The sequence below is a fragment of the Runella salmonicolor genome, assembly GCF_024158025.1.
Lineage (GTDB): Bacteria > Bacteroidota > Bacteroidia > Cytophagales > Spirosomataceae > Runella > Runella salmonicolor.
In genome coordinates this window covers 115,343-173,013 of the sequence record NZ_JAMZEL010000012.1, presented here as the reverse complement: position 1 = coordinate 173,013, position 57,671 = coordinate 115,343, and the positions used below count along the sequence as shown (strand labels likewise).

Annotated in this window: 45 protein-coding genes (1 of these 45 cut by a window edge); 10 read left to right on the top strand and 35 right to left on the bottom strand. The window is 46.2% G+C overall.

Translation table 11 applies throughout. The annotated features are described in order from the left end of the window. From NCI00_RS23335 to NCI00_RS23280, 12 genes are all read right to left on the bottom strand, one after another. A protein-coding gene (locus NCI00_RS23335; protein ID WP_253531808.1) for a penicillin-binding transpeptidase domain-containing protein crosses the window boundary here: on the bottom strand, positions 1–1,305 show its 5' portion. The gene continues 891 nt to the left of window position 1, outside the view; 1,305 of the gene's 2,196 nt are visible here — the first part of the coding sequence; the start codon lies at positions 1,303–1,305; its stop codon lies beyond the left edge, outside the window. Positions 1,306–1,340: 35 nt separating this feature from the next. Continuing rightward, positions 1,341–1,727 carry an FtsL-like putative cell division protein gene (locus NCI00_RS23330; protein ID WP_166559966.1) on the bottom strand — a complete coding sequence of 129 codons (387 nt, stop codon included), beginning with the start codon at positions 1,725–1,727 and terminating at the stop codon, positions 1,341–1,343. Positions 1,728–1,773: 46 nt separating this feature from the next. After that, entirely contained in the window at positions 1,774–2,676 is a 903-nt protein-coding gene (gene rsmH, locus NCI00_RS23325) for a 16S rRNA (cytosine(1402)-N(4))-methyltransferase RsmH (RefSeq protein ID WP_253531805.1), read from the bottom strand. A 490-nt stretch (positions 2,677–3,166) separates the two neighbouring features. Then, complete coding sequence (locus NCI00_RS29415; protein ID WP_310586788.1) at positions 3,167–3,301, bottom strand: helix-turn-helix domain-containing protein; 135 nt, start codon at positions 3,299–3,301, stop codon at positions 3,167–3,169. Between the two features lie 173 nt (positions 3,302–3,474). Beyond that, entirely contained in the window at positions 3,475–4,260 is a 786-nt protein-coding gene (locus NCI00_RS23315) for a glycosyltransferase (RefSeq protein ID WP_253531803.1), read from the bottom strand. A gap of 84 nt (positions 4,261–4,344) precedes the next feature. Further along, complete coding sequence (locus tag NCI00_RS23310; protein ID WP_253531801.1) at positions 4,345–5,136, bottom strand: glycosyltransferase; 792 nt, start codon at positions 5,134–5,136, stop codon at positions 4,345–4,347. Positions 5,137–5,170: 34 nt separating this feature from the next. After that, the gene (locus NCI00_RS23305; RefSeq protein WP_253531800.1) at positions 5,171–6,172 is read right to left on the bottom strand and encodes a T9SS type B sorting domain-containing protein; all 1,002 of its coding nucleotides are present in this window, start codon (positions 6,170–6,172) and stop codon (positions 5,171–5,173) included. A 15-nt stretch (positions 6,173–6,187) separates the two neighbouring features. Further along, entirely contained in the window at positions 6,188–7,093 is a 906-nt protein-coding gene (locus NCI00_RS23300) for a glycosyltransferase family 2 protein (protein ID WP_253531799.1), read from the bottom strand. Positions 7,094–7,139: 46 nt separating this feature from the next. Further along, positions 7,140–8,240 (bottom strand): acyltransferase family protein, encoded by a 1,101-nt coding sequence (locus tag NCI00_RS23295; protein ID WP_253531798.1) that lies wholly within the window; start codon positions 8,238–8,240, stop codon positions 7,140–7,142. A gap of 9 nt (positions 8,241–8,249) precedes the next feature. Further along, on the bottom strand, positions 8,250–9,686 hold the full coding sequence (locus NCI00_RS23290; protein ID WP_253531797.1) for an MOP flippase family protein: 1,437 nt from the start codon (positions 9,684–9,686) through the stop codon (positions 8,250–8,252). A 27-nt stretch (positions 9,687–9,713) separates the two neighbouring features. Beyond that, entirely contained in the window at positions 9,714–11,921 is a 2,208-nt protein-coding gene (locus NCI00_RS23285; RefSeq protein WP_253531796.1) for a GumC family protein, read from the bottom strand. A 9-nt stretch (positions 11,922–11,930) separates the two neighbouring features. Beyond that, on the bottom strand, positions 11,931–12,623 hold the full coding sequence (locus NCI00_RS23280; protein ID WP_253531795.1) for a TolC family protein: 693 nt from the start codon (positions 12,621–12,623) through the stop codon (positions 11,931–11,933). Positions 12,624–13,231: 608 nt separating this feature from the next. On the opposite strand from NCI00_RS23280, the gene NCI00_RS23275 reads away from it, so the two are divergent. Beyond that, complete coding sequence (locus NCI00_RS23275) at positions 13,232–14,458, top strand: glycosyltransferase (RefSeq protein WP_253531793.1); 1,227 nt, start codon at positions 13,232–13,234, stop codon at positions 14,456–14,458. Beyond that, positions 14,455–15,087: an acyltransferase gene (locus tag NCI00_RS23270; protein ID WP_253531787.1), complete on the top strand. Its 633-nt coding sequence runs from the start codon at positions 14,455–14,457 to the stop codon at positions 15,085–15,087. Before NCI00_RS23275 ends, NCI00_RS23270 begins: the two co-directional genes overlap by 4 nt. A gap of 28 nt (positions 15,088–15,115) precedes the next feature. Here NCI00_RS23270 and NCI00_RS23265 read toward each other — a convergent pair whose 3' ends face one another. From NCI00_RS23265 to NCI00_RS23215, 11 genes are all read right to left on the bottom strand, one after another. Next, positions 15,116–16,825, bottom strand: coding sequence for a GMC oxidoreductase (locus NCI00_RS23265; RefSeq protein ID WP_253531785.1), 1,710 nt, complete (start codon positions 16,823–16,825; stop codon positions 15,116–15,118). A 32-nt stretch (positions 16,826–16,857) separates the two neighbouring features. Next, positions 16,858–17,430: a gluconate 2-dehydrogenase subunit 3 family protein gene (locus NCI00_RS23260; RefSeq protein ID WP_253531783.1), complete on the bottom strand. Its 573-nt coding sequence runs from the start codon at positions 17,428–17,430 to the stop codon at positions 16,858–16,860. Positions 17,431–17,465: 35 nt separating this feature from the next. Further along, a complete protein-coding gene (locus NCI00_RS23255) occupies positions 17,466–18,926 on the bottom strand; it encodes an O-antigen ligase family protein (protein ID WP_253531781.1) in 1,461 nt (486 codons plus the stop codon). 19 nt (positions 18,927–18,945) lie between these two features. Continuing rightward, complete coding sequence (locus tag NCI00_RS23250) at positions 18,946–20,157, bottom strand: glycosyltransferase family 2 protein (protein WP_253531774.1); 1,212 nt, start codon at positions 20,155–20,157, stop codon at positions 18,946–18,948. 14 nt (positions 20,158–20,171) lie between these two features. Further along, a complete protein-coding gene (locus NCI00_RS23245) occupies positions 20,172–21,116 on the bottom strand; it encodes a glycosyltransferase family 2 protein (RefSeq protein WP_253531772.1) in 945 nt (314 codons plus the stop codon). Continuing rightward, the gene (locus NCI00_RS29460; protein ID WP_289623398.1) at positions 21,113–22,267 is read right to left on the bottom strand and encodes a sugar transferase; all 1,155 of its coding nucleotides are present in this window, start codon (positions 22,265–22,267) and stop codon (positions 21,113–21,115) included. Before NCI00_RS29460 ends, NCI00_RS23245 begins: the two co-directional genes overlap by 4 nt. Before the next feature lie 70 nt (positions 22,268–22,337). Further along, the gene (locus NCI00_RS23235) at positions 22,338–22,718 is read right to left on the bottom strand and encodes a response regulator (RefSeq protein WP_253531770.1); all 381 of its coding nucleotides are present in this window, start codon (positions 22,716–22,718) and stop codon (positions 22,338–22,340) included. Between the two features lie 809 nt (positions 22,719–23,527). Beyond that, complete coding sequence (locus NCI00_RS23230) at positions 23,528–24,631, bottom strand: sensor histidine kinase (protein ID WP_253531768.1); 1,104 nt, start codon at positions 24,629–24,631, stop codon at positions 23,528–23,530. A gap of 12 nt (positions 24,632–24,643) precedes the next feature. Then, positions 24,644–25,219, bottom strand: coding sequence for a chemotaxis protein CheB (locus NCI00_RS23225; RefSeq protein ID WP_253531766.1), 576 nt, complete (start codon positions 25,217–25,219; stop codon positions 24,644–24,646). A 15-nt stretch (positions 25,220–25,234) separates the two neighbouring features. After that, positions 25,235–26,062: a CheR family methyltransferase gene (locus NCI00_RS23220; RefSeq protein ID WP_253531764.1), complete on the bottom strand. Its 828-nt coding sequence runs from the start codon at positions 26,060–26,062 to the stop codon at positions 25,235–25,237. Positions 26,063–26,065: 3 nt separating this feature from the next. Next, positions 26,066–29,521: a response regulator gene (locus tag NCI00_RS23215; RefSeq protein ID WP_253531762.1), complete on the bottom strand. Its 3,456-nt coding sequence runs from the start codon at positions 29,519–29,521 to the stop codon at positions 26,066–26,068. Between the two features lie 327 nt (positions 29,522–29,848). Here NCI00_RS23215 and NCI00_RS23210 point away from each other — a divergent pair, with 327 nt between their 5' ends. Continuing rightward, positions 29,849–30,748 (top strand): polyphosphate kinase 2 family protein, encoded by a 900-nt coding sequence (locus NCI00_RS23210; protein ID WP_253531760.1) that lies wholly within the window; start codon positions 29,849–29,851, stop codon positions 30,746–30,748. A 108-nt stretch (positions 30,749–30,856) separates the two neighbouring features. Here the strand turns inward: NCI00_RS23210 and NCI00_RS23205 are convergent, their stop codons facing one another. From NCI00_RS23205 to NCI00_RS23160, 10 genes are all read right to left on the bottom strand, one after another. Then, positions 30,857–35,812 (bottom strand): 3-coathanger stack domain-containing protein, encoded by a 4,956-nt coding sequence (locus NCI00_RS23205; protein ID WP_253531758.1) that lies wholly within the window; start codon positions 35,810–35,812, stop codon positions 30,857–30,859. A gap of 429 nt (positions 35,813–36,241) precedes the next feature. Continuing rightward, positions 36,242–36,997 (bottom strand): MBL fold metallo-hydrolase, encoded by a 756-nt coding sequence (locus tag NCI00_RS23200; RefSeq protein WP_253531757.1) that lies wholly within the window; start codon positions 36,995–36,997, stop codon positions 36,242–36,244. A gap of 119 nt (positions 36,998–37,116) precedes the next feature. Further along, on the bottom strand, positions 37,117–38,772 hold the full coding sequence (locus tag NCI00_RS23195; protein WP_253531756.1) for a sodium/sugar symporter: 1,656 nt from the start codon (positions 38,770–38,772) through the stop codon (positions 37,117–37,119). 155 nt (positions 38,773–38,927) lie between these two features. Continuing rightward, entirely contained in the window at positions 38,928–39,626 is a 699-nt protein-coding gene (locus NCI00_RS23190) for an L-ribulose-5-phosphate 4-epimerase (protein ID WP_253531755.1), read from the bottom strand. Between the two features lie 12 nt (positions 39,627–39,638). Next, positions 39,639–41,186, bottom strand: a complete 1,548-nt coding sequence (locus tag NCI00_RS23185) for an alpha-N-arabinofuranosidase (RefSeq protein ID WP_253531754.1) — start codon at positions 41,184–41,186, stop codon at positions 39,639–39,641. A 42-nt stretch (positions 41,187–41,228) separates the two neighbouring features. Next, positions 41,229–42,713, bottom strand: coding sequence for an L-arabinose isomerase (araA, locus tag NCI00_RS23180; RefSeq protein WP_253531753.1), 1,485 nt, complete (start codon positions 42,711–42,713; stop codon positions 41,229–41,231). Positions 42,714–42,847: 134 nt separating this feature from the next. Then, positions 42,848–44,488: a ribulokinase gene (locus tag NCI00_RS23175; protein WP_253531752.1), complete on the bottom strand. Its 1,641-nt coding sequence runs from the start codon at positions 44,486–44,488 to the stop codon at positions 42,848–42,850. 7 nt (positions 44,489–44,495) lie between these two features. Continuing rightward, positions 44,496–45,191 (bottom strand): NUDIX hydrolase, encoded by a 696-nt coding sequence (locus tag NCI00_RS23170; protein WP_253531751.1) that lies wholly within the window; start codon positions 45,189–45,191, stop codon positions 44,496–44,498. Between the two features lie 170 nt (positions 45,192–45,361). Then, a complete protein-coding gene (locus NCI00_RS23165; RefSeq protein ID WP_253531749.1) occupies positions 45,362–46,123 on the bottom strand; it encodes a sulfite exporter TauE/SafE family protein in 762 nt (253 codons plus the stop codon). A gap of 76 nt (positions 46,124–46,199) precedes the next feature. Further along, positions 46,200–46,769 carry a MarC family protein gene (locus NCI00_RS23160; RefSeq protein WP_114066626.1) on the bottom strand — a complete coding sequence of 190 codons (570 nt, stop codon included), beginning with the start codon at positions 46,767–46,769 and terminating at the stop codon, positions 46,200–46,202. A gap of 382 nt (positions 46,770–47,151) precedes the next feature. On the opposite strand from NCI00_RS23160, the gene NCI00_RS23155 reads away from it, so the two are divergent. The 4 genes from NCI00_RS23155 (at position 47,152) to NCI00_RS23140 (ending at position 53,481) form a co-directional block, all read left to right on the top strand. Then, positions 47,152–47,520: a PadR family transcriptional regulator gene (locus tag NCI00_RS23155; protein WP_114070216.1), complete on the top strand. Its 369-nt coding sequence runs from the start codon at positions 47,152–47,154 to the stop codon at positions 47,518–47,520. 50 nt (positions 47,521–47,570) lie between these two features. After that, a complete protein-coding gene (locus NCI00_RS23150; RefSeq protein WP_253531747.1) occupies positions 47,571–50,129 on the top strand; it encodes a PspC domain-containing protein in 2,559 nt (852 codons plus the stop codon). A 727-nt stretch (positions 50,130–50,856) separates the two neighbouring features. Further along, a complete protein-coding gene (locus NCI00_RS23145; RefSeq protein ID WP_253531745.1) occupies positions 50,857–52,269 on the top strand; it encodes a glycoside hydrolase family 140 protein in 1,413 nt (470 codons plus the stop codon). Between the two features lie 3 nt (positions 52,270–52,272). Continuing rightward, positions 52,273–53,481: an ABC transporter permease gene (locus tag NCI00_RS23140; RefSeq protein ID WP_253531744.1), complete on the top strand. Its 1,209-nt coding sequence runs from the start codon at positions 52,273–52,275 to the stop codon at positions 53,479–53,481. Positions 53,482–53,492: 11 nt separating this feature from the next. Here NCI00_RS23140 and NCI00_RS23135 read toward each other — a convergent pair whose 3' ends face one another. Together NCI00_RS23135 and NCI00_RS23130 are read right to left on the bottom strand one after the other, a co-directional pair. Further along, entirely contained in the window at positions 53,493–53,792 is a 300-nt protein-coding gene (locus NCI00_RS23135; protein WP_253531743.1) for a HigA family addiction module antitoxin, read from the bottom strand. Positions 53,793–53,842: 50 nt separating this feature from the next. Next, positions 53,843–54,751, bottom strand: coding sequence for an MBL fold metallo-hydrolase (locus NCI00_RS23130; protein WP_253531742.1), 909 nt, complete (start codon positions 54,749–54,751; stop codon positions 53,843–53,845). 113 nt (positions 54,752–54,864) lie between these two features. On the opposite strand from NCI00_RS23130, the gene ligA reads away from it, so the two are divergent. From ligA to NCI00_RS23115, 3 genes are all read left to right on the top strand, one after another. Continuing rightward, positions 54,865–56,964 (top strand): NAD-dependent DNA ligase LigA, encoded by a 2,100-nt coding sequence (ligA, locus tag NCI00_RS23125; protein ID WP_253531741.1) that lies wholly within the window; start codon positions 54,865–54,867, stop codon positions 56,962–56,964. 67 nt (positions 56,965–57,031) lie between these two features. Next, positions 57,032–57,247: a hypothetical protein gene (locus tag NCI00_RS23120; protein WP_253531740.1), complete on the top strand. Its 216-nt coding sequence runs from the start codon at positions 57,032–57,034 to the stop codon at positions 57,245–57,247. Then, positions 57,240–57,653 (top strand): PIN domain-containing protein, encoded by a 414-nt coding sequence (locus NCI00_RS23115; RefSeq protein ID WP_253531739.1) that lies wholly within the window; start codon positions 57,240–57,242, stop codon positions 57,651–57,653. The genes NCI00_RS23120 and NCI00_RS23115 overlap by 8 nt, the downstream gene beginning before the upstream one ends. Positions 57,654–57,671: the final 18 nt, after the last annotated feature.

Genomic DNA, 57,671 nt, shown 5'->3' with positions numbered 1-57,671 from the left:
TTTCATCTGAATGCCCGTAGGCTCACGCAGGTGAAAGCGCTTCAGATAACCCACATATTTATCAGGTTTTGCATAAAAATAATCTTTCATCACCAAGTGAACACCCACGTTTGAGGATTTTTCAAACACCTGCTGCGCCGTGATACTGCCGTGTCCTACGCGTTTTGTATCCCGAATGATAGCCGACTTGTAGGTCGCAATTCCGTTGCCAGTATGGTACATGCGTTTGGGCGACATCCCTTCTTCCAAAGCCGCCAACATGGAGGCCAATTTAAAGGTAGAGCCGGGGTTTCCCAACCCTGCGAGGGCGTGATTATAGGTTTCGCGGTAGCTTGAATCGGTATCGCGAGAGAGGTTGGCAATGGCCCGAATCTCACCCGTTTGGACCTCCATCACAATCACACAACCATAAGCTGCATTATAACTACGGAGCGTATTGCGAAGTGCCGTTTCGGCAATGTCCTGAAAATTAACGTCGATGGTGGTGTGTAAGTCGTAACCGTTGGATGGTTGCAGTCCATCTTCGTCTTCGTTGGGCATAAATGTCTGATCATCAAGGACTCGGTACAGCCCTACGCCCGGAGTCCCTGCCAATCGCTTTTCAAAACTAGCTTCCAGTCCTACCAATCCGCGCCGGGTCTTTTTGTCAAGATAGCCAATGGTACGCTCCGCCAATGAACCGAAAGGATTATAACGCTCGTAGGTAATCATCAATTTTCCACCTCGACTGCGCCCTGTAGAGGAAAAACGGCGGAAAAATGGCCAGCCTTTCCAGGTGGCTTTTTCGGTTGTGCCGTCCTTTTTTTTGACAATTCCCTTAAATTCTTGCCCCAAAATAATGCTGTACTCACGGTAAGTAACTTTACGTTTAAGCAGTCGAATATTGCGGTTTCCACGCCGCTCGTTCCGCTCAAATTCATGTCGGGCAAAGAGTAGCTCTTTCACATAACTCTCAGCCGTCCGTTGCCCAAAAGTCTTGGCCAAAAGCGTTCCCAACGAGTCGACCCGGGTGTAGAAATACACGCTGTCGGCCACCGTAGGGTCGATAGAAACCTCAAAATAAGGCAACGACGTCGCCATCAGACTGCCATCATTGGAGTAAATATTGCCGCGCATGGCGGGAATGGTATCCACGCGAACGGTTTTGGACATGTATTCAATCCAAGGTTTTCCCTTGTAAAGATCGTAGTGTTGAATATAAAAAATGCGGTAAATAACCAGCGCCCCAAGAATAATAAGCCCAATGGCTACTACCCAAGAACGCTGCAAAATATCGTCACGAATATTTCCAGTTTTGCCTCTCATGGTTAGGGTTAATTAACGGTACAAATGCCAATGGCTTACTTTTTCACTTCAATACGCTGGGGCGTTTTTCGGCTTTCCGACAAGCCCATTTTGGCCACTTTAGGAGCCAATTCTGATTGTTTACCCATTTTCATATAATTGGCTTTCAGAATGGTATAGGCGGCCCGATAGTTATTGACTTCTTCGGTTGCTTTGCGAAGTTGCCGCATTTGTCGTTCGGCATTGATGCGAAAAAAAATCACAATAAGCCCTAACAAAAGTAAATAGAGGGTTCCGTCGAGGTATCTTACGGGAAATTCGCGTCCGCCAATCCACTTTTCAACTTGGAACCATTGCCCAAGCCAGCTCAATACTCGGCTTTTGCTGCGAACGGCGCGCGCGGTACGCTTTTGGTTTTGGGCTTTTAAGACATTGATGGCCATAGGTCAAATGTTTTGCTGATGACTGTTATAACTACTACTTGATGACTTACAATTTTTCGGCAATACGCAGTTTTGCGCTGCGTGCGCGGGAGTTTTTGGCAATCTCTTCGGCTGATGCTTCGATGGGTTTACGCGTGACCGACTGCAAGGGTTTGAGGTCGTTGCCAAACAAGTCTTTTTCTACTTCTCCGTAAAACTTGCCTTTGCCGATAAAATTTTTCACCAACCGGTCTTCCAGCGAATGATACGACATCACCACCAACCGTCCTTTGACCTTGAGCACTTCTGCCGATTGCGTCAAAAAATCCTGCAAAGCGCCCATTTCGTCGTTTACTTCAATGCGCAACGCCTGAAATACTTGCGCAAAATATTTGTTTTCTTTCCCTCTCGGCACGCAGCGTTGGAGGCTTGCCTTCAAATCATTCACGGTTTCGAGCGGTCCGTTGGCGCGGGCTGCCACTACCGCCAACGCCGCCGTTTTGGCATTTTGTAACTCACCATACATGCCAAAAATACGGTGTAATTCTTCGGCCGAATAGCCATTGACAATATCCCGGGCCGAGACGCCGCCACGCGGGTTCATTCGCATGTCTAAATTGGCCTCAAAGCGCGTCGAAAAACCGCGCTCGGGCGTGTCAAACTGATGCGACGAAACCCCCAAGTCTCCCAAAATTCCATCCACTTGCTTAACGCCGTACAAGCGCAGGTATTTTTGAAGAAGACGAAAATTAGCATCCACAAACGTAAGACGCTTATCATCAATCGCTTCGGCATTGGCCCGGGCGTCGGGGTCTTGGTCAAAAGCAAACAGACGACCTTTTTCGCCGAGCTGTGCCAAAATGGCCTTAGAATGCCCTCCACCGCCAAACGTAACATCTACATAAACGCCATCGGGACGAATCGCCAAACCTTCCAGACACTCTGCCAGTAATACAGGATTATGATACATTTTTTAATATTTAGTAGGGGCAAGCCTTGCGTTTAACCAAACCACAGGCCTATCCCCAACGCGAGTCAGTGAACAACCGCAAAATTAACGAACTTGATGAGATACGGGGCAGAGTTCGTCAAATTAACTGACGAACGAATTGGTAAAAAATAGTTACAGGGGGTAATGACAGTAATTTCTCGTAAGGCAAAGATAGAAATTTGCCGAAAACAGGCACGAATTCCATACTTTCTTTTTTTGGGAAAAGAATCGTAGGGGTTCAGCCACCATCAGTTCTAATTAAACAGAATGTATGGTGTAGAGTGTGTGCCATAACCTGCGTTTTATAGCCCAAAACCTTCGCCGCACGTCTAGTAGGGGCAGTAAGACAAAAACCAATCTCCTGTTTATCTTAGAAAATCAACCACCGCCTTCACCAATGATGTTTTGCCCGTCCCAGCCGCTCCCCTCAGAATGAATGCATCAGCAGTGCCGGTTGATACAAAGTCTTCTAAGCGAGTTTTTCCAGCGTATGGGCGTCAATGATTTCTTTCTGCTCCAACTGCGAAATGGCCTGTTGGCTCACGCCCAACGATAGCGCCAGCGCATCCTGCTTGATGCCCAACATTTCGCGTATACGTTTCAAATTATAGCCCTGATGCGGGGTTTTGCGGTAGTGTTCATGTCGGTTTAGATATAATACAAGCAGATTATAGGCACCTTTATCTCCATAGTAAAGGTAAGCAGATATTTGTATTACAACATAATTCTACGCCACCAATCCCACCTTTTACTCTATACATTCAAGCCTTACCACACCTAATGCGGGCGGGTAAAGCGTAAATCGTAGTTGTATTTGATTTGTCGATACAGCGTCCGCGCTAGGCGTATGATTGGGTTATTGCTTTGTTGACGCCAGTTATTACGCTGCACCGTGCTGGGTTCATTGTCCGAATTTACTTGGTCAAATAGTCCCTTAAAATCATCGTAAAACAGACCCGTACCTTTATTTTGAATGAAGGCGAGGCACATCATATACTCCGCTTTGTCCGACTTAATCCCTTCTACATAACGACCAAATTTGTTCAAAAATGTGCTACGCCGCAGGTGCGGGTGGTCGCTATAGAAGTAAATTTTATCGTATTTGGCCGACCAAGGTTTGTAGACCATGCGCGAAAATCCTTCTTTAAACGGCTCCAAATGAGCATATTCATAATAGGCATAGAAGCGCACCATGTCCAAAGACGCATCCTCGTTTAAAAAGCCAACCGCCGCTTTTAACTTGGGGACAAAGGCGGGTTTAGGAATAAAATCCTCCTGCACATAGAGCGTATAAGGCGTTGTGACGGCCTCCTGTCCTTTGTTGAGGTTATTGGCCAACCCTTTGTTTTTAGGCGTCGTGATGAGTCGAAACGGAAAACGTTTACGCATCTCTGCCATGGCCTCTTGATGCTCGGGCTTGCTGGCGTCATCTGAAACCACAATGTCTTCAAATGAACAGGAAATAGCATCAAATGCTTTCAGCAACCGTTCCAGTGAACTGCTGCGATTATAGTGCGTAATGAGCAACGTAACGCCAGGAAAATGGTTCTCCGCTTTAGCCATCGGGTCTATCTTTTAGAAAAATACACATTCGCCGCCTTCTCGGCTACTTTTTCAGTAAGCCTCTGACGACCAATGCGGTACTTTTTATTTGAAAGTAATAAGTTCAACTGTGTTTTTTAACAATCGGAATTTTAGGTAAAACCACCGCAAGGCCATAAAAGCAGGATTGGTGCTCTCGCGCCAACTGCTCCGTTGAATGGTACTGGGTTCATCGCTGGAGTTTTTTTGGTCAAAAAGCGTGGTAAATTCATTAAAAAACAGACCTTTACCCTTCTTTTTTAGCACCGACAAACACATCAAAAACTCGGTTCGGTCCGATTTAATGCCTTCAGCATACTTGCCAAACTTGTCCAAAAACGTGCTTCGACGCAAATGTGGGTGGTCGCTGTAGTAGTAAAATTTCAGGTGGTCAGTGTACCAAATCCACGGTTTAAACACCATCAACGAATAGCCTTTGGCGTGGGGTTTGAGGTACGGATAAGCAAAGTAGGCGTAAAAACGAACAATATCCAGCTCATTATCTAGCTCCATAAACGCCAACGCATCTTTGAAATGCGTCACAAATGCAGGTTTTGGCACAAAATCCTCCTGAACGTACAGGGTGTAGGGCGATTTTACCGCCGCTTGTCCTTTGTTGATGTTGTTACCCAACCCTTTGTTTTGGGGTGTCGAAACCAACGTAAATCCGTATTTTTCTTTCATCGCCTCTACCGCTTTAAAATGCTCGGGCTTACTGGCATCGTCAGATACCACGATGTCGTCAAACACGCAACCCAAGTTTTGAAATGATTTTAACAAACGCTCCAACGAACTGCTGCGATTGTAATGAGTGATGAGCAACGTGACACCCGCAAAATGATTGGCAGAGGTTACCATAAGTTTAAAAAGATTGGCAAAAGGTTAATTTCAATTAATGAGCCAACACCACCTGACCATTTTTGGTGTATTTCTGGGTTGAGGTCGTAAATGTATACTTCATTGACCATGTATATACCCCTTCCTGACACGCCACGTTTTTAAATTTCCCATCCCACTTGACCGTCGGGTCCCGGCTGACAAAAATCGCACTTCCCCACCGGTCATAGACCACAAATTCAAACGCGGCTACATTGCTCATAAAAACGTCCAAAACATCATTTTGACCGTCGTTATTAGGCGTAAATATATCGGGAACATATACACTCGGACTTTCACAATCGGTACACCTTTTCAGGGCTAAATCGTCCAGCGCAAAATCGTTTCCACACCCTCCTTGTCCGTTGTCAATCAGCCGAATCACTACGTCCGTCGTCTCCTCCGACGTGGTAGGAAAGTTGAAAGTCAAGGCAAACTTTCGCCAAATGGGCGTAGGGGTTCGTAAAATTACCCCCGTGTTCAAAGTATCAATCAATCGGCCGTCGGTCGTTTCGACACGGATGGTAATATCGGGGTCGTTGGGTATGGCAAAACCACAGGTTCCGGGCGGGAATTCGAGGTTTAAATTGACCAACCAAAACGAATATTCGTAGGCCGCTTTGGTACATAAACCAGCAATGGTTTCCCGATATATTTCACCCGGATACGGTGCATTGATAATCAACATATTACCCGCCACATCTCCTGGTGTATGGTCTTCACTGAGCCCGTGCCAACTGTTTGTAAAACAAGCCCCACTCACCGTACCCGCCACCGTGTAGCTCCCGTCGTTGGGGCAGCCATCGGTTACGTAAGTATAGTTGATGTAGCCGTTTGGCAAAGCTCCCCGCTGACCCGTCCCAAATGTTTGATTACTGATGGTATTTCCATCGGCACAATTCTGGGCAAATGTATTTCTCCCAAACACCCCTGCCATCCAACATCCCACGAAAAGCAACAAAAATGAGCGCACAGTTGGGTTTTCATTGCGATTCGTTTTGTAGAAATTCATCATCATGCCCAGTCTAATGTTTCAAGAGGAGGATTTTGGCGTGGGGGATAAAAAATGACCAATTTCTTGAAGCCCACCCCAAAAACGTTTGGAAAATGCTTTCATCAAACTTCCATCCGCTACCAATCGTCGGTCACTGGTCCATGCCTTGGCGTTGGGGTCAGTGACCCTGAAAGTCGTGCCTTTCCCCTGATTTTGAAGCGCCAAAGCCATCAATCCGTCCTCACAACGGCCCGACGGAGGGGGGGCTTCTCCCGCCGCAATCAGTTCGGCCACGGAACCTTCCCGACCCGAATCGGTCTCAAAACCGCCCACCGCCAACGCATCTGCCCGACGAAACGCAAAATTGAAACCGTACACATTCATATACGACCGGTGTCGATTGCGCACCCGATTGAGCAGGTGTGCCGCTTTTTCATACAGCGACAACGCCAACCGCGACGACTGGGGGCTAGGCAAAAACGAGTACAATCCGTAGGAACACGCAATGGCGGGGTTTTGAAGTGGCGCCGTAATGGCCTCCACCCAACCCGGCGGGTACAGGCAATCGGCGTCGGCATTGGCGATGATTCGCCCCTTGGCCGCCAATAATCCCGACTGACGGGCAAAAGCCACGCCCGGTTGCTTTTCAAAGATTGAACGTACGCCGCATTTGTCCAACAACTCTTGCGTACGGTCGGCCGAATTGTTATTGACGACCAACAGTTCTACGCTTCGCGTTGTTTGTTGGTCGCCCAATGACGACAGCAGATTCAGGATATTTGCTTCTTCGTTATAGGCGGGAATCACGATGGATATTTCAGGATTTTCTACCCGAAACTTACTCAGCCTCGCCCGAATATCCGCGATGCGCTCCGCCGTAGTATCGCCGGGCGGATACGTAAACAAATGTTTGGAGACCCAAGAGGGAAGTAAAGAGTTATTCACGACAACGTTGGTTAGGGATAATCAGGACAAACATTATTATACGCCATTAAACAGTCGATGTAACCGTTTTTTTTCTCGCTTTAAACCTCATCTCTATGTGCGTATAGGTCCACTCCGACACTTTGTAAATCAGGTAATAATTCACAAATACTAAATATACGTAAGCGGAGGGAGGGAATTTTAAAATCCGAATAAAAAGAACATTAAACAGACTGATTAGCAGCGCATGAGTCATATAAATCGAGTAACTGTACAAGCCTACTTTATCCAAAAACACAGATTTTTTTAGCGTATCGGATACCAGTCCGCGTTCGAAAGAAAAAATCAGAATGGACGTAAAAAACAGCACTTCATACACCCCTCCCATTTCTTTGAAGTAGGCTCCGTAATAAATCATGCCGATGATTGCTCCCATAACGAGTACTTCCGATAAATCGAAAAATAACTTGGGCAGTTTTTTGAAATACCCATAAGATCGGTCAAATACACCGTAACAAAATGCCCCAATAAAGAAGCCGATGATACCTCGTAAAAAACCGTAATCAAAACTGTAATTGAGCCGGAAGCTTTGATTAATCAAAACCATTGAGGCAAAAGCCACAAGGGCAATGAACAAAAACACGACGAATTTTTGGCGGACAATCCCCCATTTGTGCAGCAGCAGCACAACCGCTCCGTAGACCACGTACGAAATCATTTCGGCGCTGATGGACCAGCTCGGAATATTCCAGCTTACGTCCTTAATTCCGAGTATTTTAACCGAATTGAGTAAAAACAAAGACGTAAAAAATGAATACACATTGTTGTTTGCGCCCACGGGCTGATTGACCTGCACGTACGACGAAAGATAGCCTTTGACCAATTCGATAAACAAAAAAGCCAGCAACATCAGCAAATGCAAAGGATAGATTCGGTACAGTCGTTTTTGCAAAAACGTGCCGATTTCTTCGGTTTTGGCAAAGGTTTGGTAATTGTACGCAATCACAAACCCGCTGAGCACGAAGAAAAAATCAACAAACATGTCCGAGTTTCTGACGAAATCGTTGTTGAGCAAGGGAGTATCGGCAAAATCGGCCAAGTGAAAAAACACGACCATTGAGGCAAAAATCCCCCTGAAAATGTCCAATATTCTGAACCGGTGTTTCATAACATTTTCTTATATCGACTTCCTGAAATTTTTAATTTCGGACAACGAAAGTTTAAACTTCAACGTCAGCACCGCAAAAATGCCCCCACCGATGGCAATCTGAACAAGGGTATGGAGCAGCCCCTCACTGCCAACAAACTGTTGATACAAAAACACCCCGCCGACCATCATCAGGCAAAAAAGCAGTGGTTTGCTGAGATTGGTCAAAAACTCTTTCAAAAAATGCCCGATTAATGAGTGGGCAATCACGAAATTCAGTACCAAATAGATGAACGTAGCTGTCAAAAACGCAAAGGCAATGCCCGTGACTTCCCAGTATTTTCCAAAGAAATAGAGCAACGGAATCTTAATGATAAGCGTGACTAAATTAAGATAAAAAAGCAAATTTGGCTTGCCTTTGGTAAAGGCAATGGTATACAAGGGGTGCGCCAACGAACTGAAAAAACTCTGGAAAACAAAAATCTTAATCAACGGAATGGTCGGCTCCCAGCCTGTGCCGTACAGCAGCGGAATAACGCTGTTGGCCGTAATAAACAACCCCGCCAACAAAGGCAAATTGAGGTAACTAATCAGATCCAAAATTTTGATATATGACTTGCGTAGTTCCGAATCTTTGTCTTTCATTTTGGCTAATAAAGGGTACGCCACCTGCAATATAATCGGGTTGAGCTTGGTAATCGGAAACACCGCCAATTGGGCCGCCACCGTATAAAAACCCAACGATTTAACCCCCAACACACCACCCACCACAATCGTATCGGCGTTTCCTTGGATAAACCCCAGCAGTCCATCGCCGACATTATACATTCCAAAACGAATATGCTCCTTGATCATTCCCAAGTTGAAATACAACGACGGGAAAAAGAACTTTAGCCCAAAAACAATTTGCAATCCTGTACGAACAATGTGCATGGCCAATTGTCCATAAATCAACGACAACTCTTCAAAGCCACTGTAAGCCAAAGAGATAGAAGTAGCAGCCCCCACCACCGCACCCGCAATTTCCATCAGAGCAATCGACTTAAAGCGCAGTTCTTTCTGGAGCAGAAAGAGGTAAATTTGGCCAAAATAAATAATCACAAAATACAGCGATGCCAATTTAATGACCTTATCAAGCCTCGGCTCATGGTAATACGCAATGATAAGTGGTGAGCTAAAAAAGACGATAAGGAAAATAAAAAAACCCATCAGGAGACTCAGGAAATACAGCGTAGACAACGCTTTTTGGTCATTTTCCTGTTTATAAATGATAGAGTTTGAAAAACCGAGATTACTGAAAATGTAGAAGAAATTAATGATTAAGGTACTTACACTTACGACCCCAAAAACGGCGGGGTCCAATAATCGGGCGAGAATTGTGACTTGAACAAACTGAAATACAGTGGATATGACGGTAGAAATAGTAATCCATTTCCCTCCATCAATCGCTTTTTTAGTGTTACTCATAACGTTGGCAAACGGGCTTTAAATCGGTTAGGTTTGGGAGGCCGACGGCAGTTTCCGCTGGTGTTTGAGCAACACCTCAGACGGTACCAAAATTTGCTCTGCTTCTTTCACCGTTGGGGCATCAATATACTCCTTTTCAACACGATTTAAAATAATTATGGGGTTCTTGGTGGAAATTTTATTGTATAAATCCATCAACTGTTTCTCTTTACGTCCCCACACGCTGTTAGCATCCACAACCAAAAGCGAAACGTGGCATTTGTTAAATAAATACAGCGGCAAAGGACTACTCACCAGCGGCGGCAGTTCCAAGATGATTTTATGAAAAGGCGAAGTCGCAAAGGGTTTATCTTCCTCCAACAGCCCCGTCAAATCAGACACATTCATAAAATCTGGACGAATGGAATAGGGGAAAAAATGGACTCCATTTTGTTCAAACGGAAGTTCATTTTTAGTAATTTTTGGGTAAAAATAGGCTATTTGCTGCCCCGTCTCGGCATACAAGCGCGCCAGTCCGTGGGCTACCCAAGTTTTACCCTGTTTAGAACGCATACTCACCAGCGTAATCAACGGAATCGGGACCTGAGAAGCCGACTGTAAAATCTCAATGTTGATGGCATTGGTCAACTGCTCAAACGTACTCATTGCTGCTCGGCTCTCCTTCGAGCCAAGGGTCAATTTCTTTACTTTTGGAAAAGCAATGGTCACGGGTTTGCCAATTTTTGCTTCGGCATTTTCGGGAGAATCAAGCCGGCGGTCGAGCAGAAAACGAATGACCGTCATCAATAGCGCAATAAAAAAACCAACCCCAAAACCCACCACAATCAGCAACAGGCGCTTACTCGGTTTGGGCTTTAACGGATAACTAGGCGGGTCAAGTATCTTCAGTATATCATCCTCCAACACATCCTGACGATAGATTTGTGCTTGGTTTAGGCTGGCTGTCAAAGCCAGATATTCCTTTTCGGCCACGTCGAGTTCGCGTTGCAGTTGGTGAAGGTCCGTTCCGAGCGGGCTATATTCAGTCATTTTAGCCTGAAATTCCCCAAGGCGTTTTTTGTACACATCAAGGCGGGCATTTGACTCTTCAAACTCAATCACTTTTGCTAACCAATCTTCCACCAATTTATCTTGGGGTAAGGATTCGGGAGAATTGCCGGCGGCATAATACCTCCGCGAAATCTCCTTCATTTCTTCCTTTATCCGGTCTGCTTTTGCCTGCAAACTACTGACTTGGCCGTTGCTCTGCCCGCTCGACTGCGCACTTACGACCTCAGTTTCGGCAAACAGCAGTTCAGTCTGCTTTTGAATCAAATCATCATTGATTGACAGCAGATTGCCCCGTTGGCCCATTCGTTTTTGGAGGGCATCCATGCCAGCTTTTACGGCACGGTTGCGCATCAATTCTGTGGTATATTCTTTGGCAAAACCATCCCGGGAAAAAACCGCATTTTTGGATTCTTCGGCAAAGTTTACCAGTTCGTGTTTAATATTAAATTCCCGTAGTTTGGATTCTATCTCTTCCAGCTTATCCCGTGCTTCCTGCGATTTGCCTTTGTAATAATCAATAACTGGATTTGCGTCGATACTTTTTAAAGAAACGTAGCGTGCATTCAGCACCCGAACGGCATGAGCGAGGGTTTGCTGGGTCACGCCCCGGTCGTCCGACTCGTATTCTAGCTCAATCATATCGCTGCTGTTCTTTCGGTTTGCCTTCAGTTTTTTGGCAATTCCTTCGGTAGAATAGTACGAATAAGGGTCGTTTAAGAGGCTCTTAATTGGATTGTCTTTATCTGAATTGGCCAGTGCCTCTAGCTTGGGATACAGCCCTGTGGAGTCTAAATTGGCCAATAAATCAAGCCGAAAACTTGAGGGAATTGCATCTTGTAGTTCAGAAAATCCAGGTTGTGCTAAAATGAGGCTATCGGATTTGGGTAACATAAGGTGCTGCGCCAGTAAGCGCAGGCCAATCTGACGCATGGTCTCGTTTGAGTTCAACGTCGTCAGCAAATTATCAAAAGCATTGCTGATGGTTGTGTAATCGGGAGTCCCTGATTTGTTGACAGATTGAATAGAATACCCCGAGGCAAGCCCCGTATAAACGGTTGCTTTGGCGGTGTATTCTTTTTGTTCGTTACGGGTAAAATAATAAACAGCCCCCGCCGTCAGCAGCGGAAACAGAATAATCCACAGTGTATTTTCTTTCAGAAGACGTATAAAATGATTAACTGTCATCCGTCAAGTTTATTTACGTTTTAGGCGCTGAATCGGAACTCCCACCAGCGCCTCAAGATTATACAAATACTTCAAAAAAGACCCTCTCGCTTCCTCAATGGAAGAAAGAACGCCAAAATAGCTTTTGCTCGCATTCGAGAATGCATTCACATCCAATTTCCGCTGTTTGAATTCCACCTCTGCGATTTGGTACGCAACGGTCGCCATTTGCTGGTCTTTCAGTCTGAGTTGAAGCACTTTCTGCGCCGTCACCAAATCCTGAAACAAATCAATCAACTCCCTTTTTAGCTGCAATTCCTGAATTTCTTTACGGCTGAGCATAGATTGGTAGTTGGCTTTGGCCTGCGTAAGCATGTGTTTTCTGCCTATGATTTCATACAGACTAAGCTGCAGATTTAACCCTACCCGGTATCCGTTTGCAATTTGCCCGATGGCATCTCCCGTAGACCCCGACCCCGTCGATATAATGGCCTGATTACCCGCCGAATAGCTTCCGCCCGCTGTCACAGATTGCAAGATTTGCAACTTTGAAAGTTTATACGACGCCTGCTGAGCATTGGCCACTTCTTTCTCAAAATTGAGCAATGGAGAATGCGCCAGTGCCAACTCAAACAAGTCATTAAAGGGTAACAACTGCATGGCTATATCATTATTAAAATCAACATACAGCGAGTCTGCCGTCCCCAATGTAGAGGCACGCATGGTGGTAGTGGGCGCTTTTTGAAAAGATGAATTTTGTCCAAATAATGGCCCACACAGACATACCCCACTAATCAATAACAGACAATAATGGTGGTAAAAAAAAGAAGACCACTTGTAAAAGTACATAATCATCCATTTAATCAATTAATATATATATACCTAAAAGACTGTCTTTTTAATACCTAACAAACCAATTTTGGTCGATTAAGTTTTAATACTATTCGACCCCAAAGATACACCCTAAATAAGCAGCAGGCTTCATGCCAAGGGTAAAAAATAAAACAGTCCTTGCTTACCAAAATTAACTATAATATATTTATCAAATCAAACCCTCAGCACACTCTTGTCTGTTTTCTTAAAAGAGATAAATCGTTTATTATCTTTGATTTATTAACGTTATGACTTTTTTCGCGCTTGCAAAATACGTTTTGAGAACGAACAACTCCAAACCTGAAAATGCCCTTCTTTATATCCCTAAAAACCATGCCAAAGTATCAATAATCACCATTTCTTGCCCGAAGTATTTTGTTCTACAGCATTTTGTAGACAAGATAAAATATCCATAAAAAGCAACCTAATAAAATATCCCTAACTCTATCGCCAATAAGATGGGCATATCCTCCAAAAAGTTTAATATTGTTATTACTTCCCGGCAAATTTGGGAAGAGACGCATTTGGGCAGTAATATTCGGGATATGGCCCGGGTCTTATCCCAATCTCATCAGGTTTTATTTATAAATGACCCACTGGACTGGTCGACCGTCATGTCGCAAAAATCAGGCCGTGCCCAACTACGAAGTGAGTTTTTGGCAAAGCATCAAGGCCAACGCCTGATTCAGGACGGGGCTAATTTATGGGTTTTAAGCCCAGAATCGGTCATGGCCTCCATCAATTGGATGCCCGACGGTGCGTTGTACGATTGGCTCAATCGTTATAATACAAAAAAAATAGCGCATGAAATCACCACCGCCGTCAAAAAACTGGGCTGGGATTCATTTATTTTAATCAACGACAACGATATGTTGCAGGGCTTTTTTATGAAAGAACTCCTGCAACCTAAGGTAGCGGTGTATTATTTACGGGATAATTTTCTGGCCGTTGATTTTTGGCGCAAGCACGGCCTGCGTCTGGAGCCTTTGCTGATGGAAAAAGTAGATATGATAGCCAGCAACTCTATTTATTTGGCCAATCAAGCGGCTCGATACAATCCGCAATCGGTGTATGTGGGTCAAGGCTGTGATTTAAAACTTTTTGATTCTAGTAAAATAGACAAGATTCCCGCCGATTTGGAGGCAATTCCGCACCCTCGGGTGGGCTACGCGGGTGCCCTGACGGGCCTGCGCCTCGATGGCGAACTTATTGAAACCGTTGCAGCCCAACGCCCCGATTGGCAAGTCGTTTTGATTGGCTCAACCGACGATTCTTTTCCCGTTGAACGCCTAAAGGCACTTCCCAACGTCCATTTTTTGGGCTCCAAAACCCCTCAACAAATCCCTGCGTACCTAGAAGGAATGGACGTGCTGATTAATCCTCAAAAACTGAATGAGGTAACGATTGGGAATTATCCCCGCAAAATTGACGAATACCTTGCCATGGGCAAACCCATCGTTGCGGTCAAAACCGAGACCATGGATTTGTTTAAAGACCACGTAAATTTGGCCGAAAACAGCGACCAATTCATCGCGCAAATTGAAGATGTGCTTCAAGGCAAACAACTTTCTACGCCAGAAGCCCGCATTGCCTTTGCCCACGAACACTCATGGGAAAATTCGGTGGGAGATTTAATGAATGCCATTGAAACACGTTTTTTTTCGAAAGCATTACCAAAAAAATGAGTATAAAAACTTATCTGGACAGCCGTCCGTCCATCAAACGATTGGTCCATTGGATGCTCATTCCTACGGGTCAGGCGCGGCCACGCCTGTGGGTGAGCTGGTTTGTCAATCCGTTTATTCATAAAAAGCACCGGTCGGCGGCCATTCGTGCCAACGTACGAATGGATGTACTGCCGTTCAATGCTTTCACGTTGGGAGCACACAGTACGATTGAGTCTTTTAGCGTGGTCAACAACGGCGTAGGAGATGTGACCATCGGCGAGCATTGCACGGTCGGAATCGGTTCGGTGGTGATTGGCCCCGTCACGATTGGCTCCGACGTCATTATTGCGCAGCACGTAGTAATGTCGGGACTGAACCATGTTTACGAAGATGTCACATTACCCATTCACCGTCAACCCGTTACGACCCGTCCGATTGTCATTGAAGAAGAGTGCTGGATTGGTGCCAATGCCGTTATTACGGCGGGGGTGACTATCGGCAAACACTCCGTTGTGGCGGGTGGAAGTGTGGTCACGAAGGATGTTCCGCCGTATTCGGTGGTGGGAGGAAACCCCGCCCGTGTTCTCAAACAATATGATGCGGCAAGCGGGCTTTGGCAAAAGCCAAGCATTGCTGCTGCCCTTTAGGATTGCTTTTGTAAGCTGACCAATCAATTTACAAATTCAATTTTTTAAGTTCCGAAACCGCATAATCACAGGCCCGGGCCGTCAGTGCCATGTAGGTCAGGGATGGGTTTTGGCAGGCCGAAGAAGTCATACAGCTTCCATCCGTGATAAACACATTTTTGACGTCGTGCATTTGGTTATAGCCATTCAAGACGGAAGTTTTGGGGTCTCGGCCCATCCGGGCGGTGCCCATTTCGTGTACTGCCGAGCCAGGAGGCAGGTCGTAATAAAACTGTTGGACTTTCTTAAAACCTGATTTTTGGAGCATTTCTTCGGCGCTTTCTTTGATGTCTTTGCGCATGTTGATTTCGTTTTCATGGTATTCAAAAAACACCCGAACCAGCGGCAATCCCCATTGGTCTTTTTGCTCTTTGTCTAGCCAGATACGGTTTTCCGCGTAAGGAAGCGTTTCGCCCCAAGCCCCGATAAACATCGTCCAAGGCCCCGGTTGGGTCAGTGCCGTTTTAAAATCTTTGCCAAAACCTTCCACCCGTTTATACTGGTCGCTCCATTCGGCACGCTCACCATCTCCTTGATAACCAAACCCCCGCAGATAATCCTTCTGTTTGGTTTGGGCGTTTAGGTTTCGAAAACGGGGCACATAAATCCCGACGGGACGCCTACCTTCGTAATATTTATCCTTGAACCCTTCGTACTCGCCCATGGCTCCACCCATCATGAAATGGTCCATGAGATTGCGGCCCACCTGCCCGCTCGAATTTCCTAAACCATCAGGAAAACGATGTGAGACCGAATTCAACAAAAGCGCACTGGTGGCAATGGTGGAGGCATTCAAAAAAATGATTTTGGCGTAGTACTCCCTTACCTCTTTGGTGTGCGCATCCATGACACGTACACCCGTCGCCCGATTTTTTTGTTCGTCAAACAACACCTCAATGACGATGGAATCGGGTTGTAAGGTTAGATTTCCAGTGGCCATAGCCACGGGTAGGGTGGCGGAATTGCTGCTAAAATACCCACTAAAGGGGCAGCCTCGGTCGCAAAGATTGCGGTACTGACACGGCCCGCGTCCGTTCCATCCTTTGGTGAGGTTGGCGGTTCGGGCAATGGTGACCAAACGGTCTTTATAATTTTTCTTTACCTGATTGGCAAAGTGCGTTTCCACGCAATTGAATTCCATCGGGGGCAGAAATTGCCCGTCGGGCAAATGAGACAGCCCTTCGGCCCGGCCACTGATGCCCACAAATCGCTCAACATAGTCGTACCAAGGTGCCAAATCTTTATAACGAATGGGCCAATCGACGGCTACACCTTCTTTGGCATTGGCCTCAAAATCCAAGTCGCTGAGTCGGTAGCATTGCCGCCCCCACGTCAGTGAGCGCCCTCCTACCTGATACCCTCGAATCCACGAAAAAGGTTTTTCCTGAATGTAAGGATGCTCTTTGTCATTGACAAAAAAATGTTTACTCCCTTCGTTGTACAAAACGCTCTGAACGGGATTATCGACTTGGTCTTTGATGACGTTGTTCAACCGATTCGGAAACTCCCACGGGCTTTTGAGCGCGGTCGGGTAGTCGGTTACGTGTTCTACATTCCGCCCTCGTTCCAACACCAATGTCTTCAACCCCTTCTCACATAGCTCCTTAGCGGCCCATCCTCCACTTATGCCCGACCCTACCACGATAGCGTCGAAGGTGGATGACTGTTTGTTTTTAAGGGTGGGATTAGTGGGGTACATGCGTTGAGTTGGTGTTAGAAATCAGCTATAATTTATTTTGTGGCCCACGATTTTTGGTTTTCCGTCATCGGAACACACCCTGCAAAACGGCCCGGAACGAGCGTATACGCAAGGCCTTGGGTAACACCCAGCATTGAGGTACAATACCCAATACAGGTATATTCTTTCAAAATCGGAAAGAAAGGGTTTCCGAATACTTTGCGCTGTACCTTCCCCGCGATGCCTTCGAGTGGCTTGCTTTCTTCCTCAAAATGCCGCATGACCGCATTTTTTTGTTCTTCGTTACATTCAAGGTAAGATTTTGCAAAGGTATCTTTGGAAAACGACTCCACCGATTTAAGGCCGTCGATGAACCGATTCTGGGCAACGGTATCCATATTTTCAGCGACCATTTTAAGGATAAAATCAGCCACTCCCGCTTCAATTGCCCCGGGGGTATCGGTGGCAGGAATAATGGTTTCGCTCAGCGCGGCCAGCAATTGTTTTTGACTCAAAAGAAACGGCAAATCGGGAGTTTTATGCCAGCTTATCCATTTGAAGATTCCGAAGGAAGCCAAACTTCCTCCCAGCAAAGCAATTCCCCAAAGCGCACGACGACGTTTCATAAGTCAAAAAAAGGTATCAACAAATCAATTGATTATTAAGCATTTACCAATTCCTTTTTGGGTGCAGCTACCTCAGCAGGCGTATCCCACCGATTACAGGTCGCGAGCATAGCCATAGAGATAAAAATAACCCCGTTTGTCGGAAACTGCCCCATAACGGGATTTGAATAGGCCATTACGGCAATGCCCCCCAACTCCGCCAGCATCGTGACCATAATTTTGAACAGCCAAGGGTCTTTGATTTGCCAAACCTTCCAGGTGGCAAAGGCGATGATGCTTACCAAAATAATGACATAGAGCGTCATTCCTACAGTTCCCGTTTCAATCCAAAGAATCACGTACCAGCTATCGGGCGCCACCTGAGAAGCCCAGTGATTTGGTGAAAAACGTTGTCCTACCGCTTCAGAAGTTCCCAGCCCCGCTCCAAAGGGATAATTTTCCATCAGACGGGCCAGTTTTTCTTTGTTTTGAAGGCGTAATAAGAAAGAAGGATCTTCCATGGGGCGCAACGCAGTACGCATCCGCTGTACCTGATAGTTGCCACTACCGATGTTGGTGTACATGAGGATGATAAAAATTGGTATCGCTACGGCGGCACCAATCATCATCTTCTGAATGTCTTTCCGTAAAAGTAGGTAAAACGCGTAGCCCCCCACCAACACAAACAACGCACTACGGGTGCCTGAAAGGGCATATCCCCAAAAATACACCAGCGCCAACGCAAGATAGCCTATCTTGTACATCCATTTTTTTTCTTCAAAAAACCAAATGACACAGACCAAGGTGGTAGCGGCCATTTCGGCCCCAAACTGTGAGGCATCGGTGTAAAAAGAAAAAATCCGTAAAACCCCAAACAACACGTGGGTTTTATCAGCCCCCATATTGAGCCAATTTTGTTCATTGGCCGTAAGCCCAATGTATTGTTGTTTGAACCCCCAAAGTGCGCCCAAAAAAGACCAAAACAACCACGTACGAATCAGGATTTTTATATCAGATTTTCTAAACGGAACCACCAACACAATGCAGGTAGCCAAAATCCAGTAGAGCGAAAATTTCCGAAAATTATACAGCCACGCGGGTTTGTAAGGAGCTTCTGGATTGAAGAATTCAAGTATCGTAAAGAAAACCCACAACGCCACGAGGTAAAAAACGGGATGGTGCAACCGCCCCCAGTCGTAGCGCTTGGCATTGACCAACAAACTTAACATGGTCAGAATCAGCGAGGCATCAATAAAGATACCAAAGGGCAGGTCTACCGTCAGAAACCGCGCCGCGAGGCCAATCAAAAAATTGAGTTGAAGGTATAACAACAGGCCAATACGCGGCTCAGCAAAAACCCCAATCAATACAAAACAGGCAATGGGTAGCACAACCGCCACGCCCGCCCCCGCAATACCCAACGCCGCAATCAAATAGCCGCACGTAAGCGTGCATACCATGCCTGCCATGCCGTAGAGCCAAAATTTTGACTGTTCGTTGTTGAGTAAAGATACCATTCAAGACGCACTTTTTTACTTATTCCACTTTCAGCAACACACCATCGGCCCGGCGAACTTTTTCCCACGTGCCTGATTGTTTACCACGCAAGTATCGTACCAATCCCGCCAAAGCGCACACGTTCATAAACGTAAAATAAAAGGGGACAAAGAGTAATTTCCAGCGCAAACGGCGTTGCTCCAATTGATAACCTACCCACGCCGCCCCGTAGAAAAGACATTGCAGCACAAATAGCGTAATCCAAGCAGTGCCCATCGGCGACGGCGCTTGCAAAGCCGAGTAAGCCAACCACGCATTGAGCAGAAATATCAGAGGCAAACAAATCGGGGCCACGGCCCATCTAAACACGCGGTGAGAAACGTATTCAAAGCACAAAATGCCGTATTTGAAGGGATTGAGTAAATAACTCAGGCGTACAATGGATTGAAAACCGCCTGCCGCAATACGGATTTTGCGTTTTTGTTCATCCAAAATCGAAAACGAGGGGTGCTCCAACGCATAGGCCTCAGGTTCGTAGGCCACTTTGTAACCTTTGCCCGCAATACGGAGCGAAATAATAAAATCATCCAAAATGGTATCGGGTTCAACATGCTCGTACAGCTCCGTTCGTACCGCAAACAGCTCCCCCGCTGCCCCCACAATGGTATGCAATTCCGAATCCCAGCGTTTGAGTTGTGATTCATATTTCCAATACAAGCCTTCTCCCGACCCCGCCGCCGACTCATCGTCGTTGGTCAGAATTCGTTTTTCTCCCGCTACCGCGCCCACTATCGGGTCCTGAAAATGCCGAACAATGTTTTTGATGGCTTCTTTGTTCAGTTGTGTGTTGGCATCCGTAAAAACGACAATCGGGGTTTTTACGTATTTCAGGGCTTCATTCATGGCTGCCACTTTACCCCGGCGCTCGGTGCCGCCCAGTACGTCTACTTCTTGTCCGTAATGCGCTTTAATCCACTCCGTGGAGCCATCGGTAGAGCCTTCGGTGACAAATAAAAATCGGATTTTAGAACGCGGATAATCCTGCCCCAACGAGTTGGTGATTTTGGCTGGTAAACACGAAAGTTCGTTGTAAGCAGGAACCACCAAGGTTACCTCAGGAGAATAGGATTCATCGGTTTTGGCCGAAGGGCGTTTTCCTCGGATACGAATGAGCAACCACACCACCAATCCGTATCCGAGATAGGTGTATACCACAAGACCGATACAAACGAGGAGTAAAATTTCTGCCATTTTTTCCGAAGGAGTTATATTTTGTAAGGTTTATCCAACGCCACCGACGGAATAATGTCGCCGTTTTGGTTGACCTTATGGGTCAGGTTCCAGACGATGGCATCCTTGATGGCTTTCAGATACTTTGTTTGTCCGCGCACCAAATGAACCAGCGCGGCTTTGGGCAGGGCCAACAGAAAGTAGTACAAACAGAAAGTAACCAAGGTCATGCCCGTCACGTTTCGGCGCATAAAAAGCAGGCGGTTGCGGGTATGATAATACTCTTTGAGCGGATTGGCTTTGCCCACGCTCATGGATTCGCGGTGGTAAATGAGGGCCTTGGCCTCGTAATAAATCTTAAAACCCGCCCGCCGAATTCGCGCCGACCAGTCGAGTTCTTCGTAGTATAAAAAATAACTATCTTCCAGCGAGCCCGCCTTCTCAATGACCTTCCGCCGCACCATCATTGCGGCACCGTGCGCAAAATACGTTGCGCCCGACACATCGTGTTGTCCTTTGTCTTCTTCCTGCAACCCAATGGCCCACGTGCGGCCCGTAAGGCGGTCTAAAGGGCGATAACCCGCGTATTGAAGAATGGTGGGGTGGTCGTGATAACGAATTTTGGGGCAAACCATCCCGATGGATGCATCCGTGGCAAAAGGGGCCAACAGGTCTTCTACCAGCGTGGGGGTGACGATGGTATCGTTGTTCAATAAAAAAAAGTAATCTCCTTTGGCCTGTTTGATTCCAGCGTTGTTGCCACCCGAAAAACCCAAATTGGCATGGGTCAGGATTACTTTGACGTTGGGATAATTGCCTTTCTCAATCAGTGGCGTGGGGTCTTCGGCGGAGCCGTTGTCAACCACAATTATTTCGACATTGGGGTACGTCAGGGTACGCGTCGACTCCAGCATGTCGCAGGTGACTTGCGCCTGATTGTAGTTGATGGTAATAAACGATACAAGTGGCTGAGTACTCATACATTCTCCTTTTGAAAAACCGCCTTCACTGTTTTAATCATGATAATTAAATCGGTTTTGAACGAATATTTCTTGGCGTAAAGCACATCCAATTGAATGCGTTCTAGGTCTGACACCTTTGATTTTCCGCGTTTTGTCACTTGCCAAAGGCCCGTCAGGCCCGCTGGGGCGGCAAACCGCCGAGCATAACCCGTTGCGGTGAGTTTTTCGGCTTCATACGGAGGTAATGGACGGTTGCCCACAAACGACATATCTCCCAACAAAATATTAAATAACTGAGGAAGCTCATCAATGCTGGAGTTACGCAGAAATTTCCCCAGCTTAGTGACGCGCGGGTCTTCTTTAAACTTGGAAAAGGTAGCCTTTGATTTTTGCTTCTGGTGGTAGAGTTTCTCGCAGATTTGTTCGTTGTCTAAAAATAAAATTTGTTGACATTCGGTACCCGCCGCCTGGCATTCCTCGCATAAATTGCTCACGGCAGCCGCAGGTGCTACATTGTACATGTTGAGGGAGGCCATATTGGCCAACATCTTGTCGGCATCAGTGCGCATCGTCCTGAACTTATACATATCAAAAATCCGGTAGCCCATTCCGACCCTTTTGGAACGATAAAAAATCGGCCCTTTGGAATCCAATTTTATCAACACGGCCACCACCGCCAACAAAGGCGAAATCATCAGTAGGGCCGTTGCCGAAACCACAATATCAAACACCCTTTTTCCAAAAGGACTTCTGATGCGCTTCGGTTTGTAGGGGGTTCGGGTGGATTCTTGGTATTGTTTTTTCTGGATGAGGTAATTGAGCCTGATTTTGAGGGCTTCCAGCGGGTACGGCAGCTCAAACACATCAATCACTTGCCCTTGTGCTATTTGGGGAGCTAGTTCCCCATTTTCTCTAAACAAGATAACGGGTAATGATTGAAAATAAGCCGTTTTTCGCAGTGATTTCAAGAAATCAAGGTAGCCTTCCGAGTCATTACAAATGACCAAATCGACGGGATTTCCCATCTCTAGGAATTCCAGCGCGTCTACGTAATCTGGCTCTGGTATAATATCGATTAATGCCCCGAAGTCATTAATCAGCAGTGACACCCGTTGCGGGTCATCTTCAATGTACAGTGCTCGAAACGAACCCTTTTGTTCTGGCTCCATTTGACTTTTTATCAAGGGATAGAATAACTGAAATAAAGTGACTTTTCGGAAACAGTAGCGGTCAGAAAGACTACTTTGATCTCCGCATGACGGCCAAAACCTTTGCTTTTACCTCCAAAGGATTGAAAGGTTTGGTCATGTAATCATCAGCCCCCAATTCCAAACAGGCTATACGGGTGTTGCTATCGTCGTACGTAGAAAGTATAATAATCGGCAGATTTTTAAACATCGGACTGGCTCGTATCGTCTTGATCAAATCCTGGCCATTCAAATATGGCATCTGTAAATCAGTCAAAATGACATCCACAGGATTCCCCTGTTCCAACCAGGTCATGGCTTCTATGCCATTGACATGGGTGGTAACTTCAAAATCATTTTTTAAGGATTGACGAAGAACTTTACGAATAAACGCATCATCTTCTACAATAAGAACATTGTAACGATTAGTCATGAGTACTGAATTATTTTATGAGAATTTGTTTCATTAACGTTGAAATAATTTGGATAAACACCGATGCAGATTATGTACTCAAAAAAGCGTCCTCTGTCACTCTGTGCATTATGTTGTTTTAGGATATTAAATTCAAAAGCCAAATTAGAACGAATTAGATTTTAGGGAATTTTTTAGGCCTTTCAGGTATAAATTATTCTGTTCAAAATTACAAGGCGAATTTATACTGATTAGTCATCATTACTTTTTTAGTTTACCAAACTCACTCTATATGCACCATATTTTATATGCTTTTTAGTTTATTGTTTAGTAAATACTAATTAGCATTTTACTCGCATTACGACTCGTATTTCAAATGGTTTATCGAAGATTTATAAAATAAACCACCTTTTTCATGACGATTATTGACGGGTTAACCACAAAGTTTGCGCGTGTATTAGACAACATACACTCAGTTAACAACCGATAACAAGCAGGGCGTTTTTAATTTTTCACTAAATTTTATCACTTTTTCAACAAACAACACTGAGTTGGATTTGCAACTTTCCCATGATACTGTTGCAAGTTCAATAATTTGATAAACGGTTACGTTTTGGTATGTTATTTATGGTCTCATAGGTATAACAAATATACCTAATTTAGATGAAATCAAATGATTCCTCAATGATTAATTCTTTTTGTTATATTAATCTTCCATTGGGTATGAACGGTTGCTGTATGTACCGCGCTGGCAAGACCTAGAAGAGGATGAAAAAAATTGTATTTTTGGGATATTAGCAAAAGTGCATTTCGGCACTGTTTAGATAGAATTACTTTTTCCATTCAAAATAAAAAACACTTCCGAGGCTTGGGTCCGAGTCTACCCAGATTTTACCACCCTGCTCTTCCACCAGTAATTTCAGGATTGAAAGCCCTACCCCCGTACTGCTCTCTGAGGTAGCCATGTTGATTGAAGTTCTGAAAAATTTAAATATATTTTCATGGTCCTGAAACGGAATCCCAGGGCCATTGTCTCGCACATAAAACTCGTATAAATCCCCTTTTTCTTGACATCCCAACTCAATAGTCGCGTCCGGTTTGTGATTGTATTTTGCGGCATTACTGATTAAATTTTGGAACACCTGTTGTAGCTTCAGTTTTTTAGTCCATAAAATCGGCAAAGGGGTCGTGATTTTAAACGTAACATGCGGCGGCAAAAACAAATTATGCACAATCTCCTGCACCATATCCTGTACATTTACCTCCTCCACGGTTTGGTCGGCCAGGCTTTTTCGAGAGTAGTCCAGCAGGGCATTAATCATATTTGCTAAATACAGTGCCGCTTCTTTGGAGTGGGATATATATTCTTTGCATTCTTCGGCACTCAATTCGCCGTCCTCGTCCATCTCCAACAATGACAAAGCGCCAATAATGCCAGTGAGAGGTGATTTCATGTCATGGGCGATGATATAAGCAAACTTTTCTAGCTGCTGATTGATTCGCCGAAGCTCAATGGCGGTATACTTAAGTTCTTGTTGGTATTGATACAGGTGCTGAAAAACCTTTACTTTCGCTTTGGTGACGTTGATATCCAAGGGTTTTTGCAGATAATCCACCGCGCCCTCATCAAACCCTTTGAGCATATAGTGCTCTTCTTTGTTGATAGCAGTCACAAATACAATGGAAATGTGCTTGGTTTTTTGGTTGGTTTTCAACAACCTTGCCACTTCAAAACCGTCCATTTCTGGCATTTGGACATCCAACATGATCAGGCCGATGTTGTCGTTGCGGAGGGCGTGGCGCAGGGCTTGATTGCCAGAAGTAGCTTTGATAAAAACCCTGTTTTCATCGGCCAACATTTCTTCAAGGGCCAATAAATTTTCTTCACGGTCGTCAACCAAAAGAATTGTAAAATCGCGATTAGGGTTTAACATCGTTGAGATTAATTATACGTTCAATGTATGTATATATGTAGAAATTTGGGCTGGCGTCCAAGCTTTCGCCCCGGCATTGGCATCAAGGGCCAATTGAGGCATGACGGGATACTCAGCCGTTGAAGGCTCCTGCACAATGCCAGTACCTCCTCTTGCTATTATCTCTGCCATTCCGTGTGAGCCATCACCGTTTGCGCCGCTCAAAAGAATTGCCACTGCCTTTTGAGTATATATTTCCGCAATACTTTCAAATGTCACGTCTATTGAGGGACGGCTATAGGAGACCAGCTCAGAATAATCTAAACAAAAAGAATGGGTTTCTTCAATCAACAAATGATAGTTTTGTGGAGCCAAATAAACACAATTTTTTTGGATGGGTTCTTTATCATCGGGCTCTTTTACCATTATTTCTTTTCGTTTTACCGCCAAAATCTGTTCCATCTCACTTATTACGTTTTTGGAACGGTGAATAACGATGACAACGGCAAAATCAAACGGTGATAGCAGCGCTTCAATCAGCTCACAAATCACCGGAATACTGCCTGCGGAGCCGCCAATTACAACTATATCGACGTTGTTTTTTGTCATCGCCTCTCTTGGTTTTTATTTTTTTCGTCGGTAAATACGGGCCAATGGGCTAATTGCTTCAAATTGCTCTTTTATATCCGTAAAAAGTAACGACTCTTTGATGCCAATGGCTAGATACCCCAAGGGCGATAGGCTATCGTGAAATAAATGGACCGCCCGGTTTTGTAATTCCTGATTAAAATAGATCATAACGTTGCGGCAGCATATCAACTGAAATTCGTTGAATACCTGGTCCACGGCCAGATTATGTCGCGCAAAAACGACCTCCTCGCGGTATTCTTTGTGGATAATCGCATTGTCGTATTGCGCAGTATAGTAGGCCGAAAAATCATTTTTTCCGCCCGATTTAATGTAATTTGTGGTGTACTCTTTGATCTGTTTTAAAGGAATAATTCCCTGACGTGCCCTTTCCAAATTGACGGGATTGAGGTCGGTCGCGTACATTTTGGTCCGGCTTAGCAAGCCCGCTTCTTGCAGCAGAATTGCCATTGAATAGACTTCTTCGCCCGTGGCGCAGCCTGCGTGCCACACTTTAATAATCGGATAAGAAGCCAGCGTCGGAATTACTTTTTCCCGAAGCTCTTTGTAAAAAATAGGGTCTCTAAACATCTCCGTCACGTTGACTGTCAGGGTTTCTAGAAACCACGCAAAAAAGGATTTATCGTTGATCAAATGATATTTCAACTCATAACTGGTTTTGAACTCCGCTATCGCCATGCACCGAGCCACTCTTCTCAACAGCGACGACCGGGCATAGTCACTGAAATCATACCCATGTTGGGTATAAATGAGTTGAATAATCTCGTTTAACTCTTCAGCAGTCAGTTGTGTTTGAGAATCCATTCTTTATTTGGAAAGCCAGACGCGCATCAGGGAAAAAAGTTGACCCGTATCCACTGGTTTTGTAATATAATCGGACGCCCCCGCTTCAATCACTTTTTCACGGTCTTCGGGCATGGCCTTGGCCGTGAGGGCGATAATGGGTAATTTAGACAACCGCAAATCATGCCGAATCCGAGACGTGGCCTCGTACCCGTCCATTTCGGGCATCATAATATCCATCAATACAATATCAATATCAGGGTGAAGCCTAAGTTCTTCTAACGCCTCCTTGCCGTTGTCGGCCGTAATGACTTTCATCTGTTGCTCCTCCAATAATGTGCTCAAAGCAAACACATTGCGCATATCATCGTCTACCAGAAGCACCTTTTTCCCTTCCAATCCTCCGCTACTGAAGGCCACGGTGGGCTGGGGCAGCTTTTTGGTTTCTACTTCCTGCACTTTATAGAGAAACAATTCCATTTCATCCATTAGTCGCTCCATAGATTGCGTAGACTCCCGGATAATCACGCTCGAAAGTTTTTTTAGTTGGCGCTCTTTGGTCAGGTTGAGGTCTTCGTCGATGTACACAATCACGGGCAAGACCTTCGCGGCGCTGGCTTCTTTCAAGCGCCTTAGCGTTTCCATGCCTTGATCCAAATTTTTGCGGATGTCTACAATCAGGCAGTCATAATCATGCTGGGCAATGTGGTCGGTGGCATCCTGCTCCGAAACAACCACTTCCCATTTGAGGTCAGGATAGCGCTTTCCAAGCACCTGACCGATGGTATTTCGTTGAATAAACTCCCCGACCAATATCAGCACTTTCTTGATTTTAACATTCAATTGAGCTTCCAATAAACTAAATACCTTCTCTAAGTCTTGGGTTTTGACGGGTTTTTGGATAAACGCCTGCGCCCCCTCCAACGACAGACTTGAAGCATCTGCCCCCGAAATAACATGCACAGGAATGTGCTTTAATTGTTCGTTATTCTTAATCCAGGAAAGAATACTCTGCCCATCAACAACGGGCAACTGCACGTCAAGAATGATGGCCGACGGCTGATACTTCTGGGCATACCTCATTCCCTCGTCGCCTTGTAGGGCCACGATTGTTTTGTAGTTTTTATCGCGGGCTAAATCCCTGACAATCCCCGCAAACATGGGGTCGTCTTCGATAATTAGTATCACCAAATCGCCTTTTTCAATCGAATTTCGGTCGTCTTCTATTTTGGCCTGCGATACCATCTCTTTTTGAAAATCGGTCATGGAGAAGTTTCGCTTTTCGCTTATCGTCAGCGCTTCAGGGTTGGCAGCCACTGCTCCATTTGCGTTGGATTTGAGCGGTATAAAAACCGAAAAAGTGCTACCTTTCCCCACTTCACTTTGAAGTCTCACTTCTCCGCCCAGTCGTTTTACCAATTCTCTGATGATGGATAGCCCTAGGCCCGTACCACCATATCTACGGCTGGTTGAACCATCGGCCTGTTGAAATGCCTCAAAAATGAGCTGTTGTTTCTCGGCGGGAATTCCCACCCCCGTGTCCTCAACGCTGATAGCCAATACCTGTTCGGCCTTTTTCAGGGCGTCGGTGGTAAAGTCAGGTCGAGGCTCAATGGCCTTAAATGAAAGCGTAATTTGCCCGTTTTTGGGGGTAAACTTAAACGCATTGGACAACAGATTTTGAATGATTTGTTCTAAGCGCTGTTTGTCGGTGTGCAACGCTTCGGGAACCGAGGCCTCTACTTGCGTTAAAAAAAACACTCCTTTTTCGTCGGCCACTACCTCAAACAATTGCTTAATATCCCTTACAATATTTTTAACAGGTACACTTTCAAACTGGAAATCAATCTTCCCTGCTTCAATCTTCGACAAATCCAGAATATCATTGATGAGTTTTAACAGGTCGGTGCCCGATTTTCGAATCACGTTGGCGTATTCAACCTGTTTTTCGGTTAGGTTTTTTGATTTATTTTCCGACAGCAAGTTGGCCAAAATCAAAACGCTGTTGAGCGGGGTACGCAACTCGTGCGACATATTGGCCAGAAACTCTGACTTGTACGTACTTGTCACTTCCAACTCCTTGGCTTTCAAGGCCAATGCCTGTTTTGCTACTTCTAGGGCTTCATTTTTTTCTTCCAACTCTGAATTGATGTGTCTCAATTCTTCTTCTTGCACCCGCAACTCTTCTTCGGACGCCATCAGGCTCTCGGTTTGGTGCGACAATTCTTCGTTGGTCTGACGCAATTCATCCTGCTGATTCTCCAAAATTGCCTTTTGCGCTTTCAACTGTTCCAACAACTGGTCAATTTTAAGCCGAGACTGTATTTCATTGGCCGACAAGGAAATATCCTTAGATACTTTTTTCAAAAGCTCTATTTGATGGTCAGGAAATGGCGAGAAGGATGCTAGCTCGATTACACCTTTGAGTTCTTTACCGTACCAAAGTGGAATGCACGCAATTTCACCTGCTTTGGTAGCGCCGCTTCCCGACTCAATGGCCCAATAAGACGACGGAATTGACTTAGTGATACGTACTTGCCTTTCAAGCCCAGCTTGGCCTACCAATCCCTCTCCCAGCGCATAGGATTGGGGCGCTTGAGTGGGCAAAGCCACGGAGGCTTTCAGCACCAACTTTTGAGACTCATCAACTAAATATATTCCCCCCGCTGGTAGTTCCAAATAATCGGTAACGGCTTTTAAGGCCGATTGCCCAAGAGCTTCTACTGTATTGGTATTTTGAAGGGAGTCATTCAAAATCGTTAGCCCCGCCAGATACCAATTTCTTTCTTTGATAGATTTATTAAGTTCCTCAAGCTCGTCTATACTATTGCTGAGTCGATTTTCGATTTTCTTTCGGCTTTTAAACTCTAACGCATAAAAATAAGTAAGCACGGCGGCCACCAAAAACAGCAGAAATGTCCCTAATACGGTTTTACGGGTTAGGTTTTCAATGAGCATCTTCATTGAAGCCTCTCTTCTGGACAACTCATAACGTTCGGCGGTATACATTTTTTTTACCAGCATCCGCACGTTGTCCATTTCTTTCATCTCTCGTGCCGTAATTTCAATCAGGCTTTGCTGGTTCACCCCCCTTTCATTTTCTGGGGTAGAGCTCCACAATTGCATTAACAATTGCAATGATTGCTGTATTTGGGCCAATTGGGACAGCTTGAGCGGATTTTCCTGGAAATAGTTCGTTAAATTATCTTCTACCAGTCCAATATTAATCTGAGCTTGGTTAAATGGCAGCAAAAATCTTTTTTCGTTCGTGCTTCGATACGCACGTTGCCCCGTTTCCATATCGACGAGGAGCTTTTCCAGCGTCAGGAGCTGGTCAAGCATTTCGTTTTTTTCTTTTACCCATTCCGCCTCTTCGACTTGGCGCTGAATGGTATTAAAAAAAGAAATGCCCAAAAAGATACCAATCAGAATGGTACAAGCTGATCCAATAAGCAGCCAAGCGGCAATTGTGAGTTTCATAATTTGAGCGGGCATCAGTCATTTTGAGGAAATGACATCAATGGTGTTTAGCGTTAGAAAGGGTAATTAGTACTACTGTTTTTCTAAAGGTTACTAAACAAAATCAACGCCAAAGTTTCTCTGTTGCCAATAATATGCAAAAAAAACGCCTGTTGCTGGTCTTTATTCCGATTCAAAATACAGAAAATTCCGGTTTATAACCACTTTGACCCAAAAAACAGGGATATTAGTAACGGAAAATTATCAAGCGGTGAGCATTTAGGTATATTTTACCCTGATTTTTCAAATTTATATGTCGGACAAACACTAAAAACCAACCGTTTCTCTATGTCACAGTCACTCAAAACCGAAGATTTTCGCTTCGACGGCACCCGTACATTTCATCATAAAAAAACGGCCACTAAAATAGAAGACCTTTACGACGACAAAGCTGACTACGCCGCCCAACTGGCTGATTTTAGGACCACCATCGACGAGCTCCAAAGTCTTATGTACGCCCACAATCGGTACGGGCTTTTGGTGATTTTTCAGGCCATGGACGCCGCCGGAAAAGACAGTACCATCAAGCACGTATTGTCGGGGGTGAATCCTGTGGGGGTCAAAATCCAATCTTTCAAACGACCTTCCGACAATGAACTAGACCATGATTTTTTGTGGCGGCATTTGCTTTCACTGCCCGAACGCGGCAACATTACCATCTTCAACCGGAGTCATTATGAAGAGGTATTGGTCGTAAAAGTACATCCCGAAATCCTAACCAAGTCGCAGCGATTACCCAAAGAATTGACCAAAGATTTGGACAAAGTATGGAAACAACGCTACCAAGACATCGCCAATTTTGAAAAATACCTCTATCATAACGGCATCAGGGTGATTAAGTTTTTTCTGAACATCTCGCAACAGGAACAGGGGAAACAACTCATCGAACGCATTGAAGACCCTACCAAAAACTGGAAGTTTGAAGAGGACGACATCAAAGAGCGCGCCTATTGGAAAGACTACATGAACGCCTACGAAGAAGCCATCAACGCCACCGCCACCGAAAAAGCGCCTTGGTACGTAGTCCCCGCCGATGACAAGAAAAATATGCGGCTTATTGTTGGAAAAATTTTGATTGAAGAACTCAAAAACATGAATATGTCGTTTCCAGAAAGCACCCCAGAGCGGCACGCCGCCCTGCAAAAACTCATCGAAACGATTCATGAGCAGGATGCAAGTGCAGAGTGAGTGGGCAGTGGGTAGTGGGTAGTGGGTAGTGGGTAGTGGGTAGTGGGTAGAAAAAAGGTCACCACGGGAGAGCTATTCACTCTCCTGTGATGACCTTTTTTCTGTACTTTAATTACAGCCCTGTATAGCGGCTTGAAAGGTACCGCTCGTGTTTAGGTTTGTTTGGAATCCGGGAAGCAACAGTACGGCGTTTTGACCATAATAAGTGGCAGCCGCGCCATCTCCTACTTTATTGGTGGCATTGATTTGCAAACCTTTAGCGGTATTGGTTTGACCGGGAGCAATATCCAACAGCATGGAGTACAGATTCAATACCGCCGGACAAGGCGAGGGCAGTTTGTATTTCAGCAGAGAGAAATTGTTGACACCACTGGAGTAGTCATTCCACAAAAATGTGGTACCGTTGTCTGCGTATAATTCTACATTCGTAGACAAATTGGAGCCACTACTGGACAACGTTTCGATGCGCAGTGAATCATTCACAACGCTGACTGAAAGTTTATAATAACCGTACACATTACTTGCCGAAGCCACTCTGATATAATATACTTTGTTATTATGCACATAAGCATACCAATCTGTATCATTTTTGGAATCAAGGCACACTTCGGGGCTTAGATAATTTGCGGTACCAGTAATTGTGGCAGATGAGTAGGTATTATTAGGCTCTAAAAGGTCACATTCTAAGCTAACAGTGACAGAACCCGCTGCCGTTGTGCATCCGTTTACATCCATACATACCGCAGAATAGACCGTGGTGCCATTAGGAACTAAAGTACGGGTAGCGGGCGCGGAACCATTGTCCGTCCATTGGAGGGTCCCATTGCAGCCGGAGGCCGTCAAGGTTGTACTTTGGCCGGGCACAACGGAACTCGGCACCGCCGTGATTGCCGGAGGCGCCGGAGCGGTACTATTGGTAATGGTCAATACCCCGACACTTTTCGGACTTGTATAGGCCAGACCAGAGGAGGTTACCACAAATCGGTACGTACCCGAAGGAACGGATGCGGGAATCGTAACATTAGAAAAAGTGTACGATGAAAAGCCTGTTAAAGAAGCCAAATTACTCAAGACGACCGTTCCAGAAACCGCCTCTACCAGATGAAGTGACACTGTATTTTCTGAATAACAGCAAAAATTGGGGGAATATTTTACCGTTACTCCTCCCCCGCGGCAAATGGATGCCGACTTAAAATCAACCAGCAGCGGGCAGGTATAATATTTGTCTGACTCTGACTGGCACTCACCGCTCTGTACCGTTACAAAATACCCTCCAGGTTGATTGGTCGTTAAGGAAGACCCATTCCCTCCCGATACGGGCAGGAAAGGTCCATTGGAAGTAGGCGCATAATACCATTGGTAGGCAAAAGAAGGATCCGTCACGCTCGACGAAAGGGTAAAGTTACTGCCATCGTTACAGGCACCCGCCCCGGTTTGGCTAATGACGGGTTTAGCAACACTGCCTATCGTAACGGCATAAGGAGCCGAGGTTACGTCATACCCGTTTGGCCCCGTCACTCTCACGGTATAATTTCCGCTAACCGCAGCAGTATACCCATTGCTTGTGCCTCCTGTAGCATTTCCATCACGGTACCACTGATAATTATATCCCGCGCTTTCAACCAAAAGTAAACTTGTACCGCATTGCCGGGGAAATGCCTCCCAAATTTGAGGGATTGGCATACATCCCGTACCGGTAACGGTAAAATTATAGCTGCCCACTACCGTTGTGAAGTATGGAGTGATCCCGGAGATCCTGATCTGAAAAGTACTGCCAATTGAAAGTGATGCAGGTACCCGTACTATCATTGGGTTGGCCGGGGAGCTAATGGGATAGGAAGTGATATAATTGCCCGTCACGGAATTGTAGAGCGCTACATTTAGGTTTCGGTTACCGCTCCATGTCCCGGCGATTGTATAAGGAATCTCTACCGAGCCGCCCGCGCAGGCATTCAGGGTGACGGGAGTCGAAAGGGTAAGGGTGGTGGCCGCATTCACGATCACATTAACCGTGCCGTTTGTCACCCCGCTGCCGCAACTGCTTGCAAAACCTGTTAAATAATACCTCCGATTCTGCTCTGGCGTTACATTGAGCGTATACGTCGAATTGTTAGTGGTAATGCGACGTGTATATGTATCGTCTGAATACTGAAATACAAATGGAGGCTGTCCTGTCATGGTCACCGTCAACGGAACCGTTTGGCCGGGAGCACTGACCACGTCAGCATTTGTCCCATTGGCATTCGTGAGCGTTGCCGTACCGCTGTTGGTAATGGAAACCGAGGAAGAACTTACAGAGCAATTCCCTGTTTTCTTAGTAACTACGACATAATAATCGCCCACAGCAGTCGCCGCATAACTTGTCGAACCGGCACCGCTGATCAACGAATAGGTGTTCCCACTGGAAGGCCAATAATACCACTGATAATCATACACCGCAGGATCAGCCGGAGTAGCACTTAAGGTTACCGAGCCGCCGTTGCAAACCGCGCCGCTTGTAGGCGTGATGCTCACCGGCGGCATTGTCACTTCCACAGAGGTAGCGGCCGAGGTAGAAGTATAGCCTGTAGCCGTATTCGTCACCTGCACCGTATAGGCCCCCGTTTGAGGAGCATAATAGTAATAATCCGTTGCTCCTGAAATACTGCTGCCGTTTTGGAACCATTGATAGGTATAACCGCTGCCGGTCGGATAGGCATACAACAGTGCACTTCCACACTGCACGGACGAAATGCCACTCCGAATTGTAGCGGTGGGCGGACATCCGGTACTCGTGACCGTCAATTGGTAAGTGCTTGTGACATAATCGAAGGATGGTAATCTTACATATACCCTGACCTTGTAGGTTGCATTAAGGGTCAAAGCCGTGGATAGTGTATAACGAATGGGATTTTGTGAAAAACTACTTTGATAACTGTTTGATACATAGTTATTATTGGCATCTGCCAATTCTACCTGTAGTATGCGGTCATTGGTCCAGGTACCGGTAGTAGTGTAAGGAATTTCAATCGTGCTCCCCGCGCAGACGTTCAGGCTAGCCGGCATAGTGAGTGTCAATTTGGTAGTGGGATCCACAACGATATTCACTGAATTGCTGCTGCCGCTATTAGAGCAGTTGTTCGACCTAATGTCGCTAAGATCATAACTGCGGTTTTGCTCGGGTTGAACCGTAATGAGGTGCGGATTAGCGGTCGCTGACATATTTTTATAATTCGACCCATCAAACAACCGGAATGTCCACGGTCCCTGCCCCGTAAAAGTGGCTTTCAGTTGAGCCGTGGTGCCCGGTGTAATCACCTGAGAGCTGCCGCCTGACAGTGTGGTAAGGGTCGCAGTGGCATAATTGTTCACATTAATGGAGCCTGATGCCGTACACCCGCCTTTACTGTATTCTGCCTGATAATTGCCCGTCGTTGTGGCCGTATAGGTAGCAAGGCTAGCCCCTGAAATCGGAACCCCGCTTTTGTACCATTGCCAAGTGCCGCCCGTTGTGGCCGCAGCGGCCGTCAGTACCGCCGAGGTATTGCTCCCGCACAGTACAGGATTGGGAGAAGTGATCGTGACGGGGGCTGCAATCAACGTAATCGTCTGTACCGCAGAGGAATCAATGTAGTTGGCCGCCGCGTTGGTCACTTTTACGTAGTAATTTCCCGGTTCATACGCATAAAAACCCAAAGAAGTAGCCCCGGACAGGGTAACCCCGTTACGAAACCACTGATAATTTGAAGTGCCGTTGACAGGATTACCGGTAGAAAGATACACGGAACTGCACGCCTGATTGGCTGGGGAAACATAGACGATCGGCTTCGGCATACATCCTACGCTATTGACCGTTAATATATACGAGCTGATCACCGGTCCCGCTACGCTTGCCGGTATGATGGGCAAAACAGCGACCCTGTATTGGCTGAAAGGAGTCAAAGAACTTGGAAGCGTAACGCGCAAAGGACTGTCGGACTGCCCGGAGAAAGACGTAACGGTCGATCCGTCGAGTTCGTTGAGCAATCGAACCGTCAGGTTTTTTGGTCCCGACCAGGTGCCTACAGTCGTATAGGGAATGTCAATGGTACTTCCCGCGCACACGTTCAGCGTAGTTGGGGTCGGCAACGTAACGGAAGTCGTTGCATCCACCACGACCCGCACACTGCCTGCCAGATCACTGCTAGTAGAGCCGCATGTATTATTCCCCACATAATTTAATCTATAGCGGCGGTTTTGATCGGGAGTCACCGTCAATGTATAGGGATTGGCAGCAACATTATTGACGTATTTGTCACTTATTCCGTCATTGTACGAAAAATAAAAAGGGCCTGTGCCCGTAAAGTTCACCTTCAATGAGGCACTTTGTCCGGGAGTGACGCTGATTATTCCACTGGGGTCATTGTTTTGATCGGTAAGGGTCGCATACGGAGTGGAGGCTACCCGAAACGGATTGGCAGTCGTGGTGGTGGCTCCTTCCGTCACGAGCACTCTGTAAAAACCCGTTGTGCTCGTCGTAAGCGTATCATTTGTTTGGCCTGATTGATTGGTATAGGTACAGGTCAGGCAGGAAGCGTATTGCCATTGGTAGGTGTACTGTGCACCCTGCGGCTGCACCACCAGCGTGGCGGAGGTATTGCCGTTGCACAAAATGGGATTTACGGATGAAATCGTCGCGGTAAAAGTAGACAGTGTTTCTTTTGGAGGTTTCGCTTTCCCATCTTTAAGGGCTTGCGCCCAAATCGCCGCCAACTCGGCACTGTTGTCTGGACAAGCTTCTACGCGTACTTTGGGAGAAGTCCCAGTCATTTCAGAATTACTGACCGTCACAGAATAGTTTCCAGCCCTGCGCACCGGCAAAGTATTGGTAACCGTCGTTTCCACTGGTTGACCGTCTAAAAACCATTGGTAGGAAAATCCCGGCTCGTGAAGACTGGCCCGCAGGGTCATCTGGCTGCCTTCGCAGAAATAGGGGGAGCTGGTAAGATTCTCAAGGCTTAGTTGAACATTGACAGACGTTTTTTCCTGGGCAGCGGCGGTAAAAGCGAAGAAGAAAATGAGGCAGTAGATAAAAATTTTTTGCATACGAAAATAAATGTAAATCGGCTTTAGGTGGAAGGCAAGACCCTGTAAAGGGTAAAAGTTAGACGAATGAAACTGCAAATAGATACTTATTTTTTAAAAATTATCGGCAAAGGGCACCTATTTGTCCACCCACTCTATTCATCATTACAAAGCGATAACTTCAAACATAAAAACCACCTCATAGAGTAAAAAAGAAAGTACCTCTCTTTCAATCCGATAAACAACATATTGATAATCAACAACTTTCAATACTTTAGATTGCCATAATTATTTATTTCGCTACTAAAATACCGAAGCCTGGCTCTGTATTCATAGAAAAAAAAGCCCCCCTGAGCGGCACACCGCCCAGCAAAAACTCATCGAAACGATTCATGAGCAGGATGCAAGTGTAGAGTGAATGGGAAGAAAAACACCATTCAGACCTGACTTTCAGAGAACTGAGGAACGGGAATAGCGTGAAATTAATCTTGCCAATTTTGCGTCAATCTCCTCTTCCGTAACACCGCCATGATAACAAATCATTCGCTTGATTTCCAGACGCTTTAGCTTTTTTACGGACTCCACCGCAGCCCCTAAATCTAGGGTAAAAGCAGGATTGGCGATTTCAAATTCACCATGCTCAATTACCAGCGCATCTGCCGCAATGAGCGTTTGGCTCTCCGGTACGTAAAGCGACACATGTCCCGGCATGTGGCCAGGAGTGTTTATAATTTGCACGCCTTCCATAAAGGTTTCACCTTCCGAAAACACGGCATCCACCTCAACACTTTGAACATTTTTCAGCAGCTCCTGAAAATACAAAGCTCCTGATTTTTGGTCTTCAGGCAAAGACTCAAACAAGCTTTCAGCCTGCATTAAACGCACCGATTTTTCTTTTCCACTGATATAAGGAGCTTCAATGACAGGCGCATAAACGGCCAAGGCAGGATAGCGATTTTTTAATTCTGCCAAGCCCCCTAAGTGGTCGATGTCGTGATGGGTGATAAAGACGCCCGTCAGTTCCTGAAGTGATAGGCCCTGTTTCTGAGCGGCCTCTTCAATGAGCGGCATAAATCCAGCATAACCGCAATCTACCAATATCATTTGGTGTTCGTTCTTTACAATAACGAGATACAGAGCATCTTCTTTGCCGTTATAGTCAAACCTTACCTCAAGAACGTACACGACAACACTGCTTGCCATCATAACAATGCCTAACTTTTTCGTTTTTTTAATGATGATTTATTCAACAAATATATTGATAAAATAAAAGGGGATAGCTTCGTCAGCTACCCCCTCCATTGAATTTTATTTAAAGGTATTCCCTACCAGAAAATCCAGTAAATCAGACTAAACGTAGCCACTACCGCGATAGCACCGTAGCGGAATGTAGGCGTGACCTTAAACCATTCGGGGCGCACCTCGAAGGCGTTGGGTTGATTTTTGCCTTTAGATTGTGCCAAACTGATGGCTACGTGTACGGCTGAGCAAATCCAGAATACTACACCCATACGGTTGAGGAACGGGAAGGCAGGATATAAATTCTCAATCACCGCCGACAACGCAATACTCAACACCGCCGCCGCCAAAGCACCGTTGGCGGTTGCTTTTTTCCAGAAGAAACCCAGCAAGAAAATACTCAGAATACCAGGCGAAATGTAGCCCGTGTAGACCTGAATGTACTCAAATGCCTGTCCGAAATTGGCCAATAATGGACTCACCATCAGGGCAATGATGAAGGCCACAACAATGGCCACGCGCCCCGTCCAAACGGTTTGTTTTTCGGTAAGGTTTTTGTTGAAAAATTTGTTGTGAATATCAAGCATATAGATGGTCGAGATGCTGTTGGCTTTGCCCGCCAAACTCGCCACAATCGCCGCCGTCAGGGCCGCAAAGGCCAAGCCTTTCAAACCAACAGGCAACAGATTCAATAAAACTGGGTACGCATTGTCGGGTTTTACGATACCGTTTTGGGTAATGCCGTTAACAATCGACGCATCGGCGTTTTCTTGAAACAACACGTAAGCGGCCAAACCAGGCAAAACCACGATGAATGGCATCATCATTTTCAGAAATGCCGCGAACAAAACACCGTTACGGGCCGTATTGATGTCAGCGCCAAGCGCGCGTTGGGTCATGTATTGATTACAGCCAAAATAGTTGAGGTTGTTGACCCACTGCCCGCCGATGATAAACATCATGATGCCCGGCAACTGATTATAAGCATCAATAAACCCACCGCGCCCATCGTGGACTTGGTACTGTCCGGGCGAGAAAATCATGTGCAGGTGGCTATCGGCTTTTTCACGAATCAAACTCAATCCTTCCAACACCCCCGAACCAGTACCGACTTTATCGGAAAGTAAATCCAAGGCCAGATACGTGGTAGCCAAACCACCGAAAATCAAGCAAACCACCTGAATCACATCGGTATAGCCGATTACCTTCATGCCGCCAAGGGTAATGATAACGGCAAAGGTGGTCAGGAAGATAGCACAAGGCATGAAGGCGAAGCCCGTCATTTTTTCTAAACTCAATGCACCAAGGTAAATGATGGATGTGAGGTTAACGAAAATGTAGAGAAACAGCCAAAACACGGCCATAATCGTCGCTAGTCGCTCATTGTAGCGTTTGGCGAGAAATTGCGGCATGGTGTAAATCTTGTTGTTGAGGTACATCGGTAGAAAATACACGGCCACGATAATGAGCGCTACACCGCCCAACAATTCATAAACCGAAATGGCAATCCCCAACTGAAAGGCTTGTCCGCTCATGCCAATAAACTGCTCGGCCGAGATATTGGACGCGATGATGGAAGCCCCGATAGCCCACCAAGTGAGGGAGCCTTCGGCCAGAAAAAAGTCTTTGGAATCGGCGGTCTGTTTGCCTTTGTGTTTATATACCCAATAGCCGTAGCTCGACACAATCACAAAATAAATGAGGAAGATAACGTAATCAAGGGTTTCAAGTCCAAGGGTCATAGGAAGCGAGGGTTGGAAGAATTAAAAATCAATAATCGACATATTTTTTAATTATACTTTATTTTTATTCCATTCATTTCTTTATCATGCTGAAAGAATCTAAAAGCCAAGAACCAATGCGTAGAAAATAGATTCTTACAGAATGACAAAGCTGTTTAGCATCCTTGCCCGTAGTAGGCATTTTTGCCGTGTTTGCGTTCAAAATGTTTCATACGCAACGTGTCTTTAATGCGTGGCGTTTGGGGATTGATTTGCAGCGTCAGGTACGCCATACGGGCTACTTCTTCCAGTACCGCCGCGTTGTACACCGACTTCTCGGCGGTCTTGCCCCACGTAAACGGCCCGTGATTTTGCAGAAGTACCATTTCCATTTCTTTGTGCGACAATTTACGGGCGTCAAATACTCCAAAGATTTGATTACCCGTTTCGTACTCATAATCCCCCTGAATCATTTCGTCCGACAGCACTGGCGCACACGGAATATCTTGGTGCGTATGGTCAGCGTGGGTAGTGCCGAAGATAGGAATATCAATACCCGCTTGCGCCCACGCCACCGCGTAGGTGCTGTGCGTGTGCGTGATACCGCCGATGTCGTCCCAAGTCTTGTAGAGCAACGCGTGCGTCTTTGTATCCGACGACGGGCGCATCTTCCCCTCCACCACCTTGGCATCGTAGTCCATGATGACGATGTCTTCGGGTTTCAAAAACTCATACGGTACGCCGCTGGGCTTGATGGCAAAAACGGCTTTATCACGGTCTACCGCGCTTACGTTACCAAACGTAAACAGTACCAACCCCAGCTTCGGCAGCTGCATATTGGCTTCGTAACATTCCTGTTGTAATGATTTGTACATGGTTTTTGAGGGCTATTTCAATTCCAACACAACCACCGATACGGGTGGCAATTTGACCGTCAGCGTATTATTTTTCAGGCTTGCCCCGCTAAAGGCCGCTGGCTGAATTTTATTGGGATTTTCAAAGGTATTGTAATCTTGTACTTTGGCAGAAGTAAGAATGCGGCCCGTCACGCCTGAGGCATTTACCCCCGTAACATTGATGGTGATTTCCTGCGCTTTATTGGGGTCAATATTGACCAATGACACATGAACCGCACCATTTTTATCGCGTGATGCTGAAACCGAAATCGCGGGTAATTTTTCATTGCCAAACGTGTAATCATTTGACTGAACCTCCACGGGCAACATCGTCGCGTCTTGGTGAACGTTGTACATTTCCAATACGTGATAGGTAGGCGTCAGAATCATTTTTTCTTCGTTGGTCAAAATCACCGATTGCAACACGTTGACTACCTGTGCTAAATTTGCCATACGCACACGTTCGCAATATTTATGGAAAATATTGAGCGTTGCCCCTGCCAAAACGGCATCGCGCATGGTATTTTGCTGAAACAAAAAGCCTGGATTGGTGCCGGGTTCTACGTCGTACCAACCGCCCCATTCGTCCACGACCAACGCCACTTTCTTAGCCGGGTCATATTTGTCCATGATGGTGCTGTGGCGTTTAACAAGCTCATCCATCAGCAGCGCCTCTTTCATGGTTTTGAAATACAACTCTTCGGTAAAGGTCGTTGAAGGGCCTTTCTGTTTCCAGTCAATGACCGAATAGTGGTGCATCGCTATTCCTTCGAGCATGTTGTGCGGAATCTCCCGCATGAGCGTTTCTGTCCAATTATAGTCATTGTCGCTGGCCCCCGAAGCAATCCGAAACAGTCGTTCGTTGTTCTCAAACGACGCATTCATAAACGTAGCGTACTGACGGTAAATGTTGGCATAGTAGTCGGGTTTCATGTTGCCACCACAGCCCCAGGCTTCGTTGCCGACACCCCAATACCGCACTTTCCACGGATTTTCGCGACCATTTTTTGCCCGTAAATCCGACATCGGACTTACGCCTTTGAAGTTGACATACTGCACCCAATCTGCCAAATCCTTTACCGTTCCGCTGCCTACGTTTCCTGCCAAATAAGGCTCGGTTCCAATCAACTCGCACATATTCAGGAAGTCGTGCGTACCAAAGCTGTTGTCTTCGGTTACGTTTCCCCACCAAACGTTCACAATTTTAGGGCGGTTTGCTTTGGGACCGATGCCGTCTTTCCATTGATATGTATCGGCAAAACAGCCTCCGGGCCAGCGCAGATTGGGGATTTTCATCTTTTTCAGCGCATTGACCACGTCCATCCGTACGCCGTCTTTGTTCGGAATTTTGGTATTATTTTCCCCCACGTATAAACCGCCATAGATGCACTTACCGAGGTGTTCGGCAAAATGCCCGTAGATGTGTTTGTTAATGGTATGTTTCCCTAGATCACCGCTGAGGGTTACTTTGTTTTGGGCAAAGACCGTGCTTGACGTCAGCAGGAAAATGATACCTGCGCTTTTTAGAAAATATCTCATCGTAAAAGAGGGTTTAGACGCTTTCAGCGTGACAAAATAGTTTTATTTAAACGTTGCATCACTCCAACGCAACTCATTCTTCAACTGCCGAATGGTGGTATTTTTATCAATAACGACCAATTCTACGCCAAACATCTCCGCAAAATCTTCGATGTATTCCGTTGTGAGGTTTTGGCTGTATACGGTGTGGTGCGCGCCGCCTGCCAAAATCCAAGCCTGCAAACCGACTTCCATGCTTGGTTGCGGCTTCCAAAGTGCCCGTGCCGTGGGAAGTTTGGGGAACGTTTCGGTGACTTCAACGGCTTCTACTTCATTGACCAACAGACGAAAACGGTTGCCCATATCAATCAGCGACACATTGAGCGCGGGCCCAGGTGCTGCATTAAATACCAATCTTACGGGGTCTTCTTTGCCACCAATGCCGAGTGGATGCACTTCGCATTTTACGGCTCCCTGCGCAATCGACGGGCAGATTTCGAGCATGTGCGAGCCAAGTACCATCGGATTGGCGGGGTCAAAATGATAGGTATAATCTTCCATAAAAGAGTTGCCGCCTGCCATGCCGCTCGCCATCACTTTCAGGGCACGCACCATCGCCGACGTTTTCCAGTCCCCTTCACCGCCGTAGCCGTAGCCCGCCGCCATCATGCGCTGCGAGCCAATGCCCGGTAGCTGACGCATTCCGTGCAAATCTTCGAAGGTATTGGTATAAGCCGAAAAATTACCTTCTTCTAAAAAGGCTTTCAATCCCAATTCAATACGGGCCGCCTCGACCAACGACTGACGCATGAAACCGCCGTTTCGGAGCGAATCCATGAGTTCGTAGGTATCTTCGTATTCTTGCATCAACGTAAAAATATCGGCTTCCGAAATTTGGTTGATGTACTTCACCAAATCTCCGACGCCGTGGGTATTGACCGAAAACCCAAAGGTCATTTCGGCCGCTACTTTATCGCCGTCGGTAACGGCCACTTGCCGCATATTGTCGCCAAAACGCACCACTTTCATGGTTTGCATTTCGTACTTAGCCGCCGCAACCCTGCTCCACACGTTGATTTTTTGGAGTACATCGGCCTGTTGCCAATGTCCCACAACTACTTTGCGATTTAACCGCATCCGCGACATGATAAACCCAAATTCACGGTCGCCGTGCGCCGATTGGTTGAGGTTCATAAAGTCCATGTCGATTTCATTGAACGGAATATCGCGGTTGAATTGTGTATGCAGGTGCAACAGTGGTTTTTGGAGACAATTCAAACCCCGAATCCACATTTTGGCGGGCGAGAACGTGTGCATCCAAGCCACAATCCCGATGCAGTTAGGGGCCACGTTGGCCTCCTGACAAATCGCATAGATTTCATCAGGTGTTTTGACCACGGGTTTAAACACCACACGAACAGGAATTTGCGGAGAATCGTTAAACGAATCGGCAATAATTTGGGAGTGTTCATCCACTTGGCGAAGCGTTTCTTCACCGTACAAATGCTGGCTACCTGTGACAAACCAGACTTCAAATTTTTTGAGCATGTTAAGCGATTAAAATGATAGCATCTAATAGATTTTTTGCGTTCAAACCCCTCAGGTTTATTCCCATTTGAGGCACTTTTTAGAATTAACCATGCAAATAGTACATCCCAATGTAACAATTGCATTATTAATCCCTAAAAAATCCCTTTTTCAGCGAAACTTCCCAGAGCCACGTATTTCTGATATAAACTTTGATAAACCGCTACTTTCTCGGCATTTGGATGGTATTCGGCATCAAAACCTGAACCCATCGCTGCTTGCGCGGCCTCCATGGAGGGGTGAATTCCCGCGGCTACCGACGCACACATGGCCGCTCCTAAGGCACAGGCTTGGTCTGAACTTGCTACTTTGATGGGCATGTTGAGCACATCGGCCAGTGTTTGCATCACAAAAGGTGATTTTTTGGCTACGCCGCCAATCCCAATCACTTTTTTGATGGCCACTCCTTCCTGATAAAAACGGTCAACAATCGCCCTTGAGCCAAAGGCCGTGGCTTCTACCAACGCCTTGAATATTTTAACGGCATCGGTACTCAAATTCATCCCCGAAATCGTGGCTTTCAAGGTGTGATTTGCATCGGGCGTACGGCGGCCGTTAATCCAATCCAACGCCACTACGTCATTTTCGGTAACGGGTAGTTTAGCCGCCTGTTCTGATAAATAAGGGATTAATTTTTTGCGTAATTCAGCGGCGGCTTCCTCGCCCAACAACGCTCTGACTGGCTCCACAATTACTTGCTGAAACCACGCGTACAAATCGCCAAAGGCCGATTGGCCCGCTTCCATGCCCAACATACCTGGGATGATAGAGCCATCGACCTGACCGCAAATACCGCGAATCAGTAAGTGTCCGATTTCTTCATTGGGTGCAATAATCATGTCGCAAGTAGACGTTCCCATCACCCGCACGAAGGTGTACGGGTCAATCTCAGCCCCCACCGCGCCCATGTGCGCATCAAAGGCCCCAACGCCAATCACGACGTCGGCAGGGATGCCCAATTTCGTAGCCCACTCCGCCGAAATCATCCCCATCGCTTCGTCAGACGTGTAGGTATCTTTAAATAAGCGTTGACGCAAACCCGCCAATTGAGGCTCCAATTCAACCAAAAACTCCTCCGAAGGCAACCCCTGAAATTCCTCGTTCCACATGGCTTTGTGGCCCGCCGCACAGCGCGAGCGTTTCAACGTCAGCGGGTTGGTATCTCCCGTCAAGACCGCCGAAATCCAGTCGCAATGCTCCACCCACGAAAACGCCCGCGCCCGTACTTGGCTATCGACGCGAATCGTCCGCATGATCTTAGCCCAATACCATTCGGAAGAATAAATCCCTCCGACGTATTTGGTATAATCCACGTCCCAGTGGTGGGCCAATTGGTTGATTTCTTCGGCCTCCGCGTTGCCGGTATGGTCTTTCCAGAGAATAAACATTCCGTGGGGGTTTTCCGAAAACTCAGGTAACAGCGCGAGCGGCGTGCCATTTTCATCGACCGCTACGGGCGTAGAGCCTGTAGTATCCACCGAGATTCCTTTGACATTTTGGCACACCTCCTCCGATACCCCCGCCAACGCCCCTTTGATGGACGCTTCCAGTCCTTCCAAATAGTCGAGTGGATGCTGGCGAAATTGTGAAATTTCGGGCGCACAGTAAAGCCCCTTTTTCCAGCGTGGATATTCAAAAACGTGCGTCCCCACGGCCGCCCCCGTATGAGCGTTGACGACCAAAGCCCGAACCGAATCGGTCCCATAATCTACTCCAATAACGTACTGATTCTGCATTGTTTTTCTAGGTGGTTACTGGCATGAAGTACCAAAAATTATTAAAGTTACTTTCGTATTTTTCTTTGTTCAAACGGTACAAAACAGCCTTTTTGGTAGCCGAATTGGCATTTTTCTCGCCCGTATCCAGCAACAGCCCCGTCGACAAAATCTTGCGACTGAAATTGCGGCGGTCGAGTTTCAAATCATAAATAGCTTCGTATAGTTTTTGTAATTGAGGAATGGTGAATTGTTGGGGCAACAACTCAAATCCAATCGGATGCAACGCCGCCTTATACCGCAGGCGTTCGAGTGCGAGTTGAACCATTTTTTCATGGTCAAAAATCAACTTCGGCATCTGCTTCAAGCTAATCCAGCACGCACTATGCGACTTTACGGATTCCTCATCGTGGTTATGAATGTTGATGAGCGCAAAGAAAACCACCGAAAGGGTGCGCTCTACGGGGTCGCGGTCTACTTTACCAAACGTCTGCAATTGCTCCACGTAAATGTTGTGCAAGCCCGTCAGTTCATGTAAAATTCGTTCGGCTCCTACCTCCAAATCTTCCTCCTCATTTACAAATCCTCCCATCAACGACCACTTGCCTTTTTCGGGCTCAAAACGCCGCTTAATCAACAATAATTTAAGCTCTTCTCCATCAAAACCGAAGATGATACAATCAATGGCCACCAAAAGTCGAGTGGAGTGTGCGTAACTTTTCATTATAAATGTGTCAAAACAACACAATAATAGGGGCTTTTTTATTACTTTTCAACTACTTTCTTGAATTTTTTAACAGGAAAGTAAACAATGAAGTATTTATATGACTTTAAATAAGCCATCCTTTCGGGTTTGAGAACCCGAACGCACCCCTAAAAAACAGGTTGATTTGCTCAAAAAAGCCGCACTACATCGTACCCAAAACGCAGAATCAGGGCAAAAATAACGACTAAAAAAATGTTACGGATAAAGGCATTACCCCGCAAAATAGCCAAGCGGCTTCCCAAATAAGAACCTAATATATTACAGGCCATCATGGGTAGGGCAATGTCAAATTCAACGTATCCTTTCCATATAAAAAACACCAGCGAGGCAATATCTGCTACCACATTGATGATTTTAGCCACCGCCGACGCCCGCAGAAATTGATACCCAATCACGCTCACAAACCCAAAAACCAACAAACTGCCCGTGCCCGGCCCCACAAACCCGTTGTAAAAACCCGTTGCCATCCCAATCAGCAGCGCGTACCATTGTAGACGAACGATGGATACTGGTAAATTTTCGTGATGGCCCAGGGTTTTGTTGGAGTAAGAATAAATCGCTATGGCCGCCATCAAAAACAAAATGATGGGCTTCAAAACCTCCGCTTTCAGGTGACTGGCAATGGTTGCCCCCAAAAACGACATCACGGCCGTACCCGCCGCGGTAATGAGTACCACGCGCCAAGGCACTTCTACTTTACGGGCGTACTGATACCCGGCCACGCTGGTGCCCATAAACGAGGCAAAACGGTTGGTGCCAATCACTTGCGAAACCGAAAAGTGAGGAAATAAAATAAAAAGCGCGGGGACCTGCACCAAGCCGCCGCCGCCCACAATAGAATCTACAAAACCAGCCAACAAGGCGGCTAACGAAGCGATAAAAATGTCCAAATTCGGTGGGTTAAAGTATGCGGTGGGGCACTGCAGCTTTGCTCCCTGCCCCTCTGCGTGAATACTTGAAATTATATTATATAGAACTACGGAACAGTTTGATGGCAATGGCAATCAGAATCAGGCCAAAAATCTTGCGCAAAACGTCGGTGCCCGCCACACCCAATTGTCCTTCAATCCAGGCCGATGAGCGCAACACCAGATAAATAAAAATCAGGTTGATAAGAATGGCAATGATGATATTGATTTCCTGATAAGCCGCTTTTAGTGACAAAATCGTGGTCATCGTTCCTGCCCCCGCAATCATCGGAAACGCAATCGGCACAATCGACGTAGCGTTGCTGTGTACGGCATCGTGCTTGAAAATATTGCGCCCCAAAATCATTTCGAGTCCAATCAAAAACAAAATCAACGCCCCCGCTACGGCAAACGACGCCACATCGACGCCAAACAGTTTCAGAATTTCTTTCCCCAAATACAAAAATGCAATCATCATTCCGCCCGAAACCAGCGTAGCGCGACGGGCGTTGATGGCTCCCGCTTTTTTTCGGAGGTCGATAATGACGGGGATTGAACCCAGAATATCAATGACCGAAAATAAAATCAACGTGACGGAAAGAACCTCTTTGAAATTGACAGAGTACATAGATAAGTTGGCGGTTTACAGTGAACAGTCGGCAGTAAATGATGGCAAATTTACGATTAAATCTTATGGTTATGAGCCCTCAATTACAAACGGCTCACTATAAACTGTTTTTTGTCCGTTTATCCCTGATTTTTACCGTTTCCAAAATAAAATTTAAAAAATTAGCCAAGTACCTTGCATCGCAAAGTACCTTACATTAACTTTGTACTGTTGATTACCTATAACACAGCCATTTTAAACAATTACTGAGGAGACAGAAGTGAGGAGTGAAGAGAGTGAATACAGTAAATTTTAAAATTCTCACTACTCACTCCTCGCTTCTGTCTTCTGAATTTTTACAGCCATGACGTTCAATCAAAAATTTCCAAAACATGACAACAGCATGAATATTGAGAACGCTCAAGTGCAAATGCGAAAAGGAATCCTAGAATTCTGCATTATGCACATCATCTCTCGGGGCGAAGTATACGCCTCCGATATGCTCGATGAACTGACCTCCGCCAAGATTATGGTCGTGGAAGGTACGCTTTATCCGCTCCTGACCCGGCTCAAAAACTCGGGCCTGCTCGATTACAAATGGGTAGAATCCTCCTCTGGCCCCCCGCGTAAGTATTATATACTGACTGATATGGGCAAACAGTTTCTGGAAGAAATGCAAAAAACCTGGATTGAGCTTTCTGACTCTGTTCATACGATTGTGTTGAAAACACAGGATTTAGGAGCAAAGAATGAGCAACAGCCAACCAACTAACATTTAACAATCAAGGAAAACTGTTAACTGATGCGCACGCATCCATTGCCATGAAAAAGACTATCAGCATCAATATCGCCGGTCTGATTTTTTACATCGAAGAAGACGGCTACGATAAATTAAGAAATTACCTAAACTCAATCCAGAAGTACTTTTCGTCGTACGAAGATAGCAAAGAGATTATCTCTGACATCGAAGGGCGAATTGCGGAGAAGTTTTTGAACCGACAAAAAGCCGCCGACACGCAAGTGATTGCGCTGGAAGACGTCGAAGAGCTCATCAAAAGTATGGGAACCGTGGCTGACTTTGAAGCCATCGAAGAGGAAGAAGATTTGGCGGCACAGACCGCCGCAAGCAGCCAACAGGCGGCTAGCTTCAGCCAAGCTTCGGCGGGCAATCCCGAACCTGCAGCCCCCAAAAGCGCCCCCTCAGCGCACACAACTCCCCGTAAGCTCGTTCGCGATACAAAGCGCAAATTATTGGGTGGCGTGTGTGCGGGCATCGCCCATCATTTCAATGTTGACCCGCTTTTCGTTCGTTTGCTGTTCCTGCTTTTCTTTTTAGGACTTCCTGCCATCAGCGGCGGCGTATTTGGTGGCGACAGCGCTGAGTTTTTCGGTCCATTGAGCGGATTTACTTTCTTGCTGTACGTTGCTTGCTGGGTTTCTTTCCCAGGTTCCGATGCGCTGGAAGAAGACAAAAACATCAAGAAATTTTACCGAAATCCTGACCAAAAAGTAGTAGGTGGGGTAGCGGCTGGGGTAGCGGCTTACTTCGGAGTTGACTTAGGAGTGGTTCGTTTTATTTGGGTTCTGAGCATTTTGTTCTTCGGCACTGGTCTCCTTTTGTACATCGTGTTGTGGCTTATTACGCCCAAAGCCAATACTTTGACCGAAAAAATGGAGATGAAGGGGCAACCCATTACGCTCGAAAACATCGAAACCAACGTCAAGAAGGCCCTTCAACCCGAACAAAAAGAAGAAAATATTGCCACCAAACTGCTTTTGTTTCCCTTTCGGGCGGTGGCGATGGTATTCAGCGGATTAACGCCCCTGATGAAATTCTTGGTGGTTATCATGCGCATCTTTGCGGGACTGATTATGTTTATCATTGGCGCGGGTGCCTTACTTGGATTGGTTACGGCGCTTTTCGCGGTATTCGGATTAGGTACGTGGGACTTCGGGCAAATCGACAACGAACTCATGCCGCTTAATTTCTTCATCGGCGAAGTATCTCCCGTAGCTTACATTTTTGCCTTTCTGGCCATTGGGGTCCCTTTTGCCACGCTGGCTTGGTTGGGAATCTCGTTGTTGACCAAAGAAAATAAATTTACCCCTGCGGTTTGGCAAACCTTGCTCGGACTCTTTTTGGCAGGCCTTTTGGGAAGCACCATCTTTGGATTCCAGTACGGCGCTAACTTCCGCCGCGAAGGAACGGTCGAAAAAGAACAAACCTACAAGCTGCCCGCCACGCCGATTTTGCTGGACGTCCACGAGGAAAACTCCGAAGACGGTTACAACAATACGCAACTGGATTTAGAAGGCTACGAAAGTACCGATGCCAAAGTGGCGTTTAGGTTCCGTTCGCAAGGACGCTCACGTCAGGATGCCGAGCGCAACGCTTCCAATATCTTATACAACATCAACCAAACGGATTCTACGCTGGTTTTTGACGAAGATTTTAGTCTTTCCGACAAATCGCCGCGTTTCCGGGGGCAGAGTGTGCGCCTGACATTGTACTTCCCGTACGCCAAAACCTTCCGAATGACCCGCGATTTCTATGACCATTTTTGGGGAGTCCGGAATCAAATTCAATATGAATATGATTTGGACATCAACGAAGAAATGTTCAAAAATATCCGCTGGGCCATCAAACCTGATTCGGGTCTGGTTTGCCTTGACCGTCCCATCTCCGTTCGTGAAGAATCGCGCAACAACGACGACTCGGACGACATGGACGAAATCAGTGACGGCATTGAGTCTGGCCTGAACGAAGCCTTTGACCGGTCGTTTGATGCCAAAGGCGAAATGGTGAAGCAATTTGACGTTACCAATTTCAGCAAAGTCAGAATAGGCGGCGCCTTTGTGGTGACCATCCAAAAAGGAGACGTGTATAAAGTAGTAGCCGACGGCCGCGAAACCGATTTGGACGACGTGGAAGTAAAAGTGGAAGATGGCACGCTCCGCGTAGAAAACCGCCGCAAGGTCAAACTTTTTGAACGCAACAAGCGCGTGGGCATTACGATTACCGTTCCAACCATCGAAGCCATTGATTTATCGGGGGCAACGCTCGGCAAAATAACGGGTTTCAACAACTTAGGTACGTTGAAAGTAGAGATTTCTGGAGCTTCCAAAACGTACATTGACGTTAATGCCAAAAAACTTGAACTCGACGTAGCCGGTGCTTCCAAGGTTGAGTTGCACGGCAGTGCCAACACCCTTGAAGCCGACCTTGCCGGGGCTTGTTCATTGGATGCCGAGCGCATGAATATTCAGAACGGTGACGTGCAAGCCTCAGGCGTGAGCAAAGCCAACTTAGGACGTATTCCCAATCTCAAATCAAACAGTACGGGAGCCAGTCGGATTCACCAGCAGGGAGAAGGAGAATAACTTTCTATAAAATGATAACGAAAGGAGTCGCATTGAATTCAATGCGACTCCTTTCGTTATGTAACCGAGTAAATGTTTTCGTTACTCTACCCAGCTTTTTTAAATTATTGATAATGCCCCTTTACCTTTCAGCCCTAGTAAACAGGTCTCAATCGTCCATCTTTTAGCGTATAATTGTCCCATAAATTTTGGGTTTGCGGTACCTGATAAATATAAAAAATCACAGACTGCTAATAATTTAAGCTAAACATCTGCCACTATACCATCAACTAGACAATTTTCTAATGCTAACGTTTTAATTTTACAAATACGACCGTCTCTCCGTTGGATTCAATGGTGTTTTGGTAAGCGTATTATGAAATGTATATTGCTGTATTTTAAAGACTTAACCCATGTGTGGCTAATAAGCACCCTATTTCCAACCAATGTAGCCAATTCGTGATTTACCCATTAATTCTACACATAATACGACTATATCTTTACTGTCTTGTCACTACAAAGCCGCATCGCAAAATTGTAAATTTCTACTTCGTATTATTCCTAAAACAAATTACCCGATGAACTTTTTGGGTGATAAGTTCTTTACAATTGGAATTTTTGATCCTTCTTTGCTTACCTAATTTGCCCCCTTTTTTAGCAGGGTATGATGCTCATAAGTAAATGGAGGATGCTCCTTTTCTTAATTATAGCGAAAGTAATTACCTTCGCTACTTCAAAAAAACAGTAAATGATGAGATTCCTTACGCTCTGTACGGCCTTTTTTTTGCTCTTGATTTCGTTTCTGCGGGCCCAGCCTGCTCCGAAGCAGGCCCAATGGTCTAAATTGTATATCATGCCCGATAAACGGACCATTACGCGCGGAGATGGCAAGCCGTTTTTCTGGTTGGGAGATACCGCTTGGGAGCTTTTTCATCGGTTGACAAAAGAAGAAACTGATTTTTATTTAAAACGCCGTGCTGAACAGGGATTTACGGTCATTCAGGCAGTGGCTTTGGCGGAGTTTGACGGTCTGACGCAGCCTAACCAATATGGTCAATTGCCGCTCAAAAACAATGACCCGACGCAACCCAATGAACTGTATTTTCAGCACGTAGATTATGTCATCAATAAGGCAGCCTCACTGGGATTAGTGACTGGCTTGCTGCCCACTTGGGGCGACAAGTTCAATAAAAAATGGGGCATAGGCCCAGAAGTATTTACCCCTGAAAATGCTCGTATTTATGGTGAATGGTTAGGCAAACGCTACAAAGGTAAGCCCGTCATTTGGATATTGGGCGGGGATAGAAGCCCCGAAGCGGAAAAACATTTTGCCATCATTCGGGCCATGGCCGAAGGCATTCGGACGGGCAACGGCGGCACGCAGCTCATGACGTATCATCCTATGGGTAACAGTAATTCGGCGGCATTTTTTCATAAAGACAATTGGCTGAGTTTCAATATGTATCAGTCGGGACATTCGGCGCGTAATGCCAAAAATTACGTGATGCAACGCCAAAATTATCAGTTGTTTCCCGTAAAACCCACTCTCGATGGCGAGCCGCGCTACGAAGACCATCCTATCAACTGGAAACCCGAACTCGATTATTTTAATGCGCACGACGCCCGTCAGGCGGCGTGGTGGACTATGCTGGCTGGTGGCGCTGGCCATACATACGGCAACCATAATGTATGGCAGTTTTTTGACCCCAATCGCAACAAACCTATCTCCGTGGCGCGTACCCATTGGCGAAGGGCGGTCGACAGCGAGGGCGCGTGGCAAATGGGCTACCTGCGCAAACTTTACGACTCACACCCTTGGAATCAACTGATTCCGGAGCAATCGCTGCTGAAGGGCGATAACCCCGACGATGCCAGCTATCAAATGGCGGCTTGGGGCGAAAACAAAGATTTTGTATTTGCCTATACCCCCACGGGCAAACCCTTTAAAATCGATTTAGCAAAACTTAGTGCGCCCCAATTAATGGCCTACTGGTTCAACCCCCGCGATGGTGTCACTACCTTCATTGGTGAGTACAAAAACGACGGCGTCAAGGAATTTAAAACGCCCGTAAGCTGTCCCACCTGCGACTGGGTGCTGGTCGTCGACGACACCACCAAGCCGTGGGCTGGGTATGGACTGAAAAAAGAAGCTAAAAAGTAAACTATGAATTTCCCCTTTTTTATTGCCCGTCGTTACTTCAGTTCCAAGAAGAAAAAAAGCTTTATCAGCCTCATTTCCAATATTTCGATGTTGGGCGTGGGCGTGGGTACGATGGCGCTTGTGATTGTGTTGTCGGTCTTCAACGGTATGGAAGAACTCAATCGGCAACTGTTTCGGAGTTTTGACCCAGACCTAAAAATTACCCCCGCCAAAGGCAAACGCATCGACGTTACGCCCGCACTTTTGACGAAAATCAAGCAAACAAAAGGCGTGAAATTTGCTACGCAGGTCATTGAAGACAACGCCTTGGCGCGCTACGGCGACCGCCGCGTGGTGGTCAAACTCAAGGGCGTGGATTCTACCTACGAACAACGGCATCAACTGGATACGGCGCTGGTTTACGGAACCGTGCAAGTCATGGCCGACGGCGAGCCCAAAGCCGTGGTGGGGGCCACGGTGCAGCAATTGTTAAGTATCAATCCCAACGATATTCTGACACCCCTTGAGCTTTGGTACCCGCGCTCAGATACTCGTTCGCTCAACCTAAACTCACCCGACGCCTTCAATCAGCAAATCATTCGGGTGGGTGGGGTGTATATGCTCGAACTGCGGTTTGACGATTACGTGATTGTACCGCTGGATTTTGCGGCCGAGCTGCTCGGCTATGGCACGCAACGCTCGTCGTTTGAAGTTCAACTACAACCCAATGTCGATGCCGACGCGATTAAAAGTGACTTGGAAAAAAGCTTGGGAGATGCCTTTGTGATTCGTACCCGCGACGAGCAAAATGCCGATTTACTCCGCGCCATTCGTCTCGAAAAACTGTTTGTGACCGTTACTTTGGGTTTGATTGTGTTGGTGGCGGCGGTCAATATCTTCTTCTCGCTTTCTATGCTCGTCATCGAAAAGCGCGACGACATCAAAATGCTTTTTGCAATGGGCGCCACAAGCAGCATGGTCAAGCGCATCTTTCTGTTTGAAGGAGGATTGGTGGCTTTTTCTGGCGCAGCGGTGGGGTTGATTTTGGGCGTAATTGTGTGTTGGGCGCAGCAAACCTACGGCTTGGTTTCCATGGGAATGGTGAGTTCGTTGGTGGATGCCTACCCCGTCAAAATGGTGTGGCAAGACTTTTTGATTACGGCTTTTTTGGTCATTTCGGTCACTATCATCGTGTCGTTTTTGCCCGCCAAGCGCGCCGCTGAAATGGGGTAACTGGCCCCTTATCAGGCAGCGTTTTGATTGAAAGCCTTTATTGATTCAAGCACTGTTCCTTTGGCAGAAATTTCTTCCTCAATATCAAAGTCATCTTGCAATCCAAGCCAAAATTTGGCTGAATTCCCAAAATACTTACTTAATCGTAAAGCCGTATCTGCGGTGATTCGGCGATTTCCTTTCACAATTTCGGAAATTCTTGTCTGTGGAATATCAATATCTTTGGCCAGTCGATAAGCAGAAATACCCAGAGGAATAAGAAATTCTTCTAAAAGCACTTCTCCCGGGTGTATATTTTTTAGTTTTTCCATTTTAATAATAGTAAAATCAGTTTTTCATTATTGTGAATACAATTGGGTAGCTACAATTCAATCATTTGCCCCTGCACCGCTACTTTGTAGCCTTCTTTGGCGGTTTGAATAAACTCCTTCGTTTCGGGCCTGAGCAACGGATTCGTATGATTGAAATGCGTAAAGTATACTTTTTGCTTTTCAGTTTTGGGTAATTTTTCCAACAACTTCATGGTTTCAGACACAAACGGATGCGGTACTTCGCTCATGGGGCGCGGTATTTCGCCATCGGCAAAGAACGTGGCGTCAATAAACGCATAATCGGCTGCTCTGACTACATCGTTCAGGTCTTTTTTCCAAAGACTCCACTTGTCGATGTCAGGAATGTAGACAAACGTTTTGTTGTTTGTTCGAATTCGAAAACCGACCGTTTCGGAATATTCGGCGCGGTGCGGCACCGTGAAAGGCTGAATGCTGATGCGCTCGTTCAGCACAATCCAAGTGCTGTCGGTCAGGGGTTGAATGTCAATATTTTTCAAACTCACCAACTGACTCCACGGGCCGTTGTTTTCCAGAAACCGCTGCATGAGCGGCATGGCGTAGACTTTCACGTTTTTGGCTCCCAAGGCCTCCCGCCCCAGGTGCATCAAGCCCGTATAATGCCCGATGTGGGCGTGGGTCAGAAAGATTCCAGCCAAGTCGTTGGAGGGGTTTTGGGTGTTGGTTTTGAGCAGTTGCAATTGGTATTTAAAATCGGGGGTAGCGTCAATCAACCAACGCTGTTTGGTCAGCGGGTCTACAATCGCCAGACTCGTTACGTACAGCGGCGGGCGGCGTCCTTCCCAAGCGTCCAGACAGTTGGGCGTGTTGCATCCTGCCTGCGGATAGCCGCCATCTTGCGTAACGCCCAATACCAAAACGTAAGGTGTCTGAGCGTGGACGAGAGCGGAGAGGAAGAGAAAGATGATGAGAAAGCGCATAATGATAGGGAGAGGAATTTATTTTCGACCGAATTTAGATAAAACTTCCTTTGTTTGAAAAATTAGCTTCCCTAACTTCGCGAGTACCAAAAGACCTGTTTACAACCCGTCCTATGCAAAATCCTGCCGAACGCATCAATGAGCTTACCGATTTGCTGAATCATTATAATCACCGATATTACCAAGATAGTGTCTCGGAAATCAGTGATTATGAGTTTGATATACTCCTCAAAGAGCTGGCTGAACTGGAAAGCCAATATCCTGATTTGCGCCGTGAAGATTCTCCTTCGTTGCGGGTAGGAGGGGGAATTACGAAAAATTTTGAGACCGTAACGCACCGTTATCCGATGCTTTCGTTGGGCAATACGTACAATGAGCAGGATTTGCGAGACTTTGACGAGCGCGTGCGGAAGGGCCTTTACGGTGAAGCCTACGAATACATTTGTGAATTAAAATTTGACGGTATTTCGCTCAGCATGACCTACGAAAACGGCGTGTTGAAGCGGGCCGTGACGCGCGGCGACGGTACCAGAGGAGATGATATTACGAGCAATGTTCGGACCATAAAAACGTTACCCCTGAAAATCAGAAGCGAGAATTCAGGAGTGAGAAGCGAGGGAAAGCTTGGTTTCCCAACAAATTTCGAAGTACGTGGTGAGGGTTTTATGCCGATTTCGTCGTTTGAGAAACTCAACAAAGACTTAGAGGCGGCCGACGAACCTACCTACGCCAACCCGCGCAATGCGGCATCGGGGGCGTTTAAATTGCAGGATTCGGCGGAGTCGGCGCGTCGGGGATTGGATTGTTATTTGTACGCTTTTTTATCCGACGAAGAAGTGTTTGAAACCCACGAAGAAAGCCTATTGACGCTTAAAACGTGGGGCTTCAACGTGTCGCCGGGCTGGCGAAAATGCGCCGATATTGATGAAGTACTGGCCTACATTCACGAATGGGAAACCAAGCGACACACATTGCCATTGGCGACGGACGGGATTGTGATTAAAGTAAATTCGATGGCGCAGCAGCGGGAGTTGGGTTTTACGGCCAAAAGCCCGCGTTGGGCTATTTCCTTCAAATACAAAGCCGAAAATAAAGCAGGCGTGTTGAAATCAGTTTCGTACCAGGTGGGTCGTACGGGCGCGCTCACGCCCGTAGCCAACTTGGACAATCTCAACGAAGACGGAAAAGGTCTACAACTGTCGGGAACGCGGGTAAAACGCGCTTCGCTGCACAATGCCAACGAAATTGAGCGCTTGGGTTTGATGCTCAACGACGTGGTTTTTGTGGAAAAAGGCGGTGAAATCATCCCCAAAATCACGGGAGTGGATGTAGCCGCCCGCTCAAACCGCCTGTTGTCTCCCATCATTTACCCCGCGCACTGCCCCGAATGTGGTACCGAATTGGTGCGAAAAGAAACCGAAGCCAACCATTACTGTCCCAACGAGCGTGGTTGTCCGCCGCAGTTGCGCGGAAAAGTAGAGCATTTTATTCACCGCAAAGCCCTCAACATCGATAGCTTGGGTGAAGGAAAAATCGAATTGTTGTTTGACAAAAACCTTGTGCAAACTCCCGCCGATTTGTATGATTTGACCTACGAAAAACTCTTCGGCTTGGAGAAGGTCATCACGGACGAAGAAACGGGTAAAACCAAGAAAATTGGATTCAAAGAAAAAACGGTCGAAAATATCCTAAAAGGCATTGAGCAGTCAAAGCAAGCGCCTTTCAAACAGGTGCTTTTTGGCATCGGGATTCGGTTTGTGGGTGCAACGGTGGCCGAAAAACTGGCAGCCTATTTTCGCAACATTGACGCGCTGATGGCGGCAGATTTTGAAGCCCTGTGTAACGTGCCCGAAATCGGTGGAAAAATTGCCCAAAGCATCGTAGATTATTTTGCGGAGGAGTCTAACCGCAATTATATCAGTCGTTTAAGGGCGGCGGGCCTGCAATTTGAAACAGACGATGTACCCGTAGTGTCCGAATCTAACGCCTTGGATGGTAAAAGCTTTTTGTACACAGGCACTTTTGCGGGCATGACCCGCGAACAACTGGAAGCCAAAATTGAAGCCAACGGGGGTAAATTGCTCAGTGGCGTATCGGCCAAACTCAATTTTCTGATTGTGGGCGAAAAACCAGGCGCATCCAAAGTTGATAAAGCTACGAAATTGAACGTAAAAATGATTTCGGAAGAGGAGTTTTTGGGGATGTTGGACTGACGGAGAGTTTCACACTTCGCCCTGTCTCATGTGCATAATTCAGTATATTTGTAAAAATAATTAGGCTATGACGAGCATACATCTAGATACTCTCGAAGATAAATACCTTATTTCGCTTGATAAATCCTCCTTTGATAAAGAATGGTTGATGGGGCTAATTGAGAGGCTTCGAATGGAAGAGTTGGCCCATAAACTCAACTTTGACGAAGGTATTGAGCAATTGGGGGAGGAGATTAAAAGCGATTGGTGGAACAAAAATAAGCAACGTTTCATCAATGAATAGAATCCCCGTTGTGATTGATACCAACGTTGTATTTAAAGCCCTTCGATTAAAACATTCCTCAATTAGGGGAGTACTTAATCAAGGGACTTATCATTTTTACGCGCCTAAGTTTCTACTTACTGAGATTTTTAGACACAAGGAAAAACTTCTCAAAAACAATGCCCAATTTGATGAAGAGTTTTATGAGTATTTGAATCTTCTTTTTCAACGTATTACGTTCGTCAATGAAGATATCATTTCTATTGGAAATTATATGGAAGCCTACCGACTTTGCAAAGATATTGACGAAAAAGATGTGCCGTTTGTAGCCTTGGCGATTCAACTTAATTGTGTGCTGTGGACGTATGATCAACCTATTCGAGATGGATTAACGCAAAGAGGATTTAATCATTTTTTTGAGCTATAAAAGTTTTACTATACACTG

What these genes read in the sequence shown, in the direction of transcription:
- NCI00_RS23330 (WP_166559966.1), bottom strand. Translation starts at nt 1,727, where the DNA reads ATGGCCATCAATGTCTTAAAAGCCCAAAACCAAAAGCGTACCGCGCGC.
- rsmH (WP_253531805.1), bottom strand. Translation starts at nt 2,676, where the DNA reads ATGTATCATAATCCTGTATTACTGGCAGAGTGTCTGGAAGGTTTGGCG.
- NCI00_RS23315 (WP_253531803.1), bottom strand. Translation starts at nt 4,260, where the DNA reads ATGGCTAAAGCGGAGAACCATTTTCCTGGCGTTACGTTGCTCATTACG.
- NCI00_RS23310 (WP_253531801.1), bottom strand. Translation starts at nt 5,136, where the DNA reads ATGGTAACCTCTGCCAATCATTTTGCGGGTGTCACGTTGCTCATCACT.
- NCI00_RS23305 (WP_253531800.1), bottom strand. Translation starts at nt 6,172, where the DNA reads ATGATGATGAATTTCTACAAAACGAATCGCAATGAAAACCCAACTGTG.
- NCI00_RS23295 (WP_253531798.1), bottom strand. Translation starts at nt 8,240, where the DNA reads ATGAAACACCGGTTCAGAATATTGGACATTTTCAGGGGGATTTTTGCC.
- NCI00_RS23290 (WP_253531797.1), bottom strand. Translation starts at nt 9,686, where the DNA reads ATGAGTAACACTAAAAAAGCGATTGATGGAGGGAAATGGATTACTATT.
- NCI00_RS23285 (WP_253531796.1), bottom strand. Translation starts at nt 11,921, where the DNA reads ATGACAGTTAATCATTTTATACGTCTTCTGAAAGAAAATACACTGTGG.
- NCI00_RS23280 (WP_253531795.1), bottom strand. Translation starts at nt 12,623, where the DNA reads ATGCGTGCCTCTACATTGGGGACGGCAGACTCGCTGTATGTTGATTTT.
- NCI00_RS23275 (WP_253531793.1), top strand. Translation starts at nt 13,232, where the DNA reads ATGGGCATATCCTCCAAAAAGTTTAATATTGTTATTACTTCCCGGCAA.
- NCI00_RS23270 (WP_253531787.1), top strand. Translation starts at nt 14,455, where the DNA reads ATGAGTATAAAAACTTATCTGGACAGCCGTCCGTCCATCAAACGATTG.
- NCI00_RS23265 (WP_253531785.1), bottom strand. Translation starts at nt 16,825, where the DNA reads ATGTACCCCACTAATCCCACCCTTAAAAACAAACAGTCATCCACCTTC.
- NCI00_RS23260 (WP_253531783.1), bottom strand. Translation starts at nt 17,430, where the DNA reads ATGAAACGTCGTCGTGCGCTTTGGGGAATTGCTTTGCTGGGAGGAAGT.
- NCI00_RS23255 (WP_253531781.1), bottom strand. Translation starts at nt 18,926, where the DNA reads ATGGTATCTTTACTCAACAACGAACAGTCAAAATTTTGGCTCTACGGC.
- NCI00_RS23250 (WP_253531774.1), bottom strand. Translation starts at nt 20,157, where the DNA reads ATGGCAGAAATTTTACTCCTCGTTTGTATCGGTCTTGTGGTATACACC.
- NCI00_RS23245 (WP_253531772.1), bottom strand. Translation starts at nt 21,116, where the DNA reads ATGAGTACTCAGCCACTTGTATCGTTTATTACCATCAACTACAATCAG.
- NCI00_RS29460 (WP_289623398.1), bottom strand. Translation starts at nt 22,267, where the DNA reads ATGGAGCCAGAACAAAAGGGTTCGTTTCGAGCACTGTACATTGAAGAT.
- NCI00_RS23235 (WP_253531770.1), bottom strand. Translation starts at nt 22,718, where the DNA reads ATGACTAATCGTTACAATGTTCTTATTGTAGAAGATGATGCGTTTATT.
- NCI00_RS23230 (WP_253531768.1), bottom strand. Translation starts at nt 24,631, where the DNA reads ATGTTAAACCCTAATCGCGATTTTACAATTCTTTTGGTTGACGACCGT.
- NCI00_RS23225 (WP_253531766.1), bottom strand. Translation starts at nt 25,219, where the DNA reads ATGACAAAAAACAACGTCGATATAGTTGTAATTGGCGGCTCCGCAGGC.
- NCI00_RS23220 (WP_253531764.1), bottom strand. Translation starts at nt 26,062, where the DNA reads ATGGATTCTCAAACACAACTGACTGCTGAAGAGTTAAACGAGATTATT.
- NCI00_RS23215 (WP_253531762.1), bottom strand. Translation starts at nt 29,521, where the DNA reads ATGAAACTCACAATTGCCGCTTGGCTGCTTATTGGATCAGCTTGTACC.
- NCI00_RS23210 (WP_253531760.1), top strand. Translation starts at nt 29,849, where the DNA reads ATGTCACAGTCACTCAAAACCGAAGATTTTCGCTTCGACGGCACCCGT.
- NCI00_RS23205 (WP_253531758.1), bottom strand. Translation starts at nt 35,812, where the DNA reads ATGCAAAAAATTTTTATCTACTGCCTCATTTTCTTCTTCGCTTTTACC.
- NCI00_RS23200 (WP_253531757.1), bottom strand. Translation starts at nt 36,997, where the DNA reads ATGATGGCAAGCAGTGTTGTCGTGTACGTTCTTGAGGTAAGGTTTGAC.
- NCI00_RS23195 (WP_253531756.1), bottom strand. Translation starts at nt 38,772, where the DNA reads ATGACCCTTGGACTTGAAACCCTTGATTACGTTATCTTCCTCATTTAT.
- NCI00_RS23190 (WP_253531755.1), bottom strand. Translation starts at nt 39,626, where the DNA reads ATGTACAAATCATTACAACAGGAATGTTACGAAGCCAATATGCAGCTG.
- NCI00_RS23185 (WP_253531754.1), bottom strand. Translation starts at nt 41,186, where the DNA reads ATGAGATATTTTCTAAAAAGCGCAGGTATCATTTTCCTGCTGACGTCA.
- araA (WP_253531753.1), bottom strand. Translation starts at nt 42,713, where the DNA reads ATGCTCAAAAAATTTGAAGTCTGGTTTGTCACAGGTAGCCAGCATTTG.
- NCI00_RS23175 (WP_253531752.1), bottom strand. Translation starts at nt 44,488, where the DNA reads ATGCAGAATCAGTACGTTATTGGAGTAGATTATGGGACCGATTCGGTT.
- NCI00_RS23170 (WP_253531751.1), bottom strand. Translation starts at nt 45,191, where the DNA reads ATGAAAAGTTACGCACACTCCACTCGACTTTTGGTGGCCATTGATTGT.
- NCI00_RS23160 (WP_114066626.1), bottom strand. Translation starts at nt 46,769, where the DNA reads ATGTACTCTGTCAATTTCAAAGAGGTTCTTTCCGTCACGTTGATTTTA.
- NCI00_RS23155 (WP_114070216.1), top strand. Translation starts at nt 47,152, where the DNA reads ATGAATATTGAGAACGCTCAAGTGCAAATGCGAAAAGGAATCCTAGAA.
- NCI00_RS23150 (WP_253531747.1), top strand. Translation starts at nt 47,571, where the DNA reads ATGAAAAAGACTATCAGCATCAATATCGCCGGTCTGATTTTTTACATC.
- NCI00_RS23145 (WP_253531745.1), top strand. Translation starts at nt 50,857, where the DNA reads ATGATGAGATTCCTTACGCTCTGTACGGCCTTTTTTTTGCTCTTGATT.
- NCI00_RS23140 (WP_253531744.1), top strand. Translation starts at nt 52,273, where the DNA reads ATGAATTTCCCCTTTTTTATTGCCCGTCGTTACTTCAGTTCCAAGAAG.
- NCI00_RS23135 (WP_253531743.1), bottom strand. Translation starts at nt 53,792, where the DNA reads ATGGAAAAACTAAAAAATATACACCCGGGAGAAGTGCTTTTAGAAGAA.
- NCI00_RS23130 (WP_253531742.1), bottom strand. Translation starts at nt 54,751, where the DNA reads ATGCGCTTTCTCATCATCTTTCTCTTCCTCTCCGCTCTCGTCCACGCT.
- ligA (WP_253531741.1), top strand. Translation starts at nt 54,865, where the DNA reads ATGCAAAATCCTGCCGAACGCATCAATGAGCTTACCGATTTGCTGAAT.
- NCI00_RS23120 (WP_253531740.1), top strand. Translation starts at nt 57,032, where the DNA reads ATGACGAGCATACATCTAGATACTCTCGAAGATAAATACCTTATTTCG.
- NCI00_RS23115 (WP_253531739.1), top strand. Translation starts at nt 57,240, where the DNA reads ATGAATAGAATCCCCGTTGTGATTGATACCAACGTTGTATTTAAAGCC.